Source organism: Enterococcus gallinarum NBRC 100675 (assembly GCF_001544275.1).
Lineage (GTDB): Bacteria > Bacillota > Bacilli > Lactobacillales > Enterococcaceae > Enterococcus_D > Enterococcus_D gallinarum.
The window spans coordinates 1-57,671 of record NZ_BCQE01000006.1 but is presented as its reverse complement, the minus strand read 5'-3'; the positions used below and the strand labels follow the sequence as shown (position 1 = coordinate 57,671).

Here is a 57,671-nt window from a genome sequence, read left to right as displayed (position 1 = left end):
AAGTTGTCGCTTTGTCAATTCCAATGTGTCACCTTCTTTAATTAAATGTGATATGCTATTTATTATATATTTTCCGCATGGAAAATGCAATAAAGGATTTAGGAGCGAATTCTTCTTAAAAATTTCTTCTTGACGAATCAATAGTATACACTATATACTTCGATTTAAGTTTAATAGTATATCATATTAGGAAGGCGGAAAAAAATGAAGAATATCGTTTGGTTCTCAGAAGGTACGAAAGATCAAAAAGAGCTATTAGGGGGGAAAGGAGCAAATCTAGCTGAAATGACCAGTATTGGGTTACCTGTTCCTGCGGGATTTATTGTTACAACAGATGTTTGCCGACAATTTTTAGAAAACCAGCAACTTACACAGCCGTTGGTAGAAGAAATTATTCGAGCAGTAGCTACATTGGAAGAACGAACCCACAAGTCTTTTGGCGGAAACCAGCAGCCACTACTGGTTTCTGTTCGCAGTGGGGCAAAGTATTCCATGCCGAGGATGATGGATACGATTCTCAATTTGGGATTAACTGATCAAACGGTACAGACGCTGGCAGCGAATACAAAGAATCCCACATTTGCCTATGATTGCTACCGCCGCCTTATCCAAATGTATGGGGATGTCGTTAAAGGGATCGATAAGAGTCATTTTGAATCCTATTTAACGACCTATAAACATAAAAAGGGATATCCTTCTGATCAATCAATGGTCGCTCCAGACTGGCAAGAGATTTGCGAGGTTTTCAAAAGTATTTATATGGAACATACGCAAGAACGATTTCCTCAAGATCCGCTGGAACAATTATTATCAGCCGTTCAAGCTGTGTTTCGTTCGTGGAATAATCCCCGGGCTATCACTTACCGTAAAATCCACAAAATTGCTCATGATCTAGGAACTGCCGTGACTGTTCAGGAAATGGTTTTTGGCAATAGTGGTGCTGCAAGTGGAACTGGCGTTGCTTTTACTCGCGATCCGACGACAGGACACAGAGGATTATTTGGTGAATTTCTCGCTTGTGCACAAGGAGAAGATGTTGTCGCGGGGGTTCGTACGCCAAGACCGATTAGTGATTTAGCCAAGACACAACCAGAAATCCACGCGCAGTTTTCGGCGATTGCCGAGTTATTAGAGGATCATTACAAAGACATGCAAGATATCGAATTTACCATTGAAAAAGGGCGATTATTTGTTTTACAGACTCGTAATGGCAAACGGACAGCCAAAGCGGCTGTACAGATTGCTATAGATCTAGTTTCTGAAGGAAAGATCACGAAGAAAGCGGCACTGCATCGATTGACACCAGACATGCTTGATCAGTTGCTACATCCCATCTTTTCCCCGGAATCACTTGCTAAAGCATCCCCTCTTGGTCAAGGGTTACCTGCCAGTCCTGGTGCAGCGGTAGGTCGAGTTTATTTTTCTGCAGAAGCAGCGGTCAATGCCCACCAAGCAGGAGAAAAAGTTATTTTGTTGCGACAAGAAACCTCACCAGAAGACATTGATGGGATGGTTGTTAGTGAAGCAATCGTGACCTCTCGAGGCGGCATGACTTCTCATGCGGCAGTCGTTGCCCGAGGACTAGGAGTTTGTTGTGTGGCAGGTTGTGATCAGTTAGCAGTCGATTCATTTTTGAAACAGGCTCGATGTGGTGAAGCAATCATTCAAGAAGGAGACTATCTATCAGTGGATGGAACGACAGGCAATCTGTATCAAGGTGCGCTATCACTGGTTGCCTCGCAGGATTTTGGTTTGCTGCAGACGATTTTAGACTGGTCTAAAGAAAGAGCAGACCTAGTAGTACGAGCAAATGCGGAAACCATCGAAGAAATCAAGACAGCAGCTTCTTTTGGAGCAGCAGGTATTGGACTAGCGCGAACGGAGCATATGTTTTTTGGTGAATCTCGGATCTGGCCGATGCGGCAAGTAATTTTAGCTGAAACGACCGAAGAAAGACAGGTAGCTTTGTCTCAGCTAAAAACGTTTCAGTTAAATGACTTCAAGGAGTTGTTACTGCAGACAAAAGAACAGAAATGTGTCATTCGCTTGTTGGATCCGCCGTTGCACGAATTTTTACCACGACCCCAAGAATACGAAGAGATGGCCAAGCGCAGTGGCTACTCTCTAGAAAAAATCAAGCAACGAATCCATGATCTACAAGAAGTAAATCCGATGATGGGGCATCGAGGAAGCCGTCTAGGAATTACTTATCCTGAGATTTATGAGATGCAGACAGCTGCGATTATCGAAGCAGCACTGCAAGTTTCTGATACAGGCAGTGTTGTGTATCCTGAGATTATGCTGCCTTTGATCAGTATATCGGAAGAAATGCGCGTTTTGAGAGAACGTCTTGAAATGTACATCCGGCAAATTTTTGCTCACTATCAGAAAGAAGTACCTTTCAAGATTGGGATGATGCTAGAAACACCAAGAGCCTGTTTATTAACGAAAGAATTAGCTCCGCTAGCTGATTTCTTCAGTTTTGGGACCAATGACCTGACACAAATGACTTTTGGTTTTTCACGGGACGATGCTGCTGGATTTATTCAGCGCTATTTAGATCAAGGCATCTTGTCTGAGGATCCGTATCAACATCTTGATAAAGCGGGTGTAGGACAACTAATGGAACAAGCGATAGCATCCATTCGCCAGCAAACAAAGGAAAAAGCGATCGGTGTTTGCGGCGAAGTAGGTGGAGATCCTCAATCCATTGCATTTTTGCGGGAAATCGGTATTGACTATGTCTCTTGTTCTCCATATCGAATTCCAGCGGCTTGGTTAGCAATTGCCCAGTCTGCTCCGGATCCTCTTTCTTAACTATGGAACAAAAAGCGGCTTTTTCCGGATATTAAAAAGAGCACTCCTTAAGTTTTAGCTGTTTCACACCTTCCAAAAGTAATCAATAAGCCTAAATAATCAGCGAGATCTTTCCCCAACGTTCAACGTTGCTGCTAGTGGTCGCGCTGATTGTTGAGGCTTTTTTGTTTCCTCTAATGACTTCATAATTGTGGTGTATTTTTTAGATATGAAAAAAATTCTGATGATTAAAAGAACAAGGAACTCTTAATAAAAGGAATACAATGACCGATTACGAAAGAGTAAGTCTGTTTGAAGAAGTTTCTTCGTTGCAGAAGTTAGAGAGAATTTGAAAAATGAAGGAGTGTCTCAAGTTTGAGAAAAAAGAAAAAGAGTATTGGGCTTTATGTTGGTTTGGTCATGATTTTAGTTGCAGTTATTCCAATTTTATTTTTAGTTGTAAGCTCGTATTTAACAACAAAAAAATCATTGATTGAACGAAATGACATCAACAAAGAAAGTGCTGTACGATTGATTATAGCGGAAGAAGATATGCTGCGAAAATCAACAGAAGATAAATTGAAGTCAATGGCAGAACTTCCTCCAATGAAAACAGAATACAGTATGGGGAGAATCCGTGATAGTCTTTCAACAGCGATTGCTGGTACAGATAGTTTTCGAGCAGTTGCTTTCGGAACTGAGGAGAAAGAATTTGTCTCATTCAATCCATTACCCGCTGACTATGATCCAACCACTCGACCATGGTATAAAGGAGCAATTGAAGCAGGGGGAGAAGTTTATTGGACAGATCCTTATCTAGATACAGTAACGAATGAATTTGTGACGACAGCTTCTGTGATGATCACAAATTCAAAAAAACAGATCGGTGTCTTGTGTGTCGACGTTTCTTATGAATCGATCCAAAAAATCTTGTCGTCTATCGACGTTGGTCGTACTGGGAATGTTTCATTGGTTTCAGAGTCTGGTGTTGTGATTACATCCAAGGAAAAATCACTGATAGGAACAAACATTCAAGAGAAAAAAGTATTCAAACGAATTGCCGCTGCAGAACAGCCAATCGGGAGAGTAAAGCCGGCAGATTCCAATGGAATCAATGATGTGATATACGATAAACCTGCTGGGTCAACGGTTTGGGCATTTTCAGAAGTAGAAGCAAATGATCTGGACAAAGAGCTACATTCTATTATTTGGATTTCTGTGGTCGTTGCCGGATTTATGATTCTTTTGATCGTTGCCGTGTCTATTTATACAACGAGGATCGTGAGCACGATCATGAACGTTTTCAATGAGAAATTTTCTAAAATGGGTGCCGGTCAATTGGAGTTGTTAAAACGACATCAAAAAGATCCAAACCAAAAATGGCGATTTGGTCAGTTCGCTGAACGAATCGTTTATCCAGATAAGGATGGCACAGAGATCCATCAGATGGCAGCTAATTATAATCAAATGGTTATAGAAACTGGGAAACTAATCAAAAATGTTCAAAAAGAAAGTGGCAATGTCGCTTCAATGTCTGATTCCTTATTAGAGTTAGCCAAACAAATCGGCGTGGCAGCAGAAGAAGTTTCAGAAACAATTACTGGAATTGCAGAAGTGACTGGCTCACAAGCGCAGGAAACAGAACATAGTGTGGCGCAATTACAAAATCTTTCCCATGTGATCAAAGAGCTAAGCAATACCATCAATGAGATGAGCAGCAAGTCGCAAGAAGCGACAGACATCAATCAAGAGAGTTTAAATCTGATGGATGAAGTTGGTTCAAGTTGGCAAAATGAACTGGAGCAGATGGAAAAATTGATGACGAATATGACGAATATGAATGACAATATTCAGAATATCAATACCATTATTCGTGTGATCAATGACATTTCTTATCAAACCAATTTACTGGCACTAAATGCTTCAATCGAAGCCGCAAGTGCGGGGGAATCCGGCAAAGGCTTTGCGGTAGTAGCAGCAGAGATTCGAAAGCTGGCTGAACAAAGCAAAGCTTCCACGAAAGAAATCGAATCGATCATTGAAGAAATTCGTACGCAATCTGCTCAAATGGTAGAACAAACATCTGATTCGCTAAAAGGCGGCGAACGGCAAACGAATTTGATTCAACGGGTCATTGCTTCTTCAAAAGAAGTCTATAAACGCAGTATGTTCATGATCGATGGCATTCGTGATGTAGAAGAAGCAAGTAAGCGGATCGAACAGATCCAAGGAAATGTTTTAGTTGATCTTGAGAACATCTCTGCTTCGACAGAGGAAAATGCGGCTGGTACACAAGAAGTTTCCGCTAATTCAGAAGAAGTTCTAGCGACAATGGATGAATTTACCAACCATGTTTCTGATCTTAGAGATATCTCAAAAGTATTGAAAAAATTGACCGATCAATTTGAATTGAAATAAATGAAAAAAACACCGCGACAGTCTTCGTCAGCAGAAGGACTGTCGCGGTGTTTTTTGCGAGGGATCGCTTTTATAGAAAGACAAAAAACGAAGACTGTTTTCCTGTTTTTCATTGATCCAGGATAGTCAATCTTCGTTTTTTTGTAGTAAATCACTTATCAATTTATTTTGGTTTGAACATGGCTTATTCATCTATTTGCGAGCGCTGGATGATCATTTCTACCCGTCGATTTTCAGAACGTCCTGCTGCGGTGTCATTGCTTGCTTTAGGTTGCGTATCAGCATAGGCTTGGATGGCTGCATTTTGTTCGGAGATAATCTTCTTGTCGATAAAATAGTTCATCACTGTGATTGCACGAGCCGCACTCAAGTCCCAGTTAGATTCATAAAGACCTGTGCCTTTCTCCGGTACGTTGTCAGTATGACCAGCAATAATAATTTTATGTGCTTTCAACTTTTTTAAAGCAGAAGCAAGGGTATCCAGAGACTGGCTGGTTTGGGAAGTGATCCCAGCACTACCAGAAGCAAATAGGATACTGCTGTCTAATGTGATGTGAAGACCGTCCGCTTCTAAACTGACCTCGCTTTGTCCGTCTAAAGCAGATTCGGCTAAGTCTTTTTGTAATTGTTCACTGATCTTTTCCAGTTGTTGGTTTTCTAGTTGCATGCGAGTTGCTTCTTCTTGTGCCTGTGCTTCAGAAGCATTGGTTGCAGCGCTGCTGCCTGTTTTGCCAGAGGCGCCCATATCGATGACAGAACCAATGACTGGGGAGCCGCTATGATGACTGGAAAGAATTGACCCAAATTCACTACGAATCTCCTGAAACTTCTCATCATCGACCTTCGCCATGGCAAACATAACGATAAAAAGGGCCAAAAGCAGTGTCAGCATATCAGAGTAGGGTAGAAGCCATGCTTCATCAACGTGTTCTTCCTTTTTCTTTTTTCTTTTCATGTTGAGTCAACCTCTAGGATCTTTCTTCTCGTTTGTTTGGTTCAATCAAACTATAGAGTTTCTTTTCAATACTCTTAGGAGATTGTCCAGCTTGAATCGCCAATACACCTTCAACAATAATCGACATCACTTGTACTTCTTGTTCCGATTTCAAATTCAGTCGAGAACTGAAAGGAATAAACAAGACATAGCCAAAAAAGATTCCGTACAGTGTTGCCACAAAGGCAGCTGAAATCATATGTCCCAATGCTTCGACATCTTCTAAGTTGCCGAGAGCACCAATCAGACCAATAACAGCCCCTAAAACTCCGAGTGTCGGTGCACTTGTTCCGGCTGTTTTAAAAATATTAGCGCCAACGTGATGCCGCTCTTCGATGCCGTAGATCTCATTTTCCATGATTTCTTTGATTTGATCTTCAGGAATTCCATCTACTACCATTTCCAATCCTTTTTTTAAAAATGGTTCTTCCAAGTTTTGAATGGCATTTTCTAAAGACAGTAATCCATCACGCCGTGCTTGGTTGGCCATATCTACGATACTATTGATCGTTTTTTTTACATCGTACTCTTCGTTTTTAAGTAGAATACCGAAAATTTTAGGGATTCGTTTGATGTCACTACTAGGAAACGAATTGACAACAGCTGCGATCACTCCAACGAAAATAATGATGGCTGCCGCTGGGTTGATCAAAACCGCTACATTTGCTCCTTTAACGATCATTCCGACAACGACGGAAATAACGCCTAATACTATACCGATCAGCAAGAAAAAATCCATTTGTTGCTTCCTCCTATAACTTCTATTACCTAAATATGTACCTTATTTTATTATCGGATAAAAAAAATGAGAAATTAAGATGTGGAAAAAATATTTTTAATATAACGTCTTTATGAAACTTTTCTTTCGTTTTTTCCTTTTTTTAAGTGTTTATTTGTGTAAAAATGCGCAAAAATCAAGTTAATTTAAAAGCGGATTACCTATTTTAATAAACCGCTTTATTTAAACAGCATTTAGGTTATTTAAATTATTTAATATCCTTTAAAATCCTTTATTTTAAAGAATAGTTGATTTTAATGATGATTTTTTAAGCCTTTTTTCAGAAATATCGTTAATTATTTTGTTTGCTGCTTCTCTCAGTTTGATTTGTGAATAAATGATTTAAAAGAAAGGATAACAGCTATTATAAAATGATTATCAAATAACACAATATCTCCATAATCAAAAGGTAATAACAGTAAAATTTAAAAAATCAAATTGTAAAATAATTTTAATTACTCTATAATTATACCGCGCGATGTTTTTTTAATTATATCAAAAAAAAATGATTATTTTGACAAAAGATTGAAATTCTTATCGGATGATCATCTGATACAGACTGAAAGGAGTACTGAAAAAATTGGATAGTTATGAGTTGTTAAAAACGACGCTTGCTGTTTCTGCCAAAAGAGCAGAGCTGATTTCTTCAAACATAGCCAATGTGAATACGGATGGTTATAAAGCGAAGCGAGTAGAATTTGAGAGCGAATTGAAACAAGCGTTACAGGCTGCTGGGAATCAATCTTCACAAGAAGACATTCTTTCACAAGTACAGCCCCGGGTAACTCAAAATGCGAACACAAGTCTTAAGGACAATGGCAACAATGTAGATTTAGAAGTAGAAATGCTGGATCAAGCAGCAAACGGATTATATTACAGTGCATTGACTGCACAAATCAATGGGCGTTTGCAAATGATGAATTATGTATTGAGTAATTAAAGAAAGTAGGCAAATGTAGTGGGTGTTTTTGATGGACTAACGATCAATGCAAGTGGTTTAGCGTTGGAACGATTAAAACTGGATACGATATCGACCAATATTGCGAATGTCAATACCAACCAAACAGAAAATAGCGAAGCATACCAAAAGAAAAGCATTCTTTTTTCTGAAAATCTTAAGACGATTCAAGATGGAAAGACAAAGAATTATGGTGTTAAAGTGACGGGGATCCAAACGGACGAAACATTGAAATTGACTTATGATCCGACTAACCCTGCTGCGGATGAAGACGGCTATCTTGAACAATCAAATGTAGACATCGCAGATGAAATGGTGGCAATGATCCAAGCAGTGCGTACATATGAAGCGAATGTTTCTGCCTCCGAAATGAATAAAACAATTCTCAAAAAAGCACTAGAAATATCAAAGGGGTAGAAAAAAATGAATGAATTATTATCAACACAAGGATTAACCGAATATCAGAATTCTTTACGGGCACTTGGTGCTTCAGGAACTTCTGCAACTGAAGTTGATTCTTCATCAGGTGCTGCATTCGGTAATTATTTGTCTGATGCGCTTGAAAATCTTAATCAAAAAACTGCAACAATGGATCAAGACACGATCAAAATGATCACAGGAGATGAGAGTGATCTAGGAAATATAATGATTCGAATGACAGAAGCACAGTTAGCGCTCCAAACAGCCGTGACCGTGCGCAATAAATGCTTAGAGGCATATAACGATGTTAAAAATATGCAGTTTTAGCAGTTGGCGAGGGAATAAAGCGAAATGATGGAAAAATTGAAAGAATGGCCGGACCTGATCAAAGAACGATGGCAGGCTCAAAGTTCACTGAAAAAATTGATAGCAATTCTTTCCGTTATCAGCGTTATTGGTGTCGCGGCAACAATGTATTACTTAAATACGAGAGTCGAATACGGTGTTTTGTTTACAGATTTAAGCGAAGCTGATGCAGGAGCGATCACCAATGATTTGACAGATCAGAAAATCGACTACAAGTTGACAGATAATGGAACGACCATTTTGATTGCCAAAGAACAAATCGATGAATACCGGATTGAATTAGCAGTCGAAAATAAATTACCGAACACAGCAACGGGATTTGAGCTTTTTGATGATGCTAGCATGATGACTACCGATGAAGATCGGAAAATCATGTATCAGCGTGCCGTTACCGGAGAGTTGCAACGGGCAATCGAGACATTAGATTCTGTCAAATCAGCGAAAGTTCTCTTAGTGATGCCAGAAGACAGTGTTTTTTCGAGTGAAGAAAGCAAACCTACTGCTTCGATCATTCTAACACTAAAAAATCAACAGATTTCTGACGAAGCGGTACAAGGAATTGTGACGCTGACTTCGGGTGCCGTTGAGAAGCTTGAGCCAGAGAATGTCAAAGTCGTCGATAGCTCAGGAAACACATTGACGATCGAAAAAGATGAAAATAGTCAGCTCAGTAGTTTGAACAGTAAGTACATTGCAATCAAAAATGAGTATGAAAAAATTCTGGAAGAAAAAGTCTCGAAATTGTTGGCACCAATCTACGGTGAAGATAAATTTCAAGTCTCCATCAATTTAGATCTGAACTTTGATTCGATTGAAAGTACCAAGGTGACTTACGATGATCCGGAAATAAGAAAAGAAACAGTTCAAGCAGCTGGATCTGGCGAAGCGATCCAAGAGGCCCAAACGGGTACAGTCGATGACAATGTCTCTAATGTGACCGGAGATGATGGGGATGCAGGCAGTTCATACAGCCGCTCAGTCGAAAATGAATTGAACACAGAAACGACCAAAAGAATTACAGCGCCGGGAATGATTCAACGAATGACAAGTTCAGTGGTCGTTAATGCAGACCTTTCGCAAAATGATCAGGCGGAACTGCAGTTGCTGATTGCCAGTGCTGTAGGATATGATGCTGATCGCGGCGATGATATTGCTATCCAAGGCTTTGACTTTGCCCAAGCAACAGCAGAGGTGGAAGAAACGGAAGGTACTGAACAATTAGCAGCGGCAAAAGGCTATCTGAAATATATCATTTTCGGTGGTATCGCATTGGTCGTGATTTTGTTAGTGCTATTCGTGATTGGATTGGTTCGAAAGCGTCGCGAAGATCAAATTTCAGTAGATGTGACACAAGAATTGCCGGTTGCACATCCAGCTGTTTCAGAACCAGCACCAGTTATGGAAGAATCCGAAGAAATTGTCTTTGGCGGTCTAGGGCACAATGTTGATACTTCAGTTGAAGAATCAAATGAGCCTGAACAAGAGCCGGTCGAGGAAAATTCTTTAAATCATTCAGCAAAACAACATGCCGATTCAAATCCGGAAGTGGCTGCTGAATTGATCAAAGCTTGGATGAAGGAAAAATAGAGGGGAAAGAAACGATGGAAACACTCGATGGTGTCAAAAAAGCAGCAATACTCTTGATCTCATTGGGATCGGAAACCTCTGCGAAGATCATGAAACTTCTACCGGAAAATTATATTCAAAAAGTGAGTTATGAAATCGCCAATATCGATTTTGTCAGTCCGGAAGAACGCGATCAAGTATTAGAAGAATTTTCAACGACATTCACTGCTAGAAAATATGTTCTTGATGGTGGGATCGATTATGCAAAAAATTTATTGAATCAAGCATTAGGTTCCCACAAAGCAAAAGAAGTGATTGATGTGTTGACGCAGATCCAATTGCGAGAACGCCCATTTAATATTGCACGTAAAGCGGATGTGCAACAGTTGACGAATCTCTTGATTGGTGAGCACCCTCAGACGGTCGCTTTGATTCTGTGTTACATGCAACCCGATAAAGCAGCCAATGTGTTATCGCAGTTTCCAGATCATCTTCAAGTAGAAATTGCGGAACGGATCGGTACGATCTCCAGCACCTCTCCGTTGATCATTGAGCGAATCGAAAAAGTGATCGAGAACAAGTTCTCTAACTATGTAGAGAATGACAGTGAAAATGTGGGCGGCGTGCATACATTGGTAGAGATCTTGAATTCAGTGAGTCGAAGCACCGAGAAGAATATTTTGACCGATCTGGAAAAGCGGCAGCCTGAGCTTTCAAATGAAGTCAAATCAAGTCTGTTCACATTTGACGATATCGTTACACTTGACCGATTGGATGTTCAAAAAGTGTTGCGGGATGTACCAAATGAAGTGCTTGTCCTTGCACTCAAAGGTGCTCCAGAAGATATCAAAGCCTTCGTTTTCTCAAATCTTTCATCTCGTGCAGTGGAGAATTTACAAGAAGAGATTCAATTTATGGGACCAACCCGATTGTCTGCTATTGAGGAAGCACAGCAAAATGTGGTCGCTGTGATTCGCCGTTTAGACGAAAATGGTGAGATCTATCTTGGAAGGGGCAACCAGGATGCAGTGGTCAAATAGTAGCTTGTTGAAACATGAAACGGTCAAAAACCTTGATACCGAAAAATCAATTTTAACTGAAGCTGTAATTAAAACACCTCCTCCGTTGCTTTCTACTACTGATTCGACAGAAGCGGGGCGTCAAAAGCGGCAAGCAGCGCAACGGGAACGTGCGTGGAAACTTGAAATGGAGCGTCAGCGTAAAGAAATCGAAAGGTTGAAACAACAAACACTAGAAGCGGCTCAAGCAGAAGCCCAACAAATCAAACAATCTGCGCAAGAAGAAGGCTATGCTAACGGATTTGCAACTGGACAAAAGGAAGGCTATGAGCAAGGGTATCAAGAAGGCATGTCTGTAAGTAAAGAGACAGCTGCCAAGCTTATTGCACAAGCCGAGCAGAATGTACAGCAGGCAGCAGAAGAGATTAATGCTTTTCGGTCAGAGAAAAAAGCTGAGATGATTTCCTTTGGTGTACAGATCGCCGAAGCACTGATCAACCAGCGTTTCGAGCAAAGCAATGCTGCTTTGCTTGCTTTTTTGGAGCCCATTTTACTGCAGTTTGAACAACCGGACCAGTTCTTAACGATCCGCATTCATGAACAGCATTTGCATGTCCTTAAAGATATCTTGGAAAGCCGAAAGCAGGCAATCAGTAATTTTCGCTATTTGCTGTTACCGGATGATCAGCTTTCAGCTCACGATTTTGTGATTGAATCAGATGATTCGATCGTTGTCTTCGAGTTGGAAAAAGAAATTCAACTTTATCTGCAGCATCTTTTAGAAAGTAGTGAATAGCAATGGTGCTTGAATTACCTGTTGGACCAATTGTCCAAAAAGCAAAAAAACGTAGATTTTACTCCATTTATGGGAAGGTCAGCGAAGTGGTTGGTCTATTGATCAAAGTGGAAGGATTAGCCGTTTTTGTAGGAGAAATCTGTGAAGTGAAGATCCGCAACAGTTCTCACGTTGCGTTAGCCGAGGTTGTCGGTTTTGTTAAAAAGACTGTTCTATTGATGCCGTTAGATCAATTAGAAGGTATTGGGCCTGGCTGTTTAGTGAAGCCTACCGGCACAACACTGACGGTCAAAATCAGTGACTCGCTCCTAGGGCATACATTAGATGGATTAGGACGTCCAATGGATATGGCGATCGATTTGAGTGACGCTGACGAGTACCCTGTCAGTCAAGAATCTCCTGATCCATTTCAGCGGAAAAAAATCTCTGAAATCATGAGTACAGGTGTACGAGTGATCGATGGTTTGTTGACCGTTGGCCAAGGACAGCGGATCGGTATTTTTGCCGGAAGTGGTGTAGGGAAAAGTACGTTGCTTGGGATGTTGGCTCGCTATTGCGAAGCCGATATTATCGTGATTGGACTTGTAGGCGAACGTGGACGAGAAGTAAAAGAATTTATTGAAAACGATCTGGGTCCAGAAGGCTACCGCAAATCAGTCGTTGTTTGTGCAACTTCCGATATGCCGCCTTTAGTACGTTTGAAAGGGGCTCATGTGGCAACCGCTATTGCCGAGTATTACCGAGATCAAGGGAAGAAAGTTGTGTTGATGATGGACTCCGTGACTCGCTTTGCGATGGCGCAACGAGAAATTGGTTTATCCACGGGTGAGCCGCCGACGACTAAAGGGTATACGCCTTCGGTATTTACGGCGTTGCCAAAACTGTTGGAACGCAGCGGGATGTCCGATCAAGGGTCTATCACTGCTTTTTATACGGTTCTGGTTGAAGGGGATGATATGAATGAACCTATCGCGGATGCCGTCAGGGGGATTCTCGATGGTCACATTATCTTATCTAGAAAAATTGCCGCTCAAAATCATTATCCGGCGATCGATGTTCAAAACAGCTTGAGCCGTTTAATGAAGACATTAGTTACGCCTGAACACTACAATGACGCTGGTGAATTAAAAGAAAATATGGCTGCTTACGCTGAAGCAAAAGATTTAATCGATATTGGTGCATACAAATCAGGTGCAAATGCCATCACCGATCATGCTATCGCATTGCATCATCCAATCAATAGTTTTTTACAACAAAGAGTAGATGAACGAAATTCATTTGAAGAAACACGGGCTGCATTGGCTGCTTTGTTCAATGAGGATGCAGCTCTTGAACGACAGCGAAATGTCCTGCAATAAGAAAGAAGGTAACTGAAGATGAAAGCTTTTCATTTTTCATTGGAAAAGGTATTGGATCACCGTGTGAGTGTAGAACAAGAAGCAAAACGAGCCTACGCAGAGAAACAAAAAGCAGTGATCCAAAAAGAACAAGTTCTTACTCAAATGATCAATGAAAAAACCGCATTGATGGACGTCAATGAAATGACTCTTGGTCGTATGCAAGTTCAGCATCGCTATCTTACTGCTTTAGAGTCTGGCATTCATGAGATGTATCAGCAAGTGCGTCAGCTGAATCAGGAAGTTGAAGTTGCTTTGACAGCTGTTGTTCAAGCACAGCAAGAACGAAAAGTCGTTGAAAAGCTAAGAGAAAAGAAACTCGAAGAATACAATTATGAATTGCTTCAAGAAGAACAAAAACAATTAGATGAAATGGGCAGTCGTAGTCTAGCAATGCGCTGAGCGGCAGCTGCGGATTCACAAAATCAGTGAGAGGAGGTGAAAAATGAAACAAGTGGCTATCACGCCAGCACTTATGAAAGTTGCTGACAAACAACAACCTGCTACTGTCAAAGATCCAGGTAATTTCATTCAATTCCTGCAACAGTTTTCCCAAAATCTTGAGGGAAACTCAGCGAATGAAGATGGAGTGCCGCAAGGGGATCTTTCTTGTGTAGAACAGGGAAATCAGCTAGTGGACGACAAAGAAGATGAATCAGTCGCCGATTCTGAAAATGCAACCGACACATGTATACCAGAAGCAAATTCAGAAATGACGAAACAGGCAGAAATCGTAAATGAAGGAGCTTTGGGGTGGCTAGGTTTTTTCGGATCGCAAATGACTGAATCAAAGGGAAGTGTTTTGGGAGACTACCCATTGCAATTGGCAAAGGAAGACCCGTTAGTGGTGGATTCGGCCAGTGAGCAATCTGGCACTTCAGTAGCGACCGATCAAGTATTTCAGTCAACAGGAGGAAATCCGTTAGAAGACACTGCTTCAGAATCAACTCTGAGCAAGTCAGACACACCTGTAGCAGCGTTTCTGCCAGTAGGAGAACTGACTACGGACGGAGAAAAAATCCGCTTGGATTCTGGAACAGAGAGTATCTCACAAACAGATGCCCCAGTAGATACAAAAGGAAATACAAACAGTGAAAAGACACTTCTGGTTGATGAACCTTCAAAGGGGAGTGCACAGTCTTTCATTCCACAGCAAGCACTTGAAAGAGTCGCTATTTCCGAGAGTTCCACAATCGACGACTCAATGAAGCCAATCGATGGATCTAACGGTTTGCAACAAACAACGACACTAGACTTGTCCAAGTTGTTGATGCAGAACGATCAACGTCCGACGCCAGCCGCAGTCAAAACAGTCGTAGAACCATTGACGCAGAAAATTGAACAGTTGGTACAGACTCCAGAGAAAAAAATCACACTTCAATTAGTGCCGGAAAAACTTGGCAAAGTCCGTATTGCATTGGAAGTCACTGCGCAAGGGAGCCGTCTGGAATTTACGGTAGAGCAGCAACAGACCAAGCACTTATTGTCATCGATCAAGACAGAACTGGAGCAAGTCCTTCAAAAACAAGAAAATCAACTGATTTCTGGGAAAGAAGGCATCTTGAAAGAAAATCCTGCCACAGCGGTTGAACGTGCTGCTTTGACTGGTTCACTTGCTAGTTTTACTTCGACGACTGATGGACAAACAGCACAACAAGGCTTCTCACAGCCTCAAAGACAATCGGGGAAAAAAAGCTACAATCAAGTTCCTTTACCTAAAGAAGAAGAGACAACAGAGCAAACAAATCATGCCATTAGTATTTTGGCTTAATGTAAAAGGAGAAGAAATATGCCTAATGAAATTACACAATCGGCTGCGGGGATAGCAAATGCAACTTCTTTAGCTCAAACCCACCGAGCTTCCGATATTTCAATGGATGATTTCCTTAAGATTTTAGCAGCTACTATGAGTAATCCTTCTTTTAGCGGTGACTCTTCAGGAGGCGGAACGGATTACATTTCTCAATTGGTCCAGTTTACTACATTGGAACAATTGAATGAATTAAGTGAGACGGTAATGACGTCAGTGATCCTTCAGCAGCAACAACAGGCTTTTGGTCTGATCAACAAAGAGGTCACGGTATTAGATGGAAAAGAAAAAGTTACAGGAGTCATTGAGAAAGTTCGCTTTTCAAATGGGTATGCCACGATCGTTGTCAATGGTAAAGAATACAACATGAGTGCAATTGAAGAAATCGGCGGCGATCCTAAAACTTCGGATGGATCAGAAAGTGAATCAGAGAGCGAATCGAAAGGTGAGTCAGTATGAATCAAATAGGCCGCAATTTACCATTACAAGCTGCCACCTCTGAAAAAACGCCTAGAACCGCACCCTATCAAGCAAGAAATACCGATTTTTCGGAGATGCTGCAAGACAAGCAAAGAAGTATCAAAGTTTCCCATCATGCACAAAAGCGGCTGACGGATCGAGAATTAACACTTCAAGAGACCGATTATGATTCGCTTTCAACTGCAATGAGTGAATTAGCAGCTAAAGGTAGTAAAGAATCATTATTAGTATACAAAGATATGGGGCTGATTGCAGATGTTCACAGCCGTACGATCATTACAGCAATGGGAATGAACGAATTGAACACAGTCACCAATATCGATAGTGCAACATTTATTAAATAACAGCTGGACTGAAAAGGGGCTGTAGTATTTTCTGAATGACAGAGGAAAATACGTCAAATTGAAGGAGGAAAACAAATGTTACGATCATTATATTCAGGTGTTAGTGGAATGAAAAATCTTCAAACAAAAATGGACGTGGTATCAAATAATATTGCCAACGTCAATACGATTGGTTTCAAATCAAGTCGGGTACTTTTCCAAGACATGATGAGCCAGACAACATCAAATGCAACCGCACCAGGAAATGGTTCAGGTGGTGTCAACGGTACACAAGTCGGTTTAGGCGTACAAGCTGGTTCGATCGACATGATCAATACAGTCGGAGCACCTCAATCTACTGGGCGGGCAATGGACTTTTATATCAGTGGGCAAGGGTATTTCATGGTCAAAGGTTCTGGCGAAAATGGCGAAACTTATTACACACGTGATGGATCTTTCGTACGAGACAGCAACGGCACGCTGACTAACAGTGATGGAATGCAAGTATTAGGACGTACTGGCAGTACAAATCCGCCACTCGTTTACGATGACAAATATGAAGAGGGTGCAGGACTTAGCGGCGAAACAGAGATTGGACCGTTAGAAATTCCTGCAACAATCACTGTTGATGGCAAAGAACTTACTTATAATTCAATGGCCATCGATGCCAATGGACTAGTCGTTGCAAAATACGGCGACAAATCATTCGTCATGGGGAAAGTCTCTATTGCAACTTTCAATAACCCTGAAGGATTGGAAAAAGTCGGCGGAAATAACTACATGCAATCGAACAACTCGGGTGCCCCAATTGTTGCGGGTGCAGGTCAAAATGGCTCAGGTCGTCTACAAGCAGGCGCATTAGAAATGTCGAATGTCGATCTATCGACGGAATTTACAGAAATGATCATTGCCAGCAGAGCGTATCAAGCAAACTCAAGAAGTATCACCACTTCTGATGAAATGCTGCAAGAATTGTTGAACTTGAAACGTTAACAGAATCCCTCATAAAAAATAGGAGGTACCGGATGATTTTATTGACGGCACTGAATGGCAGAGAGTTTTATCTAAATCCGGAACTGATCTATCGGGTCGAAGAAATGCCCGATACGTTGATTACATTAATCGATGGCAAGACACTGGTTGTAACTGAGTCCGCGGCAGAAACGGCACAGCGTGTCATTGACTATAAACTCTTGATCAATTCGAAACAAATAAATAACTAAGGGTGGGTTAAGATGGCTAAAGTGAAAGAAAAGGAAGAAAAAGAACAAGGGAAAGAAAAAAGCAAAGAGAAAGGAATCAATTTGTTTTTACTGATCCCGATTCTGTTGGTTATCGTGATCGGCGGGACGATTGGGGGGACATTGGTAACCAATCACTTCCTAGTAGAAGACAAAACCGTTGCGCCGAAAACGAAAGCAAAAGGCATTGCTTCTGATGAATCGATTGTTGCTTTAGAGGAATTTCTTGTAAATCTTGAGAAAGAAGAAGGGCAGGAACAGCAATACATGAAGGTCAACCTTTCGATTCTCGTTGATAATGAAGAAAAAAGCGAAGAAGTGACGAAGAATGTTGCTGTTATTCGGGATAGCATCGTTAACTTGTTGCGCCAAAAGAAAGCCAGTGACATTTTAAGTTCGGCAGAAAGTGTTCCGAATTTGAAAAAAAATTTGAAGGAAGCAATTAATCATGAGTATGGATCAGCAATCGTCAATGAAGTATATGTCACTGATTTAGTGATCCAATAGAAAGAGGAACGTTGATGGAAACATTTTTTTCATTGATTAAAATGATCGCTTTTTTGTTAATCATTTTGTATCTGATCAATGTCAGTTTGAAGTATTTGAATCGCTACACGAACCAACAGAATAATCAGCTGCGGATTCTACAAAAAGTCGCCGTCAGCAAATCCTCCTCCATTGGGATCATTCAGATTCTGGACAAATATTATGTGATGAGTTTTTCGGAACAGCAGAACCAGATTTTAAAAGAACTTAGTGCCGAAGAGGCAGCTATCTTGATGTCCAGAACTGGGGAAACGTCAGAATCATTACGAGTGACAGATTTCTCTGAATGGGTAAAGAAAGCAAAGAGCCAATTAGAAACGAAACGAGGCAAGCAAAAATGAGCGCAAAACGAAAATGGACGCTAGTAGCAGCGATCCTTTTAAGCAATTTATGGATGCCTCAAACTGCGTTTGCCTTAGACATTGGGGATATGAGTACCACGATTAGTGATTTGCTCTCTAACGGCAGTGGATCAAACGATACGATCAATACTTTTTTGCTAGTGACTTTGCTATCTTTGATTCCTGTTTTACTGATCATGATGACCTCGTTCACCCGCATCATTATGGTGCTTTCTTTTGTACGAAGTTCATTAGGAACCCAGCAGAATCCGCCCAACCAAGTATTGATCGGCCTTGCTCTGTTTCTTACTTTCTTTATCATGAAGCCTGTCTATACGGATATTTATCAGCAAGCCATTGAACCTTTTGACCGGCAAGAAATCACGCAAGCCGAAGTTTTTGATCGCTCAGAACGTCGAATCAAAGAATTTATGATGCTCCAAACACGAGAAAAAGATATTCAGCTTTTCGCCGAAGCTTCTGGGGCAAAAGAAAAATATGAAACTTCAGATGAAGTGCCGCTAACCGTAATGGTCCCGGCATTTATCATTAGTGAATTGCGGACGGCCTTCAGTATTGGATTTTTGATCTTTATTCCTTTCTTGATCATTGATTTAGTTGTTTCGAGTATTTTGATGTCGATGGGGATGATGATGTTGTCCCCGATCATGATCTCACTGCCATTTAAGATCCTACTGTTCGTCTTAGTTGACGGTTGGTATTTAGTGGTGGAATCACTGATCAAGAGTTTCCAATAATTCACAGGAAAGGAGCAGAAAACCAATGTCTGTTGCAACGGTACTCGACATATTGCGAGAAGCATTCATTCGGATCTTGTTGATTTCTGGACCGGCGTTACTTATCGGGATGCTTGTGGGGTTAGTGATCAGTATTTTTCAAGCCACTACCCAGATTCAAGAGCAGACGTTAAGTTTTGTGCCCAAACTGATCGCTATTTTCTTAACATTGATTCTTGCCGGCAATTTTATGCTGAATCTTTTGCTTAATTTCACTAAAACCATCTTTAAGATGATCGCGGCATTGTAAGGAGGCAAAGCATGGCACTGATCCAAGCAAGTATCCTGATTTTTTGCCGCATGATGGCATTTGTCATCTTGTGTCCCATATTTTCACAACAAAATTTTCCTTCGCTTGCGAAAGTGGTTCTAGGCGTTGCCTTCACCTTCCTTTGTTTACCTGCGGTCGAACCATTGCCAGAGGCGACAACGTTTATGTTTGCGATTTTGGCTTTCAAAGAGATTTTACTGGGAATGGCGATGGGTTATTTGAGTCAGTTGGTTTTTACTGGCGTGCAAATCGCTGGTCAAATGATCGACTTTCAAGTGGGGTTTTCAATGGCTCAGGCCTATGACCCGACGTTCCAAATGAACGTCTCCCAATATGGAAAAACGTATTATTGGTTAGCCGTAGGAACCTTTTTCACCTTGAATTTGCATCATCGCTTGATTTCAGCGCTGCTTTTATCTTTTACGATTGTTCCCTTAGGAACAGTTCAGATCAGTGGTGCCACCATCGAAGGTGTCGTGAAACTATTTGGACAGATGATGGAAATGGCACTCAATTTAGCCGCGCCGATGCTCATAGCACTACTGATGGTAGATCTGGTATTAGGGGTAATTTCGCGGTCGATTCCGCAAATCAATATCTTAATGATGAGTCTCTCCTTAAAAACAGCAATCAGTTTTATGATCTTTTTGCTGCTACTGCCAAATGCCATTACTTTTTTGAGTAAGCAGCTTCCAGATACAATCAAGTATTTACAAGAGTTCATGACATCACTGAAATCATAGAGAGGTGAAAAACGTGTCGGAAAAAGACGGCAAAACAGAACAACCCACGGCCAAGCGTTTACGGGATGCCCGTAAACGCGGAGAAGTTCCTAAAACGCAAGAGTTAGCGGCTGCGGTCTCTCTGATGGTCTTTTCTTTTATGTTGTTGCCCCTTTGGCACTTTTTTGCGCAGCGCTTTTTACCTTATCTCACTCGAGCGTTGGAGCATCTGTATTTGTTTGAAGCCAGCGTTGCGGATTTACCTCGTTTAGGACTTCAAAGTATTTTGCTATTTTTTTTGCTTTGCGCACCTGTCTTTGTGATTGCTTATGCGGTTGGTTTAATTACTAACTATGCTCAAGTGGGAATCTTATTTTCTGCTAAAGCAATCAAACCAAATTTCAAGAAGCTGAATCCGCTGGCTGGATTAAAGCAACAGTTCAGCACTCGAGCGCTTGCCAATCTCGCTAAAACGTTAGCAAAATTTGGCATTATTGTTTATCTTTGTTACCAGAAATTTTTGGCGGCTGTCCCAACATTACTGGGTGTCAGTGAGGTCGGTTTAGAAAAAACAGTCTATTTTCTGATTGAACGGGCAAAGGATCTATTTTTTCAAATCTCACTTTTTTTGATTGTTTTAGCGGTAGGAGACTATGTGTATCAACGCTACAGTCATCGCAAGAACTTGAAGATGAGCAAGCAAGAAATCAAAGATGAATACAAGCAAATGGAAGGTGATCCGCAAGTCAAATCTCAGCGGAAAGCAAAATACCGGGAGATGACACGCAACGCCATTGCTCACGTCAAGGAAGCGACTGTCGTTATCACTAACCCGACGCACTTTGCCATTGCGATTCGCTACGATGCGGAGAATGAAGGAGTGCCGAGGGTTTTAGCAAAAGGTGCTGACCAGTTGGCGCAGCGAATGAAAGCAGAAGCAGCAAAAGAAAACATTCCGATGATCGAAAATCGGGAAATTGCTCGAGCTCTTTATAGACAAGTAGAGCCGGGAGATTTGATACCAGTAGAGATGTACGAAGCGATTGCTGAGATCATTGCACTGGTTTATCAATTGGAAGAAAACGAACGCGGAAAGATTTAAAACGGAGGCAACAGCATGAATGAGGCAGTAGCAAAATCTAAGAAAAAAATCGGTTATGCGGATGTCCTGGTTTCTTTTTTAGTGATCGGGATTATTGGATTGATCATTATTCCTTTACCAGCAACTATTTTGGACTTTTTAATCATTGTCAATCTAACGATTGCTATCAACATTCTGCTGATCACTCTGTTTACCAAAACAGTTTTGGAGTTCACCACCTTTCCAACACTTCTTTTGATTACGACGATGTTCCGGCTAGGATTGAACCTGTCTTCTACCCGCTTGATTCTGACACAAGGGAATGGGGGCCATGTCATTGATGCCTTCGCGAATGTCGTAGCTGGAAGTAATTACATTGTCGGAATCATTTTGTTTGTCATCATCATGGTGGTACAACTAGCTGTCGTGACTAATGGTGCGGGACGAGTTTCAGAGGTTACTGCTCGTTTCACACTAGATGCGATGCCAGGAAAGCAAATGGCCATTGATTCGGATCTAAATGCCGGATTAATCACGGAAGCCGATGCCCGGAAACGTCGAAAAGACTTGCAGCGGGAAGCGGACTTTTTTGGCTCGATGGATGGTGCCAGCAAGTTCGTTAAAGGAGATGCGATTGCCGGGATCATGATCACGGTCATCAACTTGGTCGGCGGCGCGATCATCTTTTCCATGGGGGGGCAAATGACAGTCATGGAAGCTTTCTCCCAGTTTGGTAAATTAGCTATCGGAGACGGTTTGGTTAGTTCGATCCCCTCCCTGCTGATCTCCATCGCATCTGGTGTGATGGTCACTCGTTCAGACAATGACAGCTCCTTTGGTTTAGATATTGCAGCCGATATCACAAGAAATCCGCAACTCTTCCGAATCGTCGGTATGATTCTTTTTGTTTTGGCGATCGTGCCAGGATTTCCACCGATTCCTTTTATCCTGATCGGCGGCGGTTTGTTTGCCGCTAGTTTCATGATTACACAGCAAGAAGAAAAACAACGGACAGAACAAAAGAAATTGGAACAGAAACTCGCTTTGGAACGTAAAAAAGAAGCCCAAGAAGAAGACGATTCTGTTGCTTCCTTCCAAGTAGAACCGATTGCAGTTGAAATCGGCTATGGACTAATCCCAATCGTCGACAGTTCCATCGATAATAGTCTGATGAATCGTATCGTTGCGATTCGTAAACAAAGCGCCCGAGAGTTAGGGATCTTAGTCAGTCCGGTACGTATCCGAGACAATCTCTACCTTGAGTCAAATGATTATGTGATCAAAATTCGAGGGAATGAAGTGGGACGGGACGATATTTATCCGAATAAAGTCATGGTCATCAGTCCTAATGAAGAACCTTTCCCATTTGAAGGAATCGCAACCAAAGAACCAGCCTTTCATTTAGATGCGATGTGGATCGATGAGAAAGACAAGGAATTGGCTGAATTGCAAGGCTTTACGATCATTGAACCATTAACGGTGATTGCCACGCATCTCAAAGAAATCATTTACAGCCATGCGCCAGAATTACTAGGCCGACAAGAAGTGAAGAAATTGCTGGAAGGAATCAAAGAACAGTACAACGTAGTCATTGATGAATTGATTCCTGAGATCCTAAGGTTGGGTGAAGTACAAAAAGTATTACAAAATCTTCTAGATGAACAGATCCCAATCAATGATCTGGCAACAATATTAGAAACATTAGCCGATTACGGCGTTGTAACAAAAGATATAGAAGTCTTGACAGAATATGTTCGTCAAGCACTGAAACGAACGATCGTGGCGAAATATATTGGGGAGCAGCATGAGCTGAAGGTCGCTGTCATTCATCCAAAATTAGAAGAAATGATTGCTCAAAGTATTCAGAAGACAGCAACCGGATCTTACCCAGTCTTAAAGCCAGAGACAGTGACGAAAATTTTGGATTCAATCAATACGATCCAACATGCAGCGATCGCTCAGAATGTTTCCTTCGTAATTCTAGCTTCACCAAAGATTCGTCTTCCGTTCAAGAAAATGATCACATTCAATTTTCCGGATTTGGCAATCTTGTCATTGAATGAGATACCTAACGAAATCGCTATTGAGACGGTAGGCAGTATTGAGATATGAGCAAAGAGTGCGAAGTGAAAGGAGAATAACCGATGTACGAAGTGGATAGAGAAGCAGAAATCATTAAATATCTTCCTCTAGTCGAACGCGTGGTTCAGCGAATGTCAATCAAAACGACAGATTACGAACAAGGAGATCTATTCAACATTGGGGTCATCGGATTGATGGATGCGTTAAATAAATTTGATCCGACGAAAAAAGTGCCTTTTGAAAGTTATGCGGTCCTTCGTATCAAAGGAGCGATCATTGACGAAGTACGCAAGCATGCAAAAATCTCACGTTATAAAATGGCGGCAGTTAACCAATTTTATCAAGCGCGACAAGAGTTAGAGCAAACATTGAAGCGAGAAGCGACTGATACAGAAATTGCTAAACAGATGGGAATTAGCCGCGGACAGTTGGCAGATATTTATGAAAGTCTACATTATTTAGCTAGTGTGTCATTAGAGGATACATTGTTTTCTGCTCAAGATGAAGGCATGACGATCAAAGATTCTATCAGCGATAAAGAAGCGGTAGATGTGGAAGAAGCGTTATTAGAAACAGAACGTCTGCAAGCATTGACTACCTGTATCAAAAAGCTTGGGGAAAGAGAGCAGTTGATTTTGAGTTTGTATTACACCGAAGAATTGACACTCAAAGAGATCGCAGAAATTTTAGAAATCTCAATTCCAAGGGTTTCTCAGATCCACGGCAAAATGGTAGCTAAATTACGATTATTGATCAAGGAGGAACTAGCATGATTCGAGGATTAGATATTCTTTCCCGCAACATTAATGTCTTACAGAAACGGCAAGAAACAACTAGTGGGAACATCGCCAATGTCAAAACCACTGGGTATCAAGCAAAAAAACTATTTCAATCGACATTAGATGAAGTAGCATTACATAATTATCAAGGCGGTGCTCAAGCAAACACTCGTCATGATATTGGTGGACTGGCATTTGGGAATCAATTAGCCGGCATCAGTTTGGAACAGGCAGCTGGAGCGATAAAACAAACGGATCAAGCAACAGATTTCGCACTGCTTTCTGACGGCTACTTTACTGTCCGAACACCTGCAGGTGAAACATTATACACGCGAAAAGGGGACTTTACCCTTAATCAGCAGAATCAATACGTGACCCAAGAAGGATACGTTGTTTTAGGCGATGGCAATCAGCCAGTGACCGCATCAGATAATCCGCAATTCCAAGTCCGCTTGTTTGAACCAGACCAGTTGATGGCCAATGGGGAAACTTACTATACCAGCGACAATGCAGGAACGATCGCTGCACGGCCGACGGTGCAGCAAGGGTATCTGGAACAAGCCAACGTGGTCGTTGCAGACGAGATGGTGGCAATGATCCAGACATCAAGAGAATTTGAAGCAAACCAAAAAGTATTGAACTCCACCAATGAAACACTCCAAAAAGCAGTGAACGAATTAGGAAAGATTTGAGGATAGCAGAATGAATATGAACGGTTTATTAGGGATCAGTCGTTCAGGAATGAACAGTTTACAAAAAAATTTGGACAATGTTGCTAACAATATTGCCAATGTCAATACCAATGGTTATCAAACGCAAACGACTCATTTCAAAGAACTAATCAACAATGCAGTATCAACTGAAGAAGTCTATTTCAGTGGTAATGCGGCACAATACGGCTGGAACGTTGGTTCTTCAGCTACAACTGGAACTAGCTTTGGTCAAGGTGTGTTGACAGCTAGCAGTCAGCCGCTAGATGTGGCGATCCAAGGTACGGGATTCTTTGGCGTCCGCAATGGAAACAATGAGTTGCTTTTGACAAGAGCTGGTAATTTCCAGTTAGATGCTGAAAAAGGATTAGTCACCAGCGATGGCTACCCTGTCGCTATGACTACTATGGTACCCGCTAATCAATGGCCAAATGCCCAGAACATCCAAATTGATTCTGCAGGCCGAGTAATGACCCAACAAAATGGACAGGCAGTTCTACTAGGGCAATTGACACTTTATAACCCAACCAATATGAATGATCTGGTTCCTGTGGGAAGTCAGCTATTTCAAACACAAAATGCCCAGCTAACAAGTTCTCAAGCAGACCCAACCGCTTTTGGAACAATCAATCAACATTATTTGGAGGGATCGAATGTAGACTTAGCCGGTTCAATGACAGAACTGCTGACGACACAAAGAGCTTACGCCCTTAATACAAAAGCAATGCAAACAACGGATGATATGTTAGCTGTTGTCAATCGTTTTACTAATTAGAGGAGAGACCAATGATCCGATTAACCAAAGTCAGCAAGCAATTCCAAAATGGCACGCTAGCATTAGCAAATATTACCGCTGAGATCTCGCAAGGCGAATTTATTTATGTCGTAGGACCGAGCGGCTCTGGCAAATCGACACTGTTCAAGTTACTGCTGAAAGAAGAAGAGCTTTCAGCAGGGTCGATCCAAATTGGCAATGTGTTGCTAGAAGGGCTGAAAGATCGTCACTTGTATATGATTCGGCGACAAGTAGGCATTATCCAGCAGGAAGACCTGCTGTTGGCACATATGACGGCTTATAAAAATATTGAATATGCATTACAGGTATTGGGCGTGCCACGGAAAATACGCAAAGAAAAAACCGATAAAGCATTGCAAATGGTGGGAATGACGGCTTATCAATCTTGCTATCCCCATGAATTGTCGGTAGGACAATGCAAAAAGATCGCGATCGCCCGTGCCATCGTAACTGAACCGGCAGTCTTGATCGCAGATGAACCTACAGCAAATTTAGATATTAAATCTGCAGTAGAAATCATGAAATTATTCATAAAGATCAACCAGTTAGGGGCCACCGTGCTTCTTGCTACCCATGACAGCACCATGGTCAATACTGTTCGGAATCGTGTTTTTGAGCTTAAAGAAGGACGATTGGTACGGGACGATCGCAACGGCGGCTATACCCGTTATGCAGACCCGAAAGATACATATGTCTGGTGACAAGCCTTAAATTTCCAGTTAATTATCCGATTAGGGAACTAGAAGATTGTTTTCATAATCGGATAAAGAAGGAGTGACACTGCGATTATCAAGTGAAGAGCGAATCTTGATAAAAATCATTGACGATCATATCGCATAGGAAAGGATACTGTCATGAAGAAGAAGTTACAAGCTATTATCAAAAAAATCCGCCTCGCTACGCTGCTTCCCTTAATTATTACGTTTGTCGTTTTATTGGGGTGCTATTTCTTTGTTTTACGGCCTCACGGAGACGAACAGTTGAGTCATGTGTTCTTTATTTTTTCAATAATCGTTCTCTTATTGGAATTTATTGGAGTTGTCGCACTCTCTTTTGTGGTGAAACATAAGGATCCAGGAATGGATACATTACTAGCAGAATTGGAAATTGTTAGTGGAGGAGACCTCTCGCACATTGATGCTATGGGGAATGACGGAAATGATCCCCTCTTTAAAAAGGTCAAAAATAGTTTTAAAGGTGTCTTGAATACATTTAAAGCAGTAATCGTGGGAATGCATGAAGAAAGCACCCGCATGACGGAAATGGTTGGAAATTTGACCAATACGTCCAAAAATGCCAAAACATCTATCGAAAATGTTCGCCAAACGATGAACGCTATCGCCAATGCAGCCAGTTCTCAAGCCTCTGAAGCAGAACAGACCTCTGTTGACATGGACGAATTAGCAACAAGCATCGAGGAAATCCACAAAGAGATCGACCTCATGAATGGCTACGTGCAAAAATCTCAAGATAGCAATTATCGAAATTCTGAAGTGATGATGTATGTCTCAGAAAGTTGGGAAGTCGAACGTCAAAACCAAGCCGAATTGGTGGATGGTATGAATGATATGAATGAAGACATTCAAAGTATCGGCAAAATCGTTCAGTTGATTAATGATATTTCTGATCAAACCAATCTTTTGGCACTAAATGCTTCGATCGAAGCTGCTCGTGCAGGGGAAGCAGGTCGCGGATTTGCCATTGTGGCAGAAGAAGTTCGCAGTTTGGCAGAACAGAGCAGTCAATCGACTAAAAGTATTCGGACGATCATTGAAGCAATCCGCAAAAAATCTGAGAAAGTTGTTTCAGCAGCGATGAATTCTTATGAGGGCGGGAAAAAACAAACAGACAATATCAATAAGGTGATTGATTTAGCCAATGAAATCTCTGATATTGTTGAAAAATTAGTAATGAGTATCCAAACAGTCGAGTCACATATTACCGGCATCGTGGAGAAAAAAGATATGGTGCAAGTCTCTGTCAGCAATATTTCCTCTGCTGTTTCAGAAACCTCTGCCGGCACCCAAGAAGTGACGGCCAACTTGGAAGATTTCTATTTGGTCATTGAAGAATTTGAATCGAATGCGCAAGAAATCGAAACGATCGCGAGCATTCTTAAGTTCCAAGTAGATAGCTTTAAATTCTAGAGAGAGGAAAAGATGCTGATGGAGCAATATGTAATATTTAGAAGTCATGACCAGCTCTTTGCAATCCGAGTCCAGCAAGTGACACGAGTGATTGAAGCCCAATCTTTTATTCAATTACCGGAAGTGGCTGATTTCGTTTTAGGTGTCTATGAATTTCAAGAAAAAATGATCCCGATCATTGATGTTCGCCGTAAACTATTCAAAGAGCCCACAACGGTTTCTGAACGGAACAATGTCATCTTATGTCATTGGAATGATCAAGATCTTGGGCTGTATGTCGATGAGATCGTGGGGATCTCTACGCTGGAAGAGACGGATTATGAAGCTCAGCTTGATCGTTCGGGACTTAAACAAAGTTATATCGAGCAATTTTTGAAAAGCGATGAATCCGTCGTACTATTATTGGCGCTCTCCTTTTTATTTGACTATGAACCGGAGGAGTGGCAGGACACGTTCGGAGAAACGAGTTGACCCGTCTATTGAAAACAAAACAGGAGATTCATGTAGGCATCTCAGAGTATAAAATTGCCCAGTATCCGGACAAATTAATGACCGTGGGACTGGGATCCTGCGTTGGCACGATCATTTATGATGAAAAAAGCAAAATTGGCGGACTGAGCCATATTATGCTGCCAGATAGTCAACCATTTTCCCACAAGCGGGAGATCAAGCCGGGAAAATTTGCTGATCTGGCATTGCCAAACATGGTTGCAGAATTGCAGCGTAAAGTACGTGCCCCGCGATTCAAAGCCAAAATCGTTGGTGGCGCCAATATGTTTCAATTCCAAACAATCACGAATACGAGTAATATCGGACAACGCAATGTTGAGGCAGTTGAACAATCTTTGGCCAAGTTGGGAATTCCAATTGTGGCCAAACACGTTGGTGGTACGACTGGAAGAACAATGATCGTTGACTTAGACGATTTTACAACAATGGTTCGGATCGTAAATCAAGAAATCATCTATCTATAAAGGAGTTTGAAAAAAATGAAAAGAGTATTGATCGTAGATGATTCTGCTTTTATGCGGAAAGTGGTGACGGATCTGTTGGAACAGATGCCCCACATCAAAGTAGCTGCTGCTGCTCGTAATGGCAAGCAAGCACTAGATCATCTAGCGAAAGAATCTTTCGACCTTGTAGTGATGGATGTAGAAATGCCTGTATTGGATGGATTAGAGACATTGCGGATGATCAAAGAACAGTACACCGTTCCGGTAATCATGCTCAGTTCAATGACAAATCAAGAAACAACGATTGAGTCATTAGAGCTCGGGGCGGCAGACTTCGTTGAAAAGCCTGTTAATCTATCTCAGATTCAACAAGATTGGATCGATGACTTCTACAAAAAAATCGATTCGCTTGATCAAAACCATTCTAAGGAAATAAATCATAGTATAGCGGAACAAATAAAATTAACGTCACACCATTTGCCACGGACAGTTGAAGCAGTCGTGATTGGCTCTTCCACCGGTGGTCCCAGAGCTTTGTTGGGAATCATCCGCGGCTTGCCAAAACGGCTGCATTGCCCAGTCATGATCGTTCAACACATGCCGGCTGGATTCACGGCATCTTTCGCTCAACGTCTGAACTCGGAAACAACAGTACCAGTCAAAGAAGTGACCGACGGCATGCCGATTGAAAACCAAGTCTATCTTTGTCCAGGAGATTACCATATGACAGTGGGACAAGGGCGTTTCCATCTGAATCAACGGGAGAAGCTTCACGGAACTAGGCCGGCGGTTGATTATTTATTCACTTCAGCAGCCAGCGCTTATCAAAAGGGTCTAGTCGGTGTTTTATTGACTGGAATGGGTAAAGATGGTGCCAAAGGAATGCAAGCGATCCAACAAGAAGGTGGTTATACCATCGCTCAGGACAAAGACAGTTGTGTGGTCTTCGGGATGCCGCGATACGCCATCGAACAAAAGGCAGTCGATGAAGTTCTAGCACTAAGCAAGATTGAAACAAAAATCGGACAGATAGTCGGGTGAGAACATGGAGACAGATTTTGTTGTTTTTAATCAATGGGTCAGTGATCGGCTGGGGGTACAGCTAGCGGCCTACAAAGAAAGTCAAATGCAACGACGGATTTTGACCATCATGGAACATTCAGGTGCTAAAAATTTGCAGGAATACCAGCGGCTTTTGGAGAAAGATGTGGTTGCCAGAGAAGCTTTTCTAGCCCATATCACGATCAATGTTACCGAATTTTATCGTAACAAAGAGTTATTTGATGCCTTTGAAAAAAAGCTGCTGACCAAGATCGTGCCACAGTTTGCATTGCCGAAAATTTGGAGTGCGGCTTGCTCGATAGGTGCGGAGCCTTATACGATCGCCATGCTGTTAGAGAAAAATCGCTTGGCAGCGCCCACTGTTTTAGCGACGGATATCGACCAGCAGATTTTGACAAAGGCAAAACAAGGGGTGTATCGCGAGCACGAGCTAAGAAATGTTCCTACTGAAGAACTGGCGAATTATTTTGAGGTCAAAGAGAGAAACACTTATCAGATCAAACCAGAACTCAAGCGGAAAGTTCATTTCAAAAAACATGATCTATTGAAAGATCCCTATGAAAAGAATTGTCACGTGATCGTCTGCCGCAATGTAACGATTTACTTCAAAAGTGATGCCAGAGACGAAGTGTATCAGAAGTTTAGTGATGCCTTAGTACCAGGTGGGATTTTATTTACTGGAGCAACAGAAACGATTAATTTTTCGGAAAAATTCGGGTTGAAAAAAATCGATTCCTTTATTTATCAAAAAATATGATTTCGCAAAGGAGGGATTCATTTGGATGATAATAGCGTATACCGTACGCTTTTCTTCGAAGAGACAGATGACCATCTGCAACAGCTGAACGACCATGTATTGGCATTAGAAAGCAATCCGCAAGACACAGCACTTTTAAATGATATTTTCCGCTCAGCTCATACACTGAAAGGGATGGCAGCGACGATGGGGTACGATGTGATGACACAGTTGACCCACAAGATGGAAAATATTTTTGAGCTATTCAAAACAGCAACGTTGTCAGTGACGAGTGATTCCATCTCGCTGATTTTTAAATGCTTGGATCGGTTATCCGAATTGGTAGAAGACTTGCGGGAAGAAAAAGAACTGCAGCCGAATCAAATCACAGATTTGCTGCTGGAATTAGATCAAGTAGAACAGCAAAGTCAAAATCAATCCGATCAACAACATTCGGAAACAATTACCTCCGATACACCGCTTGCGCAGTTATCGCTGGCATTTGAGCAATTAGATTCTTCGGATCTTTTTGTGATCGAACAAGCAGTAGCCGGGGATTACCACGCCTTCAGCATTGCGGTCCGCTTAGAAAAAGATTCCATGCTCAAGGGGCCTAGAGCCTTTTTGATCATGGAAAAACTGGAACAATCTGGTGATATCCTGCATACGGAGCCGAGTGCGGAACAATTGGAAGAAGGCGATTTTGATTCTGATTTTAGGCTAGTGTATCTTACTCAGAATGAGTTGGCGGAAGTCCAAAAGAATATTGCCAGTAATAGTGAGATCGAAGAGTTTCAAGTTGAGCCTTTTCAAGCAAACCCGTCTCAAGCAACGAATGAGACTCTAACAACAGACACCACGAAAGAACCAACAGCCAAAACCAAAGCGACCAAAGAAACAATGACACATCATGCGTCTGTTTCTAATCAATCGATCCGGGTGGATCTATCGCGACTCGATTCTTTTTTGGATCTAGTTTCGGAATTAGTCGTCTATCGCAACCAGCTGGAAGATGTCAGCCATCGCGAAAACATCGAAGCAATCAAAGATCCGCTGGAACAAGTCTCCCATCTGACATCTGAATTGCAGGACTTGGTATTGCGGATTCGTATGCAGCAGGTCAATGTCGTTTTCAGTCGCTTTCCCCGAATGGTGCGGGATTTATCGACTGAACTAGGAAAAGAAATGGATCTGGTAATCATTGGAGAAGAAACAGAGTTGGATAAGACGGTTGTTTCTGAACTGAGTGAGCCATTGGTCCATCTCCTGCGTAATTCTGTCGATCATGGGATCGAAAGTCCAGAAGAACGGGAAGCACTAGGAAAATCCCGTAAAGGAACGATTCGGCTAGCTGCATATCAGGAAGGCAATCGGGTCATCATCACGCTAGAAGATGATGGCAAGGGATTAGACCCACAAGTGATCAAAGCAAGTGCGGAAAGAAAAGGCTTAGCCACGGAAGGCCTATCTGATGAAGAGATCCAGCAACTGATTTTCCATCCGGGATTTTCGACAGCAGAAAAAGTTACGAATATCTCGGGTCGAGGAGTAGGGATGGATGCGGTACAATCGAAGATCGCTAATTTAGGCGGCACGATTGAATTATGGAGTCGGCCAAATAAGGGGACGCGCTTTACGATCAAACTACCATTGACCTTATCGATCATTCAAGCACTAATGGTGCGTGTAGGAACCGAAACCTTTGCGATTCCGCTTGATTTAGTTGAACGTGTAGTGATCATCAAAGAAGAAGAAGTGATCCAGACCGTTTCACAAGAAGTTTATCGTTTCCAGGAAGATTTGATTCCGATTATTCGGACCGATCAGCTTTTAGGAATCGAGGGAAACACAGTCGGGAAAAAATTCGCCATCATTGTCAACAGCGAACAGCAATATTATGGCTTATTGGCAGACGAGTTAGTTGGTCAGCAAGAAATCGTGATCAAAAAGATCGATCCGCTCCTCCAGCAGCTGGATCGCTATCAGGGGGCGACGATTTTAGGAAACGGCTCGATTGCACTGATTTTAGATGTCAATGCGATTTGTGGAGAAAAAAAGGATGAGCGGCAATGAAATACACCGACTTGCAATTAGACGGATTAAAAGAACTGATCAACATTGGAGGCGGAAATGCTGCCACAAGTATTTCTAAGCTGATCGCTCAACCGATCTCAATGAGTGTACCGGAAGTAGCGGTCTTGGATTATCAAACTCTCTATACAAAGATCATGGAAGAAGACAAAGAGGTCCATGCAGTGATCAGTTCAATCAGCGGTACATTCAGCGGCGTGTTTCTCTTTGTACTTTCAGACGCTGCTGCCGATCGACTGGTCCATCTGGTCATGGAAGATGCCACTGAAGAAATGAAGCAGTCGATCATTAGTGAGCTGACGAATATCATTTTTAATTCGTTTCTAAATGCGATCAGCCAACTATTGTCTGCTGAATTAGCGGCGTCGCTACCGATGGCTCGTTATGATTTCTTTGGTGCTGCAATTAGTAGCCTTTATCTAGCATTAAATCAGTTTGATGATCATGTTTTGGTCATTCGCAATGAGTTTTCTTATGAACAAGAAACACTAGACGCCTCGCTGTTCTTTATTCCAGAAGAGGGTGTTCTAGAAGAAATATTTGGTACATTAGGTATTTGAAGGGAGCAACAATTATGTCAAAAAAAGTATTGATCGTCGATGATGCGGTGTTTATGCGCATGAAATTAAAAGATATTCTTGAAAAAAACGGCTATGAAGTAGTCGGAGAAGCACAAAATGGGAAAGAAGCTTATGAGAAATACCAAGCCACTGCACCCGATCTAGTAACAATGGATATTACAATGCCAGAAGTAGATGGCTTAGAAGCATTGAAAATGATTCGTTCGTCTGATCCATCAGCGAAAGTGATCATGTGTAGTGCCATGGGACAACAAGGTATGGTTATGGATGCTATTCGAGCAGGAGCAATGGATTTCATCGTGAAACCATTTGATACCGATCGAGTGATCGCGTCTATTGATAAAGCTTTTGCTTAGACTTCAGAGGATGTGTTGAGATGCAAATGATTCTTTTTAAAATGGCGCAGCAACATTATCTGATTTCTGCTGAATCGGTTGAGGAAGTTATCGATGCACCAGAAATCACTAAAGTCCCATTAGCGCCTGAATGGGTCGAAGGCTTGATTAATTTGCGAGGGACCGTTTTGACAGTGATTCGGCTCTCGAAATTGATCGCAGTATCAAGTTCTGCAGAGGATCGGAATGTTTTGATCATGAAGCAAGGCGATGATCGCAAGGGCGTTTTAGTCGAAGAAGTCATCGAAGTGCTGGAAATCCAAGAGTCAGATCTGCAATTGAGTGATCAAGAAGGCAGCAGTCATGCCATTGGTGTCGTATCATTGTCAGATAAAGTAGCAAGTGTGATCAAAATTGATCAGTTGATTTTTTAAGAAAAATGGGGGATTAGTGTGGATCAGGTATTGACGCAGCAAGAAATAGATCTCTTACTGAATGCGATGAGCACAGGAGAGATCGATAAAGAGGTAATGAATGAAGAAGACAAGCAGACAAAAGTAAAAGCCTACGACTTTCGCAGACCAACAAAGTTATCCAAAGAGTACGTCAATACCCTGCACATGATCTTTGAAGACTTTTCTAAAATGAGCAGCAGTATGCTGTCTACCCAATTGCGTACCAACGTAACTTTGCAGTTGGCTGCTATCGAACAAGTAAGTTACGATGAATTTATCCATTCAATCCCTAAGTTTACGTTGTTAGGACTCTTTCGTTCTCAACCGCTAAATGGGATTCAATTCATCGAGATGAACCCTCAACTGTGCATGTTGATGGTGGAACTATTATGTGGAGGACTGGATGCGTATCAAAGCAAACAATCAGAGATTGATTTAGAAGACAAGACGAATTTCACGGATATTGAAACAGCCATTCTGGAAGAAGTAGTCAAACTATTCGTACGGGTCTATGAAAGTGTCTGGCAAGATATCGTCAAGTTAGATTCAGTGTTGGATGGGTTGGATACCAATCCGCAGTTGCTGCAAAATATGTCACCAAATGAACCTGTTGTGTTGGTGACCTTCACATTGAAAATTTTCGAGACCAAGAGTTTTATCAACTTATGTGTTCCTTATGTTTTCTTTGAAGGAATCATTGATAAACTAAGTTTTCGTAATTGGTTCGACAGCAATCAACCAGCCAGTTCTGAGGATAGCCGCGAGCTGCAAAAAAGTTTGAATGGAGTCGCGTTAAATCTGGAAGCTTTGTTAGGACATGCTCAGATGAGTTTGTCAGACTTCATTCATTTAGAAGTCGGGGATGTTATCAAATTAGATAAAAAGATCACGGAACCATTAGAGACCTTTGTTGATGGAAAACCGTTTTATCGCGCGAAACCTGGCAAGCAGGGAGATCAGCTAGCCATTGAATTATTAGACAAGTTAGAAGAGGAGCAAGAAGAATGAGCGAAAGTTTTAGCCAATCAGAGATCGATGCATTGTTGAATCACGATACCTCTCAGCAAAATGTAGATGAACAAGTAAAAGTTGATATTATCGGAGAAGTCGGGAATATTTCGATGTCCCAAGCGGCAACGACCTTATCGTCGATCTTGAATCGCCGTGTCAGCATTACAACGCCTAGAGTTGTCAGAGTCAAACTTCAAACGATTTTAGATGATCTAGTGGCACCGAAAGTGGCCACGATCGTTGAGTTTAAAGAAGGACTTGTTGGCAGCAATTTGATGCTCTTGGAAGTCAAAGATGCAATCATCATTGCAGATTTGATGATGGGGGGCACAGGTGAAACAACAAGCACTCAATTCACAGAACTAGAGCTAAGTGCTGTTGCCGAAGCAATGAACCAAATGATCGGTACCGCATCTACCTCGATGGCAACGATGATCAATCGCAAAGTGGATATTTTACCGCCGATCGTCAAACTATGGAGCGAATCAGAAGCTCTGGAATACGAGGCAGTTAAGGAAGAAGAAATTTACTGTATTTCATTCTCACTAAGTGTGGAAGGTGCGATCGAGAGTGAGATCATGCAAGTTTTTAGCGATCCAGTCGTCAATGATATCGTAGCCGCGATGTTAGCAGATCAAGCAACAGTTGTGGAACGGGAAACACCGGCAAAACCGCAACCCGCTGTAGAAGCAAAACCAGAACCAGTGGTTAACCAACCACAAGTGGAAGTCAGTCAACCAGCATTCCAGCCATTAAATGCAACACCAACCACAGATGGCGATAATCTGGATTTGATTTTAGACGTGCCATTGGATCTAAGTGTCGTTTTGGGACGCAGCAAAAAAACAGTCAAAGAAATTTTATCTTTCAATGCTGGATCGGTCATCGAATTGGACAAACTGACAGATGAACCGTTAGAAATATTGTTGAACGGGAAATTGATCGCTAAAGGAGAAGTTGTCGTCATCAATGAGAACTTTGGTGTCCGGATCACCAATATCTTGTCCCAAAAGCAACGGATTCATAACTTGAGTTAAGTGAATCTTCTTAGAAAAAGTTAAACAAAAAGGTTTAACTTTTTTTCTTTTTATCCGATAGTATAAAATAGAAGAAGCACCGAGAATGGAGGAACTCTCATGAAAATCGCAAGAGGTTATGCAGAGTATAGCGACAAAGCCATCCAACGAGAAACAATCAAGCCAACCAAAGCAGAGCAAACCGCTGCCGAAAAAAAGGTTGACGTCCAATTGTCAAAAACAGCGCAAACGATCAAAAACAGTGGCGGTAACGAAGCGAGCCGTGCTGATCGTGTCGCTGCATTAAAACAATCCATCAAAGATGGCACTTATCAAGTATCAGCAGAAGCAATTGCCACTAAAATGCTTGCTAGCGATGTAAAGAAGGCGGATTAGATGACAGAACGTGAATTTGAACGACAATTACAACGTTTTTTGCGACTTTTGGTCAAAGAGAAAGAGTATTTGATCAAGGGCCAAGGTGAAAAACTGATCGAGTTGGTAGAGAAAAAAGAAGGATTTGTCCCAGTCATCGAATCTTATGAAGGCAATCTGACAGACAAATGTCGTGAATTGATCCAACAAATCCAAAGACAACAGCAAGAAAATCTCTTATTGACTGAACAAGCCCTCAGCTACCAAAAAACATTGATGGATGCCGTTAAAGACAACATCCAGCCAGCAGCAAATACGTATTCGAAATATACGGAAAAGGCCACTGTTCAGACAGCGATCATTGACCAAAAAATTTAAGGAGTACTTTTATGACAGGATTATTCGGATCACTTGGAACCGCTACTGGCGGTATGAGCGCCAACCAAGTAGCACTACAAACGAGCAGCCATAATATCGCCAATACGAATACAGACGGGTATTCACGGCAACGTGTCAATCTACAGACTCAGCAACCTTACTATCTACCAGGAGCAGGCACGATCGGTACAGGGGTCAAGGTTAGCAGTGTGCAGCGCGTTGTTGATGATTTTGTAATTGGGCAAGTACGAAATGCCAATTCCAAATATACATACTATGACCAAAAAGCAGATATCCTTGGCCAATTGGAAGGTATCTTAAATGAGCCTTCAGATAATGGTTTATCGAAACAGCTGTCTACGATGTTTGACTCTTGGACTGCGCTAGCCAACAATCCCGAATTAGAAACGGCCAAAAGTCTAGTCCTCGAAAACAGCAGTACCCTGGCTGACATTATCAACCAAATGTCTTCGCAAATGAAAAAATTGCAAGGTGACACGGTAGATGACATCGAAAAATCTGCATTGGATTTCAATGAAAAAATCAAACAGCTAGAATCATTGAATGAACAGATCTATGCCTTAGCAACTGACGGACAAACCTCCAATGACTTACTGGATCTGCGGGACAATCTACTCAAAGATATTTCAAGCTTGGCACCGATCGAAACGACATTTGACCAATATGGCCGAGGGTATGTAGCGATTGGCGGCCAAACGATCCTAAATGCAGACGAACGCAATACGATCAGTGTAGTGATGGGTAAAAACGAGCAAGGAACCATCGTTTCTAAAGACGGTAACAGCTTGAATCCACGGGAGACAATCAGTGGGGACTACCCTCCAGGGACGATTTTGATCAATAAGCCAACAGAAGACGGTCAAACAAACTACGAGGAGTTGCCGATCAAAGAAGGATCGATCGGGGGTCTGCAAGTTTCGGTCACTGAAATTGACAGTCGCTTAAGCGAATTGAACAATTTTGCCACAACCATTGCCAAAGCAGTCAATATGATCTTTACAGATGGAAAATCCAGTACTTCCGGTCTCTTTGAATTCGGAGAAGATACTGCCGGTACGATCAAAGTCTCTCAAAGTATCATTGATAATCCTAGCTTATTGCAAGCCGGTAAAACAGGTGAATCTGGAGATGGTTCACGAGCAGCAGCGATTGCGAAGCTTCGAAATGCAAAATTGGATTTTCCGCTGTCAGATGAAACGATGGCTTCTTTTGATCCCGACACACTTACCTTCAAAACAGATGGTTCAGGTATGACGTGTGACAGTTACTTCAATAGTATCGTCACGAAGAACGGGATCTCAAAACAGCAAGCAGATAATACTGCCAGCGCTCAGCTATCACTGCTAAATCAATTAGAATATAGAAATCAATCCGTTTCAGGGGTTTCGATCAATGAAGAAATGTCTGACGTGATAAGGTTTCAACAAGGCTTCCAGGCAAATGCACGAATTATTTCTGTGGTTTCGGAGATGCTGGATACCTTGATCAATCGGACAGGAGTATAGATAAATGCGTATTTCAAATAATATTACTTATAGTGATTTTATTCGTAATTTAGGCACTAACGCCTCGAATGTTCACAAGACACTTAACCAGTTATCTAGTCTGAAAGAAGTCAGCAAATCATCAGAGAACCCATTGCTGATCTCTAAGATCATGAATCTAACTGGATCCATCAATCAGAACGCAACATTTGGCAGTACGATCAAAGACAGTATTTCTTGGTCAAAAGTTCAAGATTCAACATTAGACAATGTCAGCAAATCGATGCTGCGAATCCGTTCGTTGATCCAATCTTCTGCCAATGGTACGAATGGTGATGATGAGTTAAAGGCCAATAAAGCGGAGATTGAAGAAGAAATCGAAGGGATCGTAGAAGCACTGAATACAAATTACGATGGCCGATACATCTTTGGCGGTACCAGTACGACGACCCCGCCATTTGAAATCGTAAAAGAAGATGGCGAAATCGTTGGGATCAAATACAATGGGACTAGCAAAGACTTGCCGCGAGAAATCGCGAATGGTGTTTCTGTCGATCTATTATCCGACGGCAGTCGTCTAATGAAGGAAACCGGAACAGAGTCAGATCCGGAAAATTTAAGTACGTATTTCAATGATTTATTGTCTGCATTGCGTAATGATGATAAAGAAGCTTTAGGGGGCAAACTGCTGGAAGCACATGATGAGTATGCCAATCATTTTGTGAATGTGCGTTCTCAGATCGGCGCTTTGTACAATCGGCTAGAAGCTGCCTCAGATCGTAATGAAACAGAGAAACTGAATCTGACAGAGACGCTTTCCAACAAACAAGATATTGATTTTGTGGAAAAGTATATGGAGTTTTCTAATCAAATGACTGCTTACCAAAGTACATTGGCGATGGGAACAAAAATCATGCAGTTGACGATCCTTGATTACGTTAGATAATCGTTTATAGATGTCACCGTAAGATGCAGGAGAGGAACAACAAACTCTATGGACTCTACTTAGAAAAGGAAGTTGCCGGCGGCTATGCTCCGCTGCAATTTACGAATAGCTAAGTAGAGTTTTTTGTTTAAGATGTTTTCTTGATCGTTGACTATAGCAGTTTTATTGACAGATTGAACAAGAATAACTCCCACGATAGCTGGAGCAATAGAAGATGATTTCTTAGATCCTGTCGTTTACCAAGAATGAACGTGGGTTTCTCTTGTTCAAGAGCAGCTGTCTATACGGGGCATAAATTTTTTTGATTTTTTTTATTTCCCTATCTTAACTAACGGTTTTTTCTTCCGATACATATAAACAGAGGGAAACCTTAGCGAAAAATTAGGAGGAATAATCAAATGAGAATCAATACAAACGTGTCTGCGTTAAACACTTACTCTCGTTTAACAGCAGCAAATGCTTCTAAAAGCAACTCTTTATCAAAACTATCTTCAGGTATGCGTATCAACAAAGCCGGCGACGATGCTGCTGGACTAGCTATCTCTGAAAAAATGAAAGGCCAAATCGGTGGATTGTCTCAAGCGAAAAGCAATGCACAAGATGGTATCTCATTGATCCAAACAGCTGAAGGTGCATTGAATGAAACACACAGCATCTTAGGCCGTATGCGTGACCTAGCAGTTCAAAGTTCAAACGGAACTTTGAGTACAGATGACCGTGAAGCAATCTCAAAAGAATTTTCTGCTTTGTCTGACGAAATCGATCGTATCAGTACAACAACAGAATTCAATACTAAGAGCTTATTAAAAGGTGGAGAAAGTGGTGAAAAAGCTTCTTTCATCTTCCAAATCGGTGCCAATGCAAACCAAACAATGAGCGTAAAAATCGGTGACATGGGTGCCAAGGCATTAGGCGTAGACGCTTTAAAACTTGAGGAAGCTGGAGATGAAGAGAAAGTAACTAACAAAGCTTTCACTGACAACACAAACCTTAAATATGATGCAGCAACTGGAGCAATTGATAATTCTGGTAGTACTGGTAAAACAGCTACAGAACTTAAAGATGCAATTACCAATGCGGCTGATGACACTGCAAAAGCAGCAGCACAAAAAGCATATGATGCAGCTTTGGAAGCTTACAAAAATTCTGATGAAGGAAAAGCAGAACTTAAAGCAATTGCAGATGAAAATACTATCAGCAAAATCGATAATGCGATCAAAGCTGTTTCTGCACAACGTGCGGACCTAGGTGCGGCTCAAAACCGTCTAGAACACACAATCAACAACTTGGGTACAACGCAAGAAAACCTTTCTGAAGCAAACTCACGTATCCGTGACGTTGACATGGCGCAAGAAATGATGAGCTTTACTAAGAGCAATATCCTTTCTCAAGCAGCAACTTCTATGTTGGCACAAGCAAATTCAATGCCAAACAGCGTATTGAGCTTACTTCAATAATTTTGGGGAAATCACAGCTAAGGACCAGATGGGGAAGCCGGGTCCTTGGCTTTACATAGCACCACTAAGAACATCGGTCGCTGGATGACCGCTCACATAATCAAGAGGCACCAAACAAGCAAATTCACAGAGCTGGTCCAGTGTTAAACGCTAGTTGACTGGACGGTCGCTGTTGTCTGCACCACAACTTTTGAAGAATATCGTCCAAATCAGGAAAAGTGAACAACTTGTTGGAAAGCCCGCCACTATGGTGCAACAAATGATCAGCGTAATTGAAGACTTTAGAGAATAGATCTCTGAAGTCTTTGAAAGGTTGCGCACTAGAAAGGGATGAGGAAATGGCAAGTATTACAAGTGCTTCAGGAATCAGTACGACATTAGGGAGTTATTCGGGGATCACTGCAGAAGATATCGAAAGTTTATTGGCAGCAGATGCCATTAATAAAACCCGCGCCCAGAATCAAATCAAAACCATCAACTCGCAAAAGACTGCCTGGAGCGACATCAGCACTCGTTTGACCAACTTTTTGAACAAAATCGATGCACTGCAAAAAGACGAGGCATTTCAAACGAAGAAAGCAGCATCGTCAAACAGTGGGATAGCGTCTATCTCAGGAACAGCCGAAGCATTGGAAGGTTCCTACGATCTAAAGGTAAAGCAGTTAGCTACTGCTACTAAAGTAACGGGAACGAAAGTTACTGATAATAGCAAATCTGCATTGAATGTCGAAGGCACGCTTTCTTTGACAAGTTCCGAAGTAGACAAAGACGGCAAGCCTATCACGGTAGATATTGAGATCACTAGTGAAGATTCACTAAAAGACATTGCAGATAAAATCAATAAACAAAGCAAAAATTCCTCTGTGAGTGCCAATATTATCGATAACCAGTTAGTATTGACCAATACCAAAATGGGGGACAAAAATTTTACTATCTCTGGTGATGTTGCAGAAAGTCTAGGGATCGGTTCCACTGCGAAAACGACGCAAGGGCAATCAGCTATTTTTGAGTTAGACGGTATGGAGATCACTCGTGACAGCAACACGGTCAGCGACGTAATCGATGGTGCAACACTGACACTATCCAAGGTCAGCGACGAATCCGTAAAATTATCTTTGACCAACGACACTTCTAAATTGGTAGACGCGGTACAAGGATTAGTTGATCAATACAACAGCTTAATGAGCTTTATTGGTGAAAATCTATCTGTTGGTGATCCTAGCAGTGAAAACAACAAGACGGGCGCGTTGGCTGGCGATACTGCGCTGACTCGGCTTCAAACCCAATTACGTAATTTGATCACGATCCCTTCTGTCAAAGGTTCAGATCTCAAACCGAATGATCTGGGAATTTCGACAATCGACAATAACGGCACTTTAGGCTTTGATAGTGAGAAATTCAAGAAAGCTTTAGAAGAAGATCCTTCAGCGATCAAAGATTTCTTTTATGAAAAGACCAAAAGCAAAGACAGCGACGGGGCCACTTCAACGACAGAATCTGGCTATACATTAGCGATCAAGGAGTTAGTCAACAGTTATGTTGTTAATACTTCTACCAATAAAGGGGTCATCGCTACAAAATCAGCCACTTACGATTCCACCATCAAAGATCTAAATAGACAAATCACGCGCTTTGATGAAATCCTAGCTATGAAAAAAGAGCGATATATAACGATGTTTACAAAATTAGATGCTGTCATGATGCAAGCAGAAAGCCAATTGGAATATCTTGCGAGTCAATTTACAGCAAAATAGGACTTGAGAGAGGAAGAGTGGAATGGAAAATAGCCTGCCTACACTGGACGAACGATTAACACGTATTTTACAAGGGTTGACGGATTGGAACGGTGAAGTGGAGCAAGCAGAAGCACTGCTGGCAACCAATGCTGAGCTTTTAGCAACTCTGACAGATACTCCGACTCGCACAAAACAGACACAAGCCCTAGTTGAAAAGGTCGTGGCTGCGTATCAAACATTTCTTACGCAAGTGCAAGCGCAACAGACACTGATTAAACAAGAACTGGGACGTTTGAATCGACAAAACAATTTGGTAAAAACCTATCTGCAGCAGGAAGATGTTGCTGGATTTGTCGAATTCGACTATTAGTGAGGGAAAGAAAATGAATTATCAGCAAATGCAATCAAATTATTTAAAGAATCAAGTGATGAGCGCGTCTCCTAACAAATTGATCGAAATGCTTTTGCAGGCAGCAATCAAGAATATCAAGTTGGCCCAGTTAGCGATTGAAAAACAAGAACTAGCAAAAGCCCATGAACACTTTATAAAAACACAAAATATTTTGTTGGAGCTGCGTACGTCGTTAGACGAAAAACAAGGCGGCGAGATTGCTGAAGGTCTTGCAACGTTGTATGAATACATGTATCAGCAGCTGATTGAAGCCAATATCAAAAAAGAAGTGGCTCCTGCCCAAGCTGTTGCGGAACTGCTGAGCGAGTTATTAGAAAGTTGGCAGGCCATTACCCAATCTGCTTGATCAAGTCTACCACCAGCTTGCTAACGGTAGCAAAAGCAAGTATGTATATAGAAAAAACAACGACATGCTGTTTTCAGCCGGTCAAAGTCGCAAACATCGGGTTTGCGACTTTTTTTATTGCGTTGAAGCACTTCATCACTACTCTTTCTAAAAAAGTTATCATAAAAGGTTATTGAACCTGTCGTTTTTCTGTGTCTAGTTGAATTTAACTCCCATTAGGAGATGCTTCATTAAATTTTTACAATGATACCCTTTTCAAAAAGGCTTATTTTTTACCTTATCCGACAATTCTGTTATTCTAAAAAATAAGAACTGTTTTGCAAGGAGGTCATTTAGTGAAAAAAGCAGTTTTATTCAAGCCGACAGTTCTGCAATTGCTCGTTATTTTCTGTGTAAGCATGCTGCTATTGTTGCCGCAATTGTTCGGGCGTGGCTTGATTTTAGGTTCGGATGCCGTCTTTCATTTTAATCGTTTTTATGAGACGAGCCAGCAAATCAAAGAAGGGAACTATCAATACTTTCTTTCCATTTATGGTTTTCAGCAATCTGGTCGGATTGTCAATGCATTGTATGGACCATTTTTTGCCTATTTTCAAGGATTATTAGTTTTGATCAGTCGTTCTTGGTTCCAATACCAACTCTTATCGAATGGATTGTTGTACCTTTTAGCAGGAACGTCAATGTACACGTTGCTGCGAAAATTGAAAGTTTCGGGCTGGTTATCTGTAGGCATGGGCATCCTTTTTATGACCACGTATTCGATCCAATATTGGGTCGAACGACAAGGGTTTTCGGCTTGGGGAGCAGCAATATTGCCTTTTTGTCTTATTCCATTGATCGACATGACGCGTTTTCAACGGATCCGTCCGTTTGCTGTGGGCGTGTCAGTAGCTGCGCTGTTTCAAATCCATGTTTTTTCGAGTATTTTATTGGTTTTGATCTATATTCCTTTCTTTTTGCGCACTTTTTTGAAAAGCCAAGATAAAAAGCGGCTCTTGCTTCATTTATTCGCCGCCATTGGAATTTTTCTGCTGTTGACTGCCAATATTTGGCTGGCAATGCTTGATCTTTATCAAAGCAATCAGTTACTACCACCATTCGTCAATCATCACATGGAGCGAAATACGATTACGGGTACCAGCAGTTACTGGTGGACATCGCCCTACCTTTTCCCATTGGTCTGTGGGCTATTTTTTGCCGGAGCTTTAAAAAAATGGCAAGAGATCCCCAATGGATTGAAGCTGTTGACTGTCGTTGCCGGCATTTTTTTCCTGTTATCGTCTAACTATTTGCCATGGCAATGGTTATCTAGTCTCGAAAATCCATTGATTGAACTGATCCAATTTCCGTTTCGCTTTTTTGTCCCTGCGACAGTGCTGATTCTTGCAGGTTTGTGTCTTTTGCGGCCCTATTTAGCGGATAGCCGTCTGAATCGGCCGATTTGGCTGATTTTGCTTTTAGTTGTCAGTGTGGGCCAGATTATGTTTCAAACCAGTACTAAGATGAGTGAGTGGCAGTCCAGTGATTCCGCGGTGAAAATCAGAAACCACTCCTATCTGTTTGTTTCTGATCAGCAGACGCTGAAAGAGGCTTATTTCAGTCCAGACAAAGCGAAGGCACTGGTGCTGTTCCAACGGTCAACCCCCGATTATGTTCCCATCTATCGTGACACAAAGGAAAATAAATACGATGCTTACGGGGAACAAATCATCAAGCAGAATACGACAGTGCAAAAAGCGGTTGTTAATGGACAGTTGATTTTGCGCTGGCAAGGAGAAGATTCTAGCTGGAAGGCGTTGCCGGTCATCAATTACCAACGAACGACCTTACAGCTTAACGGACAGCCATTGAAGCGTTCTGACATCAAAGTGAGTACGATAGGGGCAGTGACTGTTAAGCAACAGACAGGGCTCAATGAGCTGATCGTGGATTATGATGCGCCGTGGTATTTTGACTGGGGACTGTGGTTGACAATGGCTGCATGGGTCTTATTGGCTCTCGGTTTTCTTTGGAAAAAACGGCAGCTGTTTGCTGCAGTTAGACGCCAAAAATGATCAAGAAAACGGTTGTCGGCGGCTTTTTTGTCGACAGCAATGAATGATTAACTGACTTAAACGACAAAGAAGCAGCTGTGGTGTGCAACACTCTAGCTGCTTCTTTGTCGTTTAAGATTTTTTAAGTAAAAAAATTTTTGAGAATTTAGTTGCGTGCGCAACTAATTATCTTTATACTGAACCTACTGTATTTACCTTACTGCATGTAAAGGAGAAAAATTATGGAGTCAATCATTCGTTCAATTAACCACATTGCCCGTTTAGCCGCATTGTACCGGGAAAGGGAACTAAAAAAATATGGGTTAGGGCCCATGCATCATGCGTACATTTTAAATGTCTGTCGTAACCCTGGGATCAGTCAAGAAGCTTTAGGTCAGTTGATTTTTGTCAATAAAAGCAATGTTGCTCGCCAATTAGCAGTCTTAGAAGAAAAAGGGTATGTTCGTCGGCAAACGAGCAGTTTGGATGGGCGGCGACAGCTTGTTTATCCAACTGAAAAAGCATTGGCGATGCAACCTATCCTCCAAAAATTGTTGAAACAGTGGAACGAACAAGTCTTAGAAGGGTTTTCTGAAGCAGAACAGCAAAAATTGCTGGCAGATCTGCAACTAGTAAAAGAAAACTCGCAGCGTGCTTTAAAGAAAGAAGATGAGGTTCAGTGAAGTTACTAAAAAAATATTTGCGCCCGTATATTGGGCGTATGTCTCTCGGGGTCAGTATCAAGTTTTTTGGGTCTTTGATGGATCTGCTGTTGCCATGGATCTTAGCCTATATCATTGATGCGATCATTCCTACAAAAAATGTTTCCGCCATTTTCTTGTGGGGTGGTGTGATGCTGCTGTGTTCTGTGATTGCTGTTGTAACCAATATTCTTGCTAATCGAATGGCTTCCAGTGTTGCCAGAGACGCTACTGGCAACATACGTCATGATCTTTTTGCCAAAGTGGCCTATCTATCGATTCCGCAGATCGAGCAAGTCGGTATTCCTTCGCTGGTTTCAAGGTTGACTACGGATACTTACAATATTCATCAAACGGTAGGCATGATCCAACGACTTGGCATTCGGGCGCCGATCCTCTTATTAGGAGGAGTGTTGATCACAGCAACCTTAGATCCGGTGCTGACATTCGTATTAGTTGGGGTTTTACCATTCACATTAGTTGCCGCCGTTATTATTTCTAAGCGAGGGATTCCTTTGTTTGCCCAATTGCAAAAGCGAGTAGACACGCTAGTTCGCACCGTCCGGGAAAATGTGACGGGTGCTCGTGTGATCAAAGCATTATCGAAAGCAGACTATGAAAAACAACGATTTCAGCGAGTCAATCAGTCAGTCGTTGCGGCAGAAACAAGGGCGAACCGGACGATGGCTGCCACACCACCTTTAATGGATTTTTTTCTGAATGCGGGATTGACATTGGTGATTTTGGTGAGTGCTTATCGGGTGAATGCCGGGTTGACGCAGCCAGGGGTGATTATTGCTTTTCTCACCTACTTTACGATCATTCTCAATGCGATGCTAAGCATCACGCGAATTTTCGTGATCGTCTCAAAAGGTTTGGCTTCCGCAGACCGTATTCAAGCTGTACTGCGCCTGCCACAGGATATGAAGGTCGTTCCCCTTCCGGCAAGAGACGAAGAAGCACACATTGTATTTGACCACGTTTCCTTTACTTATCCTAATGGTACTTCCGTTCTGAAGGAAATCGATTTTTCTCTAGTCAAGGGACAGACGTTAGGAATCATCGGAGCTACCGGCAGTGGTAAATCAACGATTGTACGCTTACTGCTGCGTTTGTACGATCCGACCAACGGACAGATCCGCATCAATGGCCGTGATATCCGTTCACTGGATCCCGAAGAGCTGCACCAATATTTTGGCATTGTTTTGCAAAAAGACGTCCTTTTTGCTGATACGATCGAAGAAAATATTGATTTTGGGCGCCGCTTTTCAAAAGAACAAATCGAAGAAGCTGCCGCTAGGGCACAAGCAAAGGAATTTATCCAGCAGTTGCCACAACAACTGGCCTATGAACTTCATGCGAAAGGAAGCAATCTAAGCGGTGGTCAAAAGCAACGAGTCCTCCTATCCCGTGCATTAGCTGGTGAACCACAAATTTTAGTCCTGGATGATTCAGCCAGTGCATTGGATTATCAGACAGACGCCAAACTACGCCAAGTACTTAAACAACAATTTGCGGACACAACGACGATTTTGATTGCACAACGAATCAGTTCGATCCAGCATGCAGATAAGATTCTTGTGTTGGAAAATGGCCGCATGAGTGGATTCGGCGATCATGCTACATTACTGGCGACGAATACCATCTATCAGGAAATCTATCATGGACAGACAGGAGGGAAAATCAATGCCTAGCAAGACAGTCGCCGAAAAACCAAAAGAGACGAAAAAAACTGTGAAGCGTCTCTGGCACTATTTATATGAAACGAAATGGCTTCTTCTATTATCAGCAGTTTTAATGATGGCTAGCAACCTGTTTTCCTTAGTAGGTCCACTGCTTTCCGGTTATGCCATCGATGCGATTCAGCCAGGACCAGGAAAAGTCATTTTTCACCGGGTCTTCTTTTATTGCGGATGGATGATTGCTTTTTATCTTTGTTCAGCGGTGTTAAGTTATCTGATCTCATTATTGATGATCCGTCTGAGTCAACGTGTCGTCCAGTCCATGCGCAAAGCGATTTTCGACAAAATTTCTGAATTGCCGATCGGCTACTTTGATCGTGTCCAAACAGGCGATATCATTAGTCGAATCAGTTATGATGTCGATACGATCAATACATCATTAGCTAGTGATGCCATCCAAGTGCTGAGTAGCTTAGTTACCATTGTTGGTTCGTTTATTATGATGTTGCTGATCTCTCCAGTGCTCGTTTTGATTTTTGTAGTGACAGTGCCTGCTTCGGTTCTATTGACTCGTTATTTAATGAAGAAATTTCAGCCATTATTTCGGCGACGTTCGCGAAAGCTAGGGGAATTGAACGGATTTGTAGAAGAAATTCTTTCCGGTCAGCAAACGATTAAGATCTATAACCAAGAAGAACCGATCATTGAACGATTTGATGAAAAAAATCAGGCCGCAGTTTCCTCTTATTACAATGCAGAATATTATGGCAGTATGACGGGACCGTCCATCAACTTTATCAACAATGTTTCGTTGTCACTGATCAGTGTTTTTGGCGCACTGCTATTTTTATTCGGCCGTCTCTCTTTAGGAAGCGTCTCCTCCTTCGTGTTGTACTCTCGTAAATTTTCTGGACCGATCAATGAGCTGGCCAATATCTTTAGCGATTTGCAATCCGCATTGGCAGCAGCAGAACGGATCTTTCGCTTATTGGATGAAGAACCGGAAGTCTCCGATGTTCCTGATGCCTATGAGTTTACAGAAGTAACCGGGTGTATCCAATTGGATCATGTCTCCTTTGGGTATCAAAAGGATCGCATGATCATTAAGGACCTATCGCTGGAAGTTGCTCCAGGAAGTTTAGTCGCTATCGTTGGTCCAACCGGGGCAGGTAAGACCACGATCGTGAATCTCTTGATGCGTTTTTATGATCCGGATCAAGGAGTGATTCGTTTAGATGGACAGGACATCAAAAAAGCGACCCGCAGCAGCTTGCGCAAAAGCTATGCGATGGTGCTGCAGGATACTTGGTTATTTACTGGAACTGTCTTTGAAAACCTGGCCTATGGCAAAGCATCCGCGACTCTTGCTGAGGTAGAAGCAGCGGCTAAAGCAGCCCATGTCCATGAGTTCATTCAACAATTGCCAAAAGGGTATGACACTCTGATCACAGAAGATGGTGGCGGGATTTCTCAAGGACAAAAGCAGCTTTTGACCATTGCTCGTGCGATGCTTTTGGATGCGGATCTCTTGATTTTAGATGAAGCCACATCAAATGTTGATACCCAGACCGAAGGGTTGATCCAAACGGCAATGACTGAGCTGATGAAAGGCAAAACGTCCTTTGTGATCGCTCATCGTCTCTCCACTATCCGTCACGCAGATGTGATTTTAGTGGTCCAAAACGGGAATATCGTCGAACAAGGGACGCATGACGAATTATTAGCCAGAGCAGGTGCATATGCAGCCCTTTACCAAGCACAGTTTGATGAATAAACAACGAATAGCTAGGATCTATGAAGTAGCAGCTTAACAGCTGGACTAGAGGTCCAAGCACAGTAGCAGAACAATCGGTATTTGCGTCTAGTTGCAACGAAGATTTATTGAATCGCAGAATTACACAATGACTAGGATATGCAGTTTTTTGCAGGCCTCTCGTCGCAGGTGCTTTTTTTCAAGCAAGCAGTTACAAAATTATGCAGCGTTTCCATGACAAACCGCTTTTTTATCGGTATACTTAGAAAGGAAACATTCTGAATTATCGAAAGAAAGAAGGGAACCTGTGTGTTTCATAAACAATTAAAAGATTTCCCCAAAGATTTCTTATGGGGCTCTGCGTCTGCAGCGTACCAAGTCGAAGGGGCTTGGCAAGAAGATGGGAAAGGCGCATCTGTATGGGATGATTTTGTGCGCATTCCTGGAAAAACATTTAAAGGAACAAATGGGGATGTCGCAGTCGATCATTACCATCGATTCAAAGAAGATGTGGCATTGATGAAAGAACAAGGGCTGAAAACCTACCGCTTTTCTGTCGCTTGGACACGGATTTTTCCAGAAGGCCGAGGAGAAGTCAATCAAGCGGGACTAGATTTCTACTTGGCTTTGATCGATGAACTGCTTGCTGCAGGGATCGAACCAATGGTTACGCTCTATCATTGGGACTTGCCTAAAGCGTTACAAGAAGCTTACGGTGGTTGGGAATCTCGCCAAATCATTGAAGACTTTACAAATTATGCTGCGACACTTTTCGAAGCATTTCGCGGCAAAGTCAAATACTGGGTCAGTCTGAATGAACAAAATGTGTTTACCTCATTAGGTTATTTATTGGCTGCTCATCCGCCAGGTGTCACTGATCCAAAGCGGATGTATGAAGTGAATCATATTGCCAACTTAGCCAATGCTTCTGTAATCAATACATTTCATGAGATGGAGATTCCGGGTAAAATCGGACCTAGTTTTGCTTATACGCCAAACTACCCGATCGACAGTGATCCCAAAAATATTTTGGCAGCAGAAAATGCGGAAGATTTGATGGCGCATTATTGGATGGATGTCTACCTATGGGGCGAATATCCGATCGCAGCAATGAACTTCTTGAAAGAACAGGGGATCGCGCCAACGATTGAGCCAGGAGATATGGAACTGTTGCGTTCGGCAAAACCGGATTTCTTAGGAATTAATTATTACCAAACTGCCACTAACGCAGCAAATCCGTTAGATGGAGTAGGCGCTGGTAAAATGAATACAACTGGAGAAAAAGGCAGTTCAGAAGAAACAGGAACACCTGGTATGTTCAAAAAAGTCGAAAATCCATTTGTTGATCGTACCAATTGGGATTGGGAAATTGATCCTCAAGGGTTGCGAGTGGCGTTACGCCGTATCACTAGTCGCTATCGGATCCCGGTGATGATCACAGAAAATGGACTTGGCGAATATGACAAGTTGACAGACGATCATCAGATTCATGATCAATACCGCATCGACTATCTTTCAAGCCATGTGCATGCAATCAAAGAAGCCATCAGTGATGGCGCGGAAGTGTTAGGGTATTGTACTTGGTCGTTTACTGATTTATTAAGCTGGTTGAATGGCTACCAAAAACGTTATGGTTTCGTTTATATCGATCAAGACGAAAATCAAGACGGTAGTTTGACCCGTTATAAAAAAGATAGCTTCTATTGGTATCAAGAAGTGATCAAGACCAATGGACAAAATAGTTAATTCATAGCAAAATAAAAAGTACGTTTCTAAAAAAGAAGCGTACTTTTTTTGTAGAATGAAAATCGTTGACAAATGTAAACGGTGGAGGTAAAGTAGAAGAGTAGAGATTACAGTTGTAATCAAAAGGTAACCTCCCTCGCTTATTTGAGGAACCCAGTACGATATTTCATTAAGGAGGAATAAAAATGGCTGAAGGAAACTATGCAATCGAAGGAATGACCTGTGCCTCTTGTGCCCAGACGGTCGAGAAGGCCATCAGCAAAGTCACAGGTATCGAAGAAGCCTCCGTCAATTTGGCGACGGAAAAACTTCACGTTCGCTACGATGAAACTCAGGTAGATGAACAACTCTTAGCAAAAACAGTAGCCGATGCCGGCTACTCTCTTATAGGAAATCAGCAGCAAGCAACATTCCAGATTGAAGGAATGACCTGTGCTTCTTGTGCCCAGACGGTTGAAAAAGCCGTGAACAAACTTGCAGGTGTTCAAACGGCTACTGTGAATTTAGCCACGGAAAAATTGACAGTTCGTTACGACAAGCAGCAACTTAATACAGCTACCATCGAAGAGGCAGTAGCTAAAGCAGGATATCAAGCTTTTGGCGAAAAAACTGCGGAGCCGCAATCGGCAAAGAAAGACCCAATTCAAAAGTTATGGCAACGATTTTGGTTGTCTGCCATTTTTACCGTGCCATTATTTTATTTAGCAATGGGCGAAATGATCGGTCTGCCGCTCCCTTCCTTTTTGAACCCTATGACACAGCCTGTAGCATTTGTTAGTACACAATTGATCCTTGTGCTCCCTGTCATGATCTTTGGCGATGCTTTTTTTAGCAATGGCTTCAAAGCGTTGTTCAAAGGGCATCCTAATATGGACTCTCTGGTGGCGTTAGGAACCAGTGCTGCTTTTTTATACAGTTTGTATGGAACGGTCATGGTTTATTTAGGAGAGACGCATTTTGCGATGCATTTATACTATGAATCAGCTGCGGTGATCCTCACATTAATCACACTAGGCAAATACCTTGAATCGGTATCAAAAGGCAAGACCTCTGAAGCCATCAAGAAATTATTGGATTTAGCACCAAAAACTGCTCGGATCTTAAAAAATGATTCAGAAATGGAAGTGCCAGTCGGGCAAGTCGTGGCTGGCGACATTGTGATTGTTCGCCCCGGTGAAAAAATTCCTGTGGACGGACAACTGATAGTAGGACATTCAGCAGTGGATGAGTCAATGATCACCGGAGAGAGCCTTCCGGTGGAGAAACAACCTGGTGATTCAGTTGTTGGAGCGAGTATCAATAAAACGGGTACGTTTCGCTATCAGGCAACAAAAGTTGGCAAGGATACCACTCTGGCACAGATCATCCAGCTAGTGGAAGATGCCCAAGGTTCGAAAGCCCCAATTGCACGATTAGCTGACAAAGTTTCGGGTGTTTTTGTTCCGATCGTGATTGGCTTAGCGTTACTAGCAGGACTGGCATGGTTTTTCTTCGGGCAAGAGTCGTGGATTTTTGCACTGACGATCACTATTTCGGTATTAGTCATTGCCTGCCCCTGTGCCTTAGGATTAGCAACACCAACGGCAATCATGGTGGGAACTGGGAAAGGCGCCGAGAATGGCGTATTGATTAAAAGCGGTGATGCATTAGAAACGACTCGCAACATCACAACGATCGTTTTTGACAAAACCGGGACGATCACAGAAGGAAAACCAGTTGTGACAGATCTTTTACCTTATGGCGAACATACGAAAGAAACGGTCTTGCAGCTAGCAGCTTCTGCAGAAGATGGATCGGAGCATCCACTGGGAGAAGCTATCGTAGCCGCTGCCAAACAACAGAAATTAACATTTTCTTCAGTTAGTCATTTCCAAGCCGTCCCTGGTCATGGAATCACGGGAAGATTGGATGGAAAAGACGTGCTGTTAGGAAACAAAAAGTTGATGGATCAAAAACAAATAGATGTCTCATCTGTAATTGCATCTGCCGAAGGCTTAGCAAAACAAGGGAAAACACCAATGTATGTTGCCATGGACGGCGCATTGATTGGGTTGATTGCTGTGGCCGATACGGTGAAAAAAAGCAGCGCACAAGCCATTGAACGTCTGCATCAAATGGGTATCAAAGTGGCGATGATCACAGGGGATAATTCGCGAACAGCACAAGCCATTGCTGATCAAGTAGGTATCGATGAAGTCATTAGTGATGTGCTGCCAGAAGATAAGGCGGCTAAAGTGGCAGAACTGCAGCAAACTGGACAAAAAGTTGCCATGGTAGGTGACGGAATCAATGATGCACCAGCTTTAGCCAAAGCAGACGTCGGTATCGCCATTGGCTCAGGAACGGATGTCGCCATTGAATCTGCAGATATCGTGTTGATGCGTAGTGACTTGATGGATGTGCCGACTGCAGTGGAATTGAGTCGAGCAACCATCAAGAATATCAAAGAAAATCTTTTCTGGGCATTTGCTTATAATGTTTTGGGAATCCCTGTTGCCATGGGGTTACTGCATCTTTTTGGCGGACCGCTTTTGAATCCGATGATTGCAGGGGCAGCCATGAGTTTTAGTTCCGTTTCCGTCTTATTGAATGCGCTACGCTTGAAACGATTCACACCAGTTAGCAAACGAGTAGTGAAAAATCAGTCATAAAGTAGAAAAATAGTGGAAAGAAGGATTCAAATGAAAAAGACCTATCAAATAGAGGGCATGAAATGCGAAGGCTGTGCAAAAACGGTACAAGAAACGCTTGCTCAAGTAGTCGGTGTTACCGAAGTTACAGTTGATTTGAACGAGAAAACCGCCACCGTCACAGGCGATGCCACAGGGCAAGCATTGACAGCTGCGTTAAAAGACACTCCTTATCGTTTACTTTCTATCTGATGAAAGGCGAAAAGAGAGATATAAAAACAATGAACCAATAAATAAAAACAGTCAAAGCGAGCAGTAAATAAGACTATATCCAAAGATCGAAAAAATCGCTCTCTTATCTTTGGTTTTTCTTTGTCTAGATATGCTGCGTCGCTTTGGCTGTTTATTATCGTTGAACGTCTAAATAGGAATATACCCGCGTATCATAACGGTTGCGACTGCGGGAGTATTCGATCGGTGAGCCATTTTTTTGGTAAACGATTTGTTGAATTTCTAATACAGGATCGGTTGGATCGCAAGCCAGATATTTCTGATCATATAACGAGCTTTTATCCGCAGAAATCGTCCGATAAGCACCGACAAATTGAATGCCTAGTTCTTCTTTTACATACTGATAGATAGAAGTTTCCAAGTGAGAACGTTTTAGATTAGGAACTAAATGGACCGGCATGTACGTATGCTCCAGAATAAATGGTTTGCCTTCTAAAATTCGCAGACGAATGATCTTATAGACGGGTTGTTCTTCTGTCAGCATCAGTTTTTCTTGGATCTCCTTGTTCGGAAAAGCCACTTGAAAATCAATGACTTCACTAGTCAATGGCCGATTTGCTTTGCGCATTTCAGTGGATAAGCCGACATATTCCGTTAATGTTGTCGTATCTCGATCCACGAAAGGATGATTCAAAATCTTAGTTCCAGCTCCTCGCTGAGAATAGACGAGTCCTTCCATAGAGAGAATCCCAATCGCTTTTTTGATGGTCATGCGGCTCACTTGGAACTCTTCAACAAGATCTATTTGATTAGGTAATAAACTATCTGGAGGATAGGTTTTATTTCTGATTCTTGTTCTTAAAATATTGGCAATTTCTTGATATTTTGGCATCTCCTCACCTCGCAAAGAGTATAGCTGAAAAAAGCGATTTCGACAATCCGAATCAGTAAATTGCCTTTTTTTAAAATAAAAGACTGACAGGTTGATTGGCCTGCCAGTCTTTTTGTTTTAACTGATTGAAGCTTCTTGTTGACGATCCAAAATACGCAAGAATGGATACCAGATCATACCAACAAGTACTACATCAATGACTTGCAGCAAGCCACCTAACCAAGAGTTGGTTGCTAACACACCGCTAGCGATCACTGGCACGGTCCAAGGTACGGACACACCAGTTGGTGCTGGAACTAGACCAGCTGCCATCACAAGGTAATTGAAAGTTGTCACCACTAGAGGTGCTACTACCCAAGGAATCAAAATCGTTGCATTCAGTACGATCGGCATTCCGAAAATAGCAGGTTCATTTACATTGAAGATACCAGGAGCAAGAGCCAAACGACCAACATCGCGGTATTGTTTTTTCTTTAGGACAAAAGCCATCAAAATTACAACAGCTAGCGTCATTCCAGAACCCCCTAAACCAACCGTGAAAGTTTCCATGAATGGTTTCGTCACGATATGGGGTAATGCTTCGCCATTTTGATAGGCTTCCAAATTATCCAACATCAATGTGTTCCAGATAGGATCCATGACAGAGTTGACAATGATTTGCCCATGAAGACCAAAGAACCATAAGAACTGAACCAAGAATAGTGCCAATAGTGTAGCAGGTAAGCTGCTGCCAAGACCTGTTAACGGTTTTTGAATCAATTCATAGATTACATCATGAAGGTTCGCATGGAAGACGCCGGTCATGATTGCATTGATCATCAAAAAGATGGTTAGCGTAACGATCGCTGGAATCAAAGCAGCAAATGACTTCGTTACTGCAGGTGGCACCCCATCAGGCATTTTGATTTGCCAACCGCGTTTTGTGACGCGACAATAAATCTCAGCAGCTAAGAAGGCAGCGATCATTCCGATGAACATACCTTTGGCACCTAATCGATCAAGAGATAGCACGCCAGTAATTGTTTCACCTGATTCTGTAGTCATGAAAAATGGGGTTAGAATCAAAAAGCTTGCAAAAGATACAGCGCCTCCAAAGATCCCTTCAACATCATAAGACTTAGACAAATAATAGCCGATACCAAAAGTAACAAAAACTGTCATGATGCTCATTGTTGCATTTTGTCCATTACCAAACAGGGTACTTAGAGTGCCTTTCGTTGCATCATTGAAAAAAGGCAGATTGTTGATAACCACTACGATTGAACCAAACATCGTAATGGGAAAAGAAAGCATGAACGCATCTCGTAATACAGTGAGGTAGCGGTTTTGCCCTAACGCATTGGCTAGCGGCAAGATTTTTTCAGATATTTTATCCATAAAACCGTTCATTAAAAATCACTCCTAACAACTTTTTGCAATCGATTACAATTCATAATGTATCACGTTTTATTTTAAATGTCTATACATTAGTCAATAAAAAGATTGATTTTTGGTAGTGCTTCCTTTATGATTACGGTATCAAGCATGAATAGGGAGTGTAAAAAAGATGACGTATCAATTTCCAGAAGGATTCTGGTGGGGTTCTGCTGCCAGTGGTCCTCAGACAGAAGGAACTTTTCCAGGAGACAAAAAAGGATCCAGTATTTGGGATTACTGGTATGAACAAGAACCAGGAAAATTCTTTGACCGTGTAGGACCCGAAAAAACATCCCAAGTCTATAAGCGGTATAAAGAAGATATTCAACTGATGAAAGAAACAGGACACAATACATTTCGGACATCGATCCAGTGGAGTCGCTTGATTCCAGCAGGAACTGGCGAAGTTAATCAAGAAGCTGTGGCTTTTTATCATGATTATTTCGATGAATTGATTGCAAATGGGATTGAACCTTTCGTCAACTTGTATCATTTTGATATGCCGATGGCCTTGCAGGAAAAAGGCGGTTGGTTAAGTCGTGAGACAGTTGAGGCTTACGTCGTTTTTGCCAAAACTTGTTTTGAATTGTTTGGTACAAAAGTCAAAAAATGGTTCACTCATAATGAACCAATCGTTCCGATAGAAGGTGGCTATCTCTATCAGTTCCACTATCCAAATGAAATCAACATGAAGCATGCTGTTCAAGCCGGCTTCCATGAAACCTTAGCGAGTGCGAAAGCAATCAAGGAATATCATGCGCTGGAATTGGGTGGAGAGATAGGGATTATCTTGAATCTGACACCTAGCTATCCGAGAGATGAAACAAACCCGGAGGATGTTAAAGCAGCCCAAATCGCCGATGCCTTCTTCAACCGTTCCTTTTTGGATCCAGCAGTTAAAGGGACATTCCCTGAAGAATTAGTCACGATCATCAAAGAATTAGACATGATACCGGAACATGAAGCAGAAGATTTAGTGATCATCAAAGAAAACACGATTGACTTATTAGGCATCAATTACTATCAGCCTCGTCGTATTATGGCAAAAGAAACACCGATCGACCACACGAATGGTCCATTACCAGATGATTATTTTGATAATTATGATAAACCTGACAAAAAAATGAACCCTTATCGTGGATGGGAGATCTATGAAAAAGGGATTTATGATATCTTGACCAATACCCGTGAGAATTATGGCAATATCAAATGCTACATTTCTGAAAATGGCATGGGCGTTGAAGGGGAAGAACGTTTTGTCAACGATGAAGGGATCATTGAGGACGATTATCGAATCGAATTCGTTAAAGAACACTTGAAGTATGTTCATCAAGCGATCCAAGAGGGTACCAACTGTGTTGGCTACCATATGTGGACATGTATGGATAACTGGTCTTGGACGAACGCATATAAAAATCGTTATGGCTTCATCTCAGTTGACTTGAATCATGATGCCAAGCGCACAATTAAAAAATCTGGTCGTTGGTATAAAGAGGTTTCTGACAATAACGGCTTTTGATTCAAAACACAGTGAAGATTGCTTCACTGTGTTTTTTTT

58 protein-coding genes (1 of these 58 running past the window's edge) are annotated in these 57,671 nt (G+C 41.9%); 53 read left to right on the top strand and 5 right to left on the bottom strand.

Annotation, left to right across the window (positions count from 1 at the left end; translation table 11 throughout):
• On the bottom strand, window positions 1-24 hold the start of the coding sequence (locus EG2_RS04445; RefSeq protein ID WP_060813701.1) for a helix-turn-helix transcriptional regulator. The gene continues 612 nt to the left of window position 1, outside the view; only the first 24 of its 636 coding nucleotides appear in the window; the start codon lies at window positions 22-24; its stop codon lies beyond the left edge, outside the window.
• A gap of 180 nt (window positions 25-204) precedes the next feature.
• On the opposite strand from EG2_RS04445, the gene ppdK reads away from it, so the two are divergent.
• The gene (gene ppdK / locus EG2_RS04440; protein ID WP_060813700.1) at window positions 205-2,817 is read left to right on the top strand and encodes a pyruvate, phosphate dikinase; all 2,613 of its coding nucleotides are present in this window, start codon (window positions 205-207) and stop codon (window positions 2,815-2,817) included.
• A gap of 354 nt (window positions 2,818-3,171) precedes the next feature.
• On the top strand, window positions 3,172-5,214 hold the full coding sequence (locus EG2_RS04435; protein WP_060813699.1) for a methyl-accepting chemotaxis protein: 2,043 nt from the start codon (window positions 3,172-3,174) through the stop codon (window positions 5,212-5,214).
• Window positions 5,215-5,398: 184 nt separating this feature from the next.
• Here EG2_RS04435 and EG2_RS04430 read toward each other — a convergent pair whose 3' ends face one another.
• On the bottom strand, window positions 5,399-6,169 hold the full coding sequence (locus tag EG2_RS04430) for an OmpA/MotB family protein (RefSeq protein WP_060813698.1): 771 nt from the start codon (window positions 6,167-6,169) through the stop codon (window positions 5,399-5,401).
• 13 nt (window positions 6,170-6,182) lie between these two features.
• On the bottom strand, window positions 6,183-6,947 hold the full coding sequence (gene motA, locus EG2_RS04425) for a flagellar motor stator protein MotA (RefSeq protein WP_060813697.1): 765 nt from the start codon (window positions 6,945-6,947) through the stop codon (window positions 6,183-6,185).
• 619 nt (window positions 6,948-7,566) lie between these two features.
• Here motA and flgB point away from each other — a divergent pair.
• The 50 genes from flgB to EG2_RS04175 all read left to right on the top strand — a co-directional run bounded on the left by flgB (window position 7,567) and on the right by EG2_RS04175 (window position 53,826).
• The gene (gene flgB, locus EG2_RS04420) at window positions 7,567-7,926 is read left to right on the top strand and encodes a flagellar basal body rod protein FlgB (RefSeq protein WP_060813696.1); all 360 of its coding nucleotides are present in this window, start codon (window positions 7,567-7,569) and stop codon (window positions 7,924-7,926) included.
• A gap of 18 nt (window positions 7,927-7,944) precedes the next feature.
• Window positions 7,945-8,361 carry a flagellar basal body rod protein FlgC gene (gene flgC / locus EG2_RS04415; protein ID WP_060813695.1) on the top strand — a complete coding sequence of 139 codons (417 nt, stop codon included), beginning with the start codon at window positions 7,945-7,947 and terminating at the stop codon, window positions 8,359-8,361.
• Between the two features lie 6 nt (window positions 8,362-8,367).
• Window positions 8,368-8,691 (top strand): flagellar hook-basal body complex protein FliE, encoded by a 324-nt coding sequence (fliE, locus tag EG2_RS04410; protein ID WP_060813694.1) that lies wholly within the window; start codon window positions 8,368-8,370, stop codon window positions 8,689-8,691.
• A 27-nt stretch (window positions 8,692-8,718) separates the two neighbouring features.
• The gene (fliF, locus tag EG2_RS04405; protein ID WP_060813768.1) at window positions 8,719-10,317 is read left to right on the top strand and encodes a flagellar basal-body MS-ring/collar protein FliF; all 1,599 of its coding nucleotides are present in this window, start codon (window positions 8,719-8,721) and stop codon (window positions 10,315-10,317) included.
• 14 nt (window positions 10,318-10,331) lie between these two features.
• Window positions 10,332-11,336 (top strand): flagellar motor switch protein FliG, encoded by a 1,005-nt coding sequence (fliG, locus tag EG2_RS04400; protein WP_060813693.1) that lies wholly within the window; start codon window positions 10,332-10,334, stop codon window positions 11,334-11,336.
• The gene (locus EG2_RS04395) at window positions 11,320-12,111 is read left to right on the top strand and encodes a FliH/SctL family protein (protein ID WP_060813692.1); all 792 of its coding nucleotides are present in this window, start codon (window positions 11,320-11,322) and stop codon (window positions 12,109-12,111) included. The genes fliG and EG2_RS04395 overlap by 17 nt, the downstream gene beginning before the upstream one ends.
• A gap of 2 nt (window positions 12,112-12,113) precedes the next feature.
• Window positions 12,114-13,469, top strand: a complete 1,356-nt coding sequence (gene fliI / locus EG2_RS04390) for a flagellar protein export ATPase FliI (protein WP_060813691.1) — start codon at window positions 12,114-12,116, stop codon at window positions 13,467-13,469.
• A gap of 18 nt (window positions 13,470-13,487) precedes the next feature.
• Window positions 13,488-13,910 (top strand): flagellar export protein FliJ, encoded by a 423-nt coding sequence (gene fliJ, locus EG2_RS04385; RefSeq protein ID WP_060813690.1) that lies wholly within the window; start codon window positions 13,488-13,490, stop codon window positions 13,908-13,910.
• 43 nt (window positions 13,911-13,953) lie between these two features.
• Window positions 13,954-15,279 carry a flagellar hook-length control protein FliK gene (locus tag EG2_RS04380; RefSeq protein WP_060813689.1) on the top strand — a complete coding sequence of 442 codons (1,326 nt, stop codon included), beginning with the start codon at window positions 13,954-13,956 and terminating at the stop codon, window positions 15,277-15,279.
• An 18-nt stretch (window positions 15,280-15,297) separates the two neighbouring features.
• Window positions 15,298-15,777 (top strand): flagellar hook capping FlgD N-terminal domain-containing protein, encoded by a 480-nt coding sequence (locus tag EG2_RS04375; protein WP_060813688.1) that lies wholly within the window; start codon window positions 15,298-15,300, stop codon window positions 15,775-15,777.
• Window positions 15,774-16,142, top strand: coding sequence for a flagellar protein (locus tag EG2_RS04370; RefSeq protein ID WP_071870112.1), 369 nt, complete (start codon window positions 15,774-15,776; stop codon window positions 16,140-16,142). The genes EG2_RS04375 and EG2_RS04370 overlap by 4 nt, the downstream gene beginning before the upstream one ends.
• Window positions 16,143-16,217: 75 nt before the next feature.
• Entirely contained in the window at window positions 16,218-17,114 is an 897-nt protein-coding gene (locus tag EG2_RS04365) for a flagellar hook-basal body complex protein (protein WP_060813687.1), read from the top strand.
• 32 nt (window positions 17,115-17,146) lie between these two features.
• Entirely contained in the window at window positions 17,147-17,344 is a 198-nt protein-coding gene (locus tag EG2_RS04360) for a flagellar FlbD family protein (protein WP_060813686.1), read from the top strand.
• 12 nt (window positions 17,345-17,356) lie between these two features.
• Complete coding sequence (locus tag EG2_RS04355; RefSeq protein ID WP_060813685.1) at window positions 17,357-17,869, top strand: flagellar basal body-associated FliL family protein; 513 nt, start codon at window positions 17,357-17,359, stop codon at window positions 17,867-17,869.
• A gap of 14 nt (window positions 17,870-17,883) precedes the next feature.
• Window positions 17,884-18,249 carry a flagellar biosynthetic protein FliO gene (locus tag EG2_RS04350; protein ID WP_060813684.1) on the top strand — a complete coding sequence of 122 codons (366 nt, stop codon included), beginning with the start codon at window positions 17,884-17,886 and terminating at the stop codon, window positions 18,247-18,249.
• Window positions 18,246-19,007 carry a flagellar type III secretion system pore protein FliP gene (gene fliP, locus EG2_RS04345; protein WP_060813683.1) on the top strand — a complete coding sequence of 254 codons (762 nt, stop codon included), beginning with the start codon at window positions 18,246-18,248 and terminating at the stop codon, window positions 19,005-19,007. The genes EG2_RS04350 and fliP overlap by 4 nt, the downstream gene beginning before the upstream one ends.
• Before the next feature lie 25 nt (window positions 19,008-19,032).
• Window positions 19,033-19,296, top strand: a complete 264-nt coding sequence (fliQ, locus tag EG2_RS04340; protein ID WP_060813682.1) for a flagellar biosynthesis protein FliQ — start codon at window positions 19,033-19,035, stop codon at window positions 19,294-19,296.
• A gap of 11 nt (window positions 19,297-19,307) precedes the next feature.
• Window positions 19,308-20,060: a flagellar biosynthetic protein FliR gene (gene fliR, locus EG2_RS04335; protein WP_060813681.1), complete on the top strand. Its 753-nt coding sequence runs from the start codon at window positions 19,308-19,310 to the stop codon at window positions 20,058-20,060.
• Between the two features lie 13 nt (window positions 20,061-20,073).
• Complete coding sequence (gene flhB / locus EG2_RS04330) at window positions 20,074-21,141, top strand: flagellar biosynthesis protein FlhB (protein WP_060813680.1); 1,068 nt, start codon at window positions 20,074-20,076, stop codon at window positions 21,139-21,141.
• A 15-nt stretch (window positions 21,142-21,156) separates the two neighbouring features.
• Window positions 21,157-23,232 carry a flagellar biosynthesis protein FlhA gene (gene flhA, locus EG2_RS04325; RefSeq protein WP_060813679.1) on the top strand — a complete coding sequence of 692 codons (2,076 nt, stop codon included), beginning with the start codon at window positions 21,157-21,159 and terminating at the stop codon, window positions 23,230-23,232.
• Between the two features lie 32 nt (window positions 23,233-23,264).
• Window positions 23,265-23,975 (top strand): sigma-70 family RNA polymerase sigma factor, encoded by a 711-nt coding sequence (locus tag EG2_RS04320; protein WP_060813678.1) that lies wholly within the window; start codon window positions 23,265-23,267, stop codon window positions 23,973-23,975.
• Window positions 23,972-24,673 (top strand): flagellar hook-basal body protein, encoded by a 702-nt coding sequence (locus EG2_RS04315; RefSeq protein WP_060813677.1) that lies wholly within the window; start codon window positions 23,972-23,974, stop codon window positions 24,671-24,673. Before EG2_RS04320 ends, EG2_RS04315 begins: the two co-directional genes overlap by 4 nt.
• Before the next feature lie 10 nt (window positions 24,674-24,683).
• Window positions 24,684-25,466 carry a flagellar hook-basal body protein gene (locus EG2_RS04310; protein ID WP_060813676.1) on the top strand — a complete coding sequence of 261 codons (783 nt, stop codon included), beginning with the start codon at window positions 24,684-24,686 and terminating at the stop codon, window positions 25,464-25,466.
• Between the two features lie 11 nt (window positions 25,467-25,477).
• Entirely contained in the window at window positions 25,478-26,188 is a 711-nt protein-coding gene (locus tag EG2_RS04305; RefSeq protein ID WP_060813675.1) for a cell division ATP-binding protein FtsE, read from the top strand.
• A gap of 153 nt (window positions 26,189-26,341) precedes the next feature.
• Complete coding sequence (locus tag EG2_RS04300) at window positions 26,342-27,634, top strand: methyl-accepting chemotaxis protein (RefSeq protein ID WP_060813674.1); 1,293 nt, start codon at window positions 26,342-26,344, stop codon at window positions 27,632-27,634.
• Between the two features lie 18 nt (window positions 27,635-27,652).
• A complete protein-coding gene (locus EG2_RS04295; protein ID WP_060813673.1) occupies window positions 27,653-28,105 on the top strand; it encodes a chemotaxis protein CheW in 453 nt (150 codons plus the stop codon).
• Complete coding sequence (locus tag EG2_RS04290; RefSeq protein WP_156248252.1) at window positions 28,075-28,608, top strand: chemotaxis protein CheD; 534 nt, start codon at window positions 28,075-28,077, stop codon at window positions 28,606-28,608. The genes EG2_RS04295 and EG2_RS04290 overlap by 31 nt, the downstream gene beginning before the upstream one ends.
• 15 nt (window positions 28,609-28,623) lie before the next feature.
• Window positions 28,624-29,628, top strand: a complete 1,005-nt coding sequence (cheB, locus tag EG2_RS04285; RefSeq protein WP_060813671.1) for a chemotaxis-specific protein-glutamate methyltransferase CheB — start codon at window positions 28,624-28,626, stop codon at window positions 29,626-29,628.
• A gap of 4 nt (window positions 29,629-29,632) precedes the next feature.
• The gene (locus tag EG2_RS04280) at window positions 29,633-30,406 is read left to right on the top strand and encodes a CheR family methyltransferase (RefSeq protein ID WP_060813670.1); all 774 of its coding nucleotides are present in this window, start codon (window positions 29,633-29,635) and stop codon (window positions 30,404-30,406) included.
• Window positions 30,407-30,427: 21 nt separating this feature from the next.
• Window positions 30,428-32,458: a chemotaxis protein CheA gene (locus tag EG2_RS04275; RefSeq protein ID WP_060813669.1), complete on the top strand. Its 2,031-nt coding sequence runs from the start codon at window positions 30,428-30,430 to the stop codon at window positions 32,456-32,458.
• Complete coding sequence (locus EG2_RS04270) at window positions 32,455-33,036, top strand: chemotaxis protein CheC (protein WP_060813668.1); 582 nt, start codon at window positions 32,455-32,457, stop codon at window positions 33,034-33,036. The genes EG2_RS04275 and EG2_RS04270 overlap by 4 nt, the downstream gene beginning before the upstream one ends.
• A 14-nt stretch (window positions 33,037-33,050) precedes the next feature.
• Window positions 33,051-33,413, top strand: a complete 363-nt coding sequence (locus EG2_RS04265; RefSeq protein ID WP_060813667.1) for a response regulator — start codon at window positions 33,051-33,053, stop codon at window positions 33,411-33,413.
• 20 nt (window positions 33,414-33,433) lie between these two features.
• Complete coding sequence (locus EG2_RS04260) at window positions 33,434-33,826, top strand: chemotaxis protein CheW (protein ID WP_060813666.1); 393 nt, start codon at window positions 33,434-33,436, stop codon at window positions 33,824-33,826.
• 18 nt (window positions 33,827-33,844) lie between these two features.
• A complete protein-coding gene (gene fliM, locus EG2_RS04255; RefSeq protein ID WP_060813665.1) occupies window positions 33,845-34,855 on the top strand; it encodes a flagellar motor switch protein FliM in 1,011 nt (336 codons plus the stop codon).
• On the top strand, window positions 34,852-35,895 hold the full coding sequence (gene fliY / locus EG2_RS04250; protein ID WP_060813664.1) for a flagellar motor switch phosphatase FliY: 1,044 nt from the start codon (window positions 34,852-34,854) through the stop codon (window positions 35,893-35,895). The genes fliM and fliY overlap by 4 nt, the downstream gene beginning before the upstream one ends.
• 99 nt (window positions 35,896-35,994) lie before the next feature.
• A complete protein-coding gene (flgM, locus tag EG2_RS04245; protein WP_060813663.1) occupies window positions 35,995-36,270 on the top strand; it encodes a flagellar biosynthesis anti-sigma factor FlgM in 276 nt (91 codons plus the stop codon).
• Window positions 36,271-36,627 (top strand): hypothetical protein, encoded by a 357-nt coding sequence (locus EG2_RS04240; RefSeq protein WP_060813662.1) that lies wholly within the window; start codon window positions 36,271-36,273, stop codon window positions 36,625-36,627.
• Between the two features lie 11 nt (window positions 36,628-36,638).
• Window positions 36,639-38,153, top strand: coding sequence for a flagellar hook-associated protein FlgK (gene flgK / locus EG2_RS04235; RefSeq protein WP_060813661.1), 1,515 nt, complete (start codon window positions 36,639-36,641; stop codon window positions 38,151-38,153).
• A gap of 4 nt (window positions 38,154-38,157) precedes the next feature.
• Complete coding sequence (flgL, locus tag EG2_RS04230; protein ID WP_060813660.1) at window positions 38,158-39,078, top strand: flagellar hook-associated protein FlgL; 921 nt, start codon at window positions 38,158-38,160, stop codon at window positions 39,076-39,078.
• A gap of 398 nt (window positions 39,079-39,476) precedes the next feature.
• On the top strand, window positions 39,477-40,535 hold the full coding sequence (locus EG2_RS04225; RefSeq protein WP_060813659.1) for a flagellin N-terminal helical domain-containing protein: 1,059 nt from the start codon (window positions 39,477-39,479) through the stop codon (window positions 40,533-40,535).
• Between the two features lie 338 nt (window positions 40,536-40,873).
• On the top strand, window positions 40,874-42,289 hold the full coding sequence (fliD, locus tag EG2_RS04220; protein ID WP_060813658.1) for a flagellar filament capping protein FliD: 1,416 nt from the start codon (window positions 40,874-40,876) through the stop codon (window positions 42,287-42,289).
• A gap of 22 nt (window positions 42,290-42,311) precedes the next feature.
• Entirely contained in the window at window positions 42,312-42,641 is a 330-nt protein-coding gene (locus EG2_RS04215) for a hypothetical protein (protein ID WP_060813657.1), read from the top strand.
• A gap of 13 nt (window positions 42,642-42,654) precedes the next feature.
• Entirely contained in the window at window positions 42,655-43,029 is a 375-nt protein-coding gene (gene fliS / locus EG2_RS04210; protein ID WP_060813656.1) for a flagellar export chaperone FliS, read from the top strand.
• 335 nt (window positions 43,030-43,364) lie between these two features.
• On the top strand, window positions 43,365-45,083 hold the full coding sequence (locus tag EG2_RS04205) for a hypothetical protein (protein WP_060813655.1): 1,719 nt from the start codon (window positions 43,365-43,367) through the stop codon (window positions 45,081-45,083).
• 221 nt (window positions 45,084-45,304) lie between these two features.
• Entirely contained in the window at window positions 45,305-45,745 is a 441-nt protein-coding gene (locus tag EG2_RS04200) for a MarR family winged helix-turn-helix transcriptional regulator (RefSeq protein WP_060813654.1), read from the top strand.
• Window positions 45,742-47,457, top strand: a complete 1,716-nt coding sequence (locus EG2_RS04195; protein ID WP_060813653.1) for an ABC transporter ATP-binding protein — start codon at window positions 45,742-45,744, stop codon at window positions 47,455-47,457. Before EG2_RS04200 ends, EG2_RS04195 begins: the two co-directional genes overlap by 4 nt.
• The gene (locus tag EG2_RS04190) at window positions 47,450-49,219 is read left to right on the top strand and encodes an ABC transporter ATP-binding protein (RefSeq protein ID WP_060813652.1); all 1,770 of its coding nucleotides are present in this window, start codon (window positions 47,450-47,452) and stop codon (window positions 49,217-49,219) included. The genes EG2_RS04195 and EG2_RS04190 overlap by 8 nt, the downstream gene beginning before the upstream one ends.
• A gap of 288 nt (window positions 49,220-49,507) precedes the next feature.
• Window positions 49,508-50,944: a glycoside hydrolase family 1 protein gene (locus EG2_RS04185; protein ID WP_060813651.1), complete on the top strand. Its 1,437-nt coding sequence runs from the start codon at window positions 49,508-49,510 to the stop codon at window positions 50,942-50,944.
• A 185-nt stretch (window positions 50,945-51,129) separates the two neighbouring features.
• Window positions 51,130-53,595 (top strand): heavy metal translocating P-type ATPase, encoded by a 2,466-nt coding sequence (locus EG2_RS04180; RefSeq protein WP_060813650.1) that lies wholly within the window; start codon window positions 51,130-51,132, stop codon window positions 53,593-53,595.
• Window positions 53,596-53,607: 12 nt separating this feature from the next.
• Window positions 53,608-53,826 carry a heavy-metal-associated domain-containing protein gene (locus EG2_RS04175; protein WP_409359863.1) on the top strand — a complete coding sequence of 73 codons (219 nt, stop codon included), beginning with the start codon at window positions 53,608-53,610 and terminating at the stop codon, window positions 53,824-53,826.
• Between the two features lie 154 nt (window positions 53,827-53,980).
• On the opposite strand, the gene EG2_RS04170 is transcribed toward EG2_RS04175, so the two are convergent.
• Window positions 53,981-54,697: a GntR family transcriptional regulator gene (locus EG2_RS04170; protein WP_060813648.1), complete on the bottom strand. Its 717-nt coding sequence runs from the start codon at window positions 54,695-54,697 to the stop codon at window positions 53,981-53,983.
• Between the two features lie 117 nt (window positions 54,698-54,814).
• Window positions 54,815-56,086 (bottom strand): PTS cellobiose transporter subunit IIC, encoded by a 1,272-nt coding sequence (gene celB / locus EG2_RS04165; protein WP_060813647.1) that lies wholly within the window; start codon window positions 56,084-56,086, stop codon window positions 54,815-54,817.
• A 157-nt stretch (window positions 56,087-56,243) separates the two neighbouring features.
• On the opposite strand from celB, the gene EG2_RS04160 reads away from it, so the two are divergent.
• The gene (locus EG2_RS04160) at window positions 56,244-57,632 is read left to right on the top strand and encodes a glycoside hydrolase family 1 protein (protein WP_060813646.1); all 1,389 of its coding nucleotides are present in this window, start codon (window positions 56,244-56,246) and stop codon (window positions 57,630-57,632) included.
• The last annotated feature ends 39 nt before the right edge of the window (window positions 57,633-57,671 follow it).

Coding starts and splice junctions, on each gene's coding strand:
- ppdK (WP_060813700.1), top strand. CDS start 205: ATGAAGAATATCGTTTGGTTCTCAGAAGGTACGAAAGATCAAAAAGAG.
- EG2_RS04430 (WP_060813698.1), bottom strand. CDS start 6,169: ATGAAAAGAAAAAAGAAAAAGGAAGAACACGTTGATGAAGCATGGCTT.
- motA (WP_060813697.1), bottom strand. CDS start 6,947: ATGGATTTTTTCTTGCTGATCGGTATAGTATTAGGCGTTATTTCCGTC.
- fliE (WP_060813694.1), top strand. CDS start 8,368: ATGAATGAATTATTATCAACACAAGGATTAACCGAATATCAGAATTCT.
- fliF (WP_060813768.1), top strand. CDS start 8,719: ATGGAAAAATTGAAAGAATGGCCGGACCTGATCAAAGAACGATGGCAG.
- fliG (WP_060813693.1), top strand. CDS start 10,332: ATGGAAACACTCGATGGTGTCAAAAAAGCAGCAATACTCTTGATCTCA.
- EG2_RS04395 (WP_060813692.1), top strand. CDS start 11,320: ATGCAGTGGTCAAATAGTAGCTTGTTGAAACATGAAACGGTCAAAAAC.
- fliI (WP_060813691.1), top strand. CDS start 12,114: ATGGTGCTTGAATTACCTGTTGGACCAATTGTCCAAAAAGCAAAAAAA.
- fliJ (WP_060813690.1), top strand. CDS start 13,488: ATGAAAGCTTTTCATTTTTCATTGGAAAAGGTATTGGATCACCGTGTG.
- EG2_RS04380 (WP_060813689.1), top strand. CDS start 13,954: ATGAAACAAGTGGCTATCACGCCAGCACTTATGAAAGTTGCTGACAAA.
- EG2_RS04375 (WP_060813688.1), top strand. CDS start 15,298: ATGCCTAATGAAATTACACAATCGGCTGCGGGGATAGCAAATGCAACT.
- EG2_RS04370 (WP_071870112.1), top strand. CDS start 15,774: ATGAATCAAATAGGCCGCAATTTACCATTACAAGCTGCCACCTCTGAA.
- EG2_RS04365 (WP_060813687.1), top strand. CDS start 16,218: ATGTTACGATCATTATATTCAGGTGTTAGTGGAATGAAAAATCTTCAA.
- EG2_RS04360 (WP_060813686.1), top strand. CDS start 17,147: ATGATTTTATTGACGGCACTGAATGGCAGAGAGTTTTATCTAAATCCG.
- EG2_RS04355 (WP_060813685.1), top strand. CDS start 17,357: ATGGCTAAAGTGAAAGAAAAGGAAGAAAAAGAACAAGGGAAAGAAAAA.
- EG2_RS04350 (WP_060813684.1), top strand. CDS start 17,884: ATGGAAACATTTTTTTCATTGATTAAAATGATCGCTTTTTTGTTAATC.
- fliP (WP_060813683.1), top strand. CDS start 18,246: ATGAGCGCAAAACGAAAATGGACGCTAGTAGCAGCGATCCTTTTAAGC.
- fliQ (WP_060813682.1), top strand. CDS start 19,033: ATGTCTGTTGCAACGGTACTCGACATATTGCGAGAAGCATTCATTCGG.
- fliR (WP_060813681.1), top strand. CDS start 19,308: ATGGCACTGATCCAAGCAAGTATCCTGATTTTTTGCCGCATGATGGCA.
- flhA (WP_060813679.1), top strand. CDS start 21,157: ATGAATGAGGCAGTAGCAAAATCTAAGAAAAAAATCGGTTATGCGGAT.
- EG2_RS04320 (WP_060813678.1), top strand. CDS start 23,265: ATGTACGAAGTGGATAGAGAAGCAGAAATCATTAAATATCTTCCTCTA.
- EG2_RS04315 (WP_060813677.1), top strand. CDS start 23,972: ATGATTCGAGGATTAGATATTCTTTCCCGCAACATTAATGTCTTACAG.
- EG2_RS04310 (WP_060813676.1), top strand. CDS start 24,684: ATGAATATGAACGGTTTATTAGGGATCAGTCGTTCAGGAATGAACAGT.
- EG2_RS04305 (WP_060813675.1), top strand. CDS start 25,478: ATGATCCGATTAACCAAAGTCAGCAAGCAATTCCAAAATGGCACGCTA.
- EG2_RS04300 (WP_060813674.1), top strand. CDS start 26,342: ATGAAGAAGAAGTTACAAGCTATTATCAAAAAAATCCGCCTCGCTACG.
- EG2_RS04295 (WP_060813673.1), top strand. CDS start 27,653: ATGGAGCAATATGTAATATTTAGAAGTCATGACCAGCTCTTTGCAATC.
- cheB (WP_060813671.1), top strand. CDS start 28,624: ATGAAAAGAGTATTGATCGTAGATGATTCTGCTTTTATGCGGAAAGTG.
- EG2_RS04280 (WP_060813670.1), top strand. CDS start 29,633: ATGGAGACAGATTTTGTTGTTTTTAATCAATGGGTCAGTGATCGGCTG.
- EG2_RS04270 (WP_060813668.1), top strand. CDS start 32,455: ATGAAATACACCGACTTGCAATTAGACGGATTAAAAGAACTGATCAAC.
- EG2_RS04265 (WP_060813667.1), top strand. CDS start 33,051: ATGTCAAAAAAAGTATTGATCGTCGATGATGCGGTGTTTATGCGCATG.
- EG2_RS04260 (WP_060813666.1), top strand. CDS start 33,434: ATGCAAATGATTCTTTTTAAAATGGCGCAGCAACATTATCTGATTTCT.
- fliY (WP_060813664.1), top strand. CDS start 34,852: ATGAGCGAAAGTTTTAGCCAATCAGAGATCGATGCATTGTTGAATCAC.
- flgM (WP_060813663.1), top strand. CDS start 35,995: ATGAAAATCGCAAGAGGTTATGCAGAGTATAGCGACAAAGCCATCCAA.
- EG2_RS04240 (WP_060813662.1), top strand. CDS start 36,271: ATGACAGAACGTGAATTTGAACGACAATTACAACGTTTTTTGCGACTT.
- flgK (WP_060813661.1), top strand. CDS start 36,639: ATGACAGGATTATTCGGATCACTTGGAACCGCTACTGGCGGTATGAGC.
- flgL (WP_060813660.1), top strand. CDS start 38,158: ATGCGTATTTCAAATAATATTACTTATAGTGATTTTATTCGTAATTTA.
- EG2_RS04225 (WP_060813659.1), top strand. CDS start 39,477: ATGAGAATCAATACAAACGTGTCTGCGTTAAACACTTACTCTCGTTTA.
- fliD (WP_060813658.1), top strand. CDS start 40,874: ATGGCAAGTATTACAAGTGCTTCAGGAATCAGTACGACATTAGGGAGT.
- EG2_RS04215 (WP_060813657.1), top strand. CDS start 42,312: ATGGAAAATAGCCTGCCTACACTGGACGAACGATTAACACGTATTTTA.
- fliS (WP_060813656.1), top strand. CDS start 42,655: ATGAATTATCAGCAAATGCAATCAAATTATTTAAAGAATCAAGTGATG.
- EG2_RS04200 (WP_060813654.1), top strand. CDS start 45,305: ATGGAGTCAATCATTCGTTCAATTAACCACATTGCCCGTTTAGCCGCA.
- EG2_RS04190 (WP_060813652.1), top strand. CDS start 47,450: ATGCCTAGCAAGACAGTCGCCGAAAAACCAAAAGAGACGAAAAAAACT.
- EG2_RS04180 (WP_060813650.1), top strand. CDS start 51,130: ATGGCTGAAGGAAACTATGCAATCGAAGGAATGACCTGTGCCTCTTGT.
- EG2_RS04170 (WP_060813648.1), bottom strand. CDS start 54,697: ATGCCAAAATATCAAGAAATTGCCAATATTTTAAGAACAAGAATCAGA.
- celB (WP_060813647.1), bottom strand. CDS start 56,086: ATGAACGGTTTTATGGATAAAATATCTGAAAAAATCTTGCCGCTAGCC.
- EG2_RS04160 (WP_060813646.1), top strand. CDS start 56,244: ATGACGTATCAATTTCCAGAAGGATTCTGGTGGGGTTCTGCTGCCAGT.